54 protein-coding genes and 1 pseudogene (1 of these 55 only partly in view) are annotated in these 55,428 nt (G+C 67.3%); 27 read left to right on the top strand and 28 right to left on the bottom strand.

Annotated features, from left to right (window positions below; genetic code table 11):
- The 5 genes from AC5JDC_RS11720 to AC5JDC_RS11700 form a co-directional block, all read right to left on the bottom strand.
- Positions 1-428 carry the 5' portion of a nitroreductase gene (locus AC5JDC_RS11720; protein ID WP_495841503.1) on the bottom strand. It extends 256 nt beyond the left edge of the window, so only the first 428 of its 684 coding nucleotides appear in the window; it begins with the start codon at positions 426-428; the stop codon falls past the left edge of the window.
- Positions 425-1,477, bottom strand: coding sequence for a phosphotransferase family protein (locus AC5JDC_RS11715; protein ID WP_495841502.1), 1,053 nt, complete (start codon positions 1,475-1,477; stop codon positions 425-427). The genes AC5JDC_RS11720 and AC5JDC_RS11715 overlap by 4 nt, the downstream gene beginning before the upstream one ends.
- On the bottom strand, positions 1,474-2,715 hold the full coding sequence (locus AC5JDC_RS11710) for an acyl-CoA dehydrogenase family protein (RefSeq protein WP_495841532.1): 1,242 nt from the start codon (positions 2,713-2,715) through the stop codon (positions 1,474-1,476). The genes AC5JDC_RS11715 and AC5JDC_RS11710 overlap by 4 nt, the downstream gene beginning before the upstream one ends.
- A 46-nt stretch (positions 2,716-2,761) precedes the next feature.
- Positions 2,762-4,399, bottom strand: coding sequence for an AMP-binding protein (locus tag AC5JDC_RS11705; RefSeq protein WP_495841501.1), 1,638 nt, complete (start codon positions 4,397-4,399; stop codon positions 2,762-2,764).
- A gap of 150 nt (positions 4,400-4,549) precedes the next feature.
- Positions 4,550-5,338, bottom strand: coding sequence for an SDR family NAD(P)-dependent oxidoreductase (locus AC5JDC_RS11700; RefSeq protein WP_495841500.1), 789 nt, complete (start codon positions 5,336-5,338; stop codon positions 4,550-4,552).
- A gap of 106 nt (positions 5,339-5,444) precedes the next feature.
- Between AC5JDC_RS11700 and AC5JDC_RS11695 the strand changes: the two genes are divergently transcribed.
- The 7 genes from AC5JDC_RS11695 to AC5JDC_RS11665 all read left to right on the top strand — a co-directional run bounded on the left by AC5JDC_RS11695 (position 5,445) and on the right by AC5JDC_RS11665 (position 11,916).
- Positions 5,445-5,870 carry a VOC family protein gene (locus AC5JDC_RS11695; RefSeq protein ID WP_495841499.1) on the top strand — a complete coding sequence of 142 codons (426 nt, stop codon included), beginning with the start codon at positions 5,445-5,447 and terminating at the stop codon, positions 5,868-5,870.
- A 65-nt stretch (positions 5,871-5,935) separates the two neighbouring features.
- Positions 5,936-7,054, top strand: a complete 1,119-nt coding sequence (locus AC5JDC_RS11690; RefSeq protein ID WP_495841498.1) for a CaiB/BaiF CoA transferase family protein — start codon at positions 5,936-5,938, stop codon at positions 7,052-7,054.
- 246 nt (positions 7,055-7,300) lie between these two features.
- Positions 7,301-8,491 carry an ABC transporter substrate-binding protein gene (locus AC5JDC_RS11685; RefSeq protein WP_495841497.1) on the top strand — a complete coding sequence of 397 codons (1,191 nt, stop codon included), beginning with the start codon at positions 7,301-7,303 and terminating at the stop codon, positions 8,489-8,491.
- Between the two features lie 79 nt (positions 8,492-8,570).
- Positions 8,571-9,344 carry an ABC transporter ATP-binding protein gene (locus tag AC5JDC_RS11680; RefSeq protein ID WP_495841496.1) on the top strand — a complete coding sequence of 258 codons (774 nt, stop codon included), beginning with the start codon at positions 8,571-8,573 and terminating at the stop codon, positions 9,342-9,344.
- Positions 9,337-10,029 (top strand): ABC transporter ATP-binding protein, encoded by a 693-nt coding sequence (locus AC5JDC_RS11675; RefSeq protein WP_495841495.1) that lies wholly within the window; start codon positions 9,337-9,339, stop codon positions 10,027-10,029. Before AC5JDC_RS11680 ends, AC5JDC_RS11675 begins: the two co-directional genes overlap by 8 nt.
- A gap of 10 nt (positions 10,030-10,039) precedes the next feature.
- The gene (locus AC5JDC_RS11670; protein WP_495841494.1) at positions 10,040-10,918 is read left to right on the top strand and encodes a branched-chain amino acid ABC transporter permease; all 879 of its coding nucleotides are present in this window, start codon (positions 10,040-10,042) and stop codon (positions 10,916-10,918) included.
- Positions 10,915-11,916 carry a branched-chain amino acid ABC transporter permease gene (locus tag AC5JDC_RS11665; protein WP_207771018.1) on the top strand — a complete coding sequence of 334 codons (1,002 nt, stop codon included), beginning with the start codon at positions 10,915-10,917 and terminating at the stop codon, positions 11,914-11,916. The genes AC5JDC_RS11670 and AC5JDC_RS11665 overlap by 4 nt, the downstream gene beginning before the upstream one ends.
- A gap of 112 nt (positions 11,917-12,028) precedes the next feature.
- Here AC5JDC_RS11665 and AC5JDC_RS11660 read toward each other — a convergent pair whose 3' ends face one another.
- Positions 12,029-12,826: an enoyl-CoA hydratase/isomerase family protein gene (locus AC5JDC_RS11660; RefSeq protein WP_495841493.1), complete on the bottom strand. Its 798-nt coding sequence runs from the start codon at positions 12,824-12,826 to the stop codon at positions 12,029-12,031.
- A gap of 137 nt (positions 12,827-12,963) precedes the next feature.
- On the opposite strand from AC5JDC_RS11660, the gene AC5JDC_RS11655 reads away from it, so the two are divergent.
- Positions 12,964-13,413, top strand: a complete 450-nt coding sequence (locus AC5JDC_RS11655; protein WP_495841492.1) for a PaaI family thioesterase — start codon at positions 12,964-12,966, stop codon at positions 13,411-13,413.
- A gap of 145 nt (positions 13,414-13,558) precedes the next feature.
- On the opposite strand, the gene AC5JDC_RS11650 is transcribed toward AC5JDC_RS11655, so the two are convergent.
- Both AC5JDC_RS11650 and AC5JDC_RS11645 read right to left on the bottom strand, forming a co-directional pair.
- Complete coding sequence (locus AC5JDC_RS11650) at positions 13,559-14,323, bottom strand: enoyl-CoA hydratase/isomerase family protein (RefSeq protein ID WP_495841491.1); 765 nt, start codon at positions 14,321-14,323, stop codon at positions 13,559-13,561.
- Positions 14,320-15,201, bottom strand: a complete 882-nt coding sequence (locus AC5JDC_RS11645; protein WP_495841490.1) for an SDR family oxidoreductase — start codon at positions 15,199-15,201, stop codon at positions 14,320-14,322. The genes AC5JDC_RS11650 and AC5JDC_RS11645 overlap by 4 nt, the downstream gene beginning before the upstream one ends.
- Positions 15,202-15,299: 98 nt before the next feature.
- On the opposite strand from AC5JDC_RS11645, the gene AC5JDC_RS11640 reads away from it, so the two are divergent.
- A complete protein-coding gene (locus AC5JDC_RS11640) occupies positions 15,300-16,640 on the top strand; it encodes an enoyl-CoA hydratase-related protein (protein WP_495841489.1) in 1,341 nt (446 codons plus the stop codon).
- A 269-nt stretch (positions 16,641-16,909) separates the two neighbouring features.
- On the opposite strand, the gene AC5JDC_RS11635 is transcribed toward AC5JDC_RS11640, so the two are convergent.
- The 3 genes from AC5JDC_RS11635 to AC5JDC_RS11625 form a co-directional block, all read right to left on the bottom strand.
- Entirely contained in the window at positions 16,910-17,416 is a 507-nt protein-coding gene (locus AC5JDC_RS11635) for a PaaI family thioesterase (RefSeq protein WP_495841488.1), read from the bottom strand.
- A 2-nt stretch (positions 17,417-17,418) separates the two neighbouring features.
- A complete protein-coding gene (locus tag AC5JDC_RS11630; protein WP_495841487.1) occupies positions 17,419-18,564 on the bottom strand; it encodes an acyl-CoA dehydrogenase family protein in 1,146 nt (381 codons plus the stop codon).
- Positions 18,565-18,645: 81 nt separating this feature from the next.
- The gene (locus AC5JDC_RS11625) at positions 18,646-19,173 is read right to left on the bottom strand and encodes a MarR family winged helix-turn-helix transcriptional regulator (RefSeq protein WP_165816111.1); all 528 of its coding nucleotides are present in this window, start codon (positions 19,171-19,173) and stop codon (positions 18,646-18,648) included.
- A 220-nt stretch (positions 19,174-19,393) separates the two neighbouring features.
- On the opposite strand from AC5JDC_RS11625, the gene kce reads away from it, so the two are divergent.
- A complete protein-coding gene (gene kce, locus AC5JDC_RS11620) occupies positions 19,394-20,326 on the top strand; it encodes a 3,5-dioxohexanoate:acetyl-CoA acetone transferase (RefSeq protein ID WP_495841486.1) in 933 nt (310 codons plus the stop codon).
- A 116-nt stretch (positions 20,327-20,442) separates the two neighbouring features.
- On the opposite strand, the gene AC5JDC_RS11615 is transcribed toward kce, so the two are convergent.
- From AC5JDC_RS11615 to AC5JDC_RS11595, 5 genes are all read right to left on the bottom strand, one after another.
- Positions 20,443-21,351, bottom strand: coding sequence for a DMT family transporter (locus tag AC5JDC_RS11615; protein WP_495841485.1), 909 nt, complete (start codon positions 21,349-21,351; stop codon positions 20,443-20,445).
- A 68-nt stretch (positions 21,352-21,419) separates the two neighbouring features.
- Positions 21,420-22,580, bottom strand: a complete 1,161-nt coding sequence (locus AC5JDC_RS11610; RefSeq protein WP_495841484.1) for an acyl-CoA dehydrogenase family protein — start codon at positions 22,578-22,580, stop codon at positions 21,420-21,422.
- 87 nt (positions 22,581-22,667) lie between these two features.
- Positions 22,668-23,870: an acetyl-CoA hydrolase/transferase family protein gene (locus AC5JDC_RS11605; protein WP_495841483.1), complete on the bottom strand. Its 1,203-nt coding sequence runs from the start codon at positions 23,868-23,870 to the stop codon at positions 22,668-22,670.
- Positions 23,870-24,664 carry an enoyl-CoA hydratase-related protein gene (locus tag AC5JDC_RS11600; protein ID WP_495841482.1) on the bottom strand — a complete coding sequence of 265 codons (795 nt, stop codon included), beginning with the start codon at positions 24,662-24,664 and terminating at the stop codon, positions 23,870-23,872. The genes AC5JDC_RS11605 and AC5JDC_RS11600 overlap by 1 nt, the downstream gene beginning before the upstream one ends.
- Positions 24,665-24,742: 78 nt before the next feature.
- Entirely contained in the window at positions 24,743-25,507 is a 765-nt protein-coding gene (locus AC5JDC_RS11595) for a glucose 1-dehydrogenase (protein ID WP_495841481.1), read from the bottom strand.
- 124 nt (positions 25,508-25,631) lie between these two features.
- Here AC5JDC_RS11595 and AC5JDC_RS11590 point away from each other — a divergent pair, with 124 nt between their 5' ends.
- The 7 genes from AC5JDC_RS11590 (at position 25,632) to AC5JDC_RS11560 (ending at position 32,631) form a co-directional block, all read left to right on the top strand.
- Positions 25,632-27,062, top strand: coding sequence for a hypothetical protein (locus AC5JDC_RS11590; RefSeq protein WP_495841480.1), 1,431 nt, complete (start codon positions 25,632-25,634; stop codon positions 27,060-27,062).
- A 4-nt stretch (positions 27,063-27,066) separates the two neighbouring features.
- Positions 27,067-28,269, top strand: coding sequence for an acetyl-CoA acetyltransferase (locus tag AC5JDC_RS11585; protein ID WP_495841479.1), 1,203 nt, complete (start codon positions 27,067-27,069; stop codon positions 28,267-28,269).
- Between the two features lie 12 nt (positions 28,270-28,281).
- Entirely contained in the window at positions 28,282-28,734 is a 453-nt protein-coding gene (locus AC5JDC_RS11580) for a MaoC family dehydratase (RefSeq protein WP_106773453.1), read from the top strand.
- Positions 28,731-29,606 (top strand): HpcH/HpaI aldolase/citrate lyase family protein, encoded by an 876-nt coding sequence (locus AC5JDC_RS11575; protein WP_495841478.1) that lies wholly within the window; start codon positions 28,731-28,733, stop codon positions 29,604-29,606. The genes AC5JDC_RS11580 and AC5JDC_RS11575 overlap by 4 nt, the downstream gene beginning before the upstream one ends.
- 10 nt (positions 29,607-29,616) lie before the next feature.
- Entirely contained in the window at positions 29,617-30,792 is a 1,176-nt protein-coding gene (locus tag AC5JDC_RS11570; protein WP_495841477.1) for an acyl-CoA dehydrogenase family protein, read from the top strand.
- A 73-nt stretch (positions 30,793-30,865) separates the two neighbouring features.
- Positions 30,866-31,780 carry an SDR family NAD(P)-dependent oxidoreductase gene (locus AC5JDC_RS11565; protein WP_495841476.1) on the top strand — a complete coding sequence of 305 codons (915 nt, stop codon included), beginning with the start codon at positions 30,866-30,868 and terminating at the stop codon, positions 31,778-31,780.
- Entirely contained in the window at positions 31,780-32,631 is an 852-nt protein-coding gene (locus AC5JDC_RS11560) for a MaoC/PaaZ C-terminal domain-containing protein (protein WP_495841475.1), read from the top strand. The genes AC5JDC_RS11565 and AC5JDC_RS11560 overlap by 1 nt, the downstream gene beginning before the upstream one ends.
- Before the next feature lie 230 nt (positions 32,632-32,861).
- Here the strand turns inward: AC5JDC_RS11560 and AC5JDC_RS11555 are convergent, their stop codons facing one another.
- The gene (locus AC5JDC_RS11555) at positions 32,862-34,007 is read right to left on the bottom strand and encodes an acyl-CoA dehydrogenase family protein (RefSeq protein WP_495841474.1); all 1,146 of its coding nucleotides are present in this window, start codon (positions 34,005-34,007) and stop codon (positions 32,862-32,864) included.
- Between the two features lie 222 nt (positions 34,008-34,229).
- On the opposite strand from AC5JDC_RS11555, the gene AC5JDC_RS11550 reads away from it, so the two are divergent.
- The 5 genes from AC5JDC_RS11550 to AC5JDC_RS11530 all read left to right on the top strand — a co-directional run bounded on the left by AC5JDC_RS11550 (position 34,230) and on the right by AC5JDC_RS11530 (position 40,261).
- Positions 34,230-35,387, top strand: a complete 1,158-nt coding sequence (locus tag AC5JDC_RS11550) for a 2-hydroxyacyl-CoA dehydratase subunit D (RefSeq protein ID WP_495841473.1) — start codon at positions 34,230-34,232, stop codon at positions 35,385-35,387.
- Positions 35,388-35,400: 13 nt separating this feature from the next.
- The gene (locus AC5JDC_RS11545) at positions 35,401-36,759 is read left to right on the top strand and encodes a 2-hydroxyacyl-CoA dehydratase subunit D (protein WP_495841472.1); all 1,359 of its coding nucleotides are present in this window, start codon (positions 35,401-35,403) and stop codon (positions 36,757-36,759) included.
- 83 nt (positions 36,760-36,842) lie between these two features.
- Positions 36,843-37,643, top strand: a complete 801-nt coding sequence (locus tag AC5JDC_RS11540) for an SDR family NAD(P)-dependent oxidoreductase (protein WP_495841471.1) — start codon at positions 36,843-36,845, stop codon at positions 37,641-37,643.
- Between the two features lie 11 nt (positions 37,644-37,654).
- Positions 37,655-38,524 (top strand): SDR family oxidoreductase, encoded by an 870-nt coding sequence (locus AC5JDC_RS11535; RefSeq protein WP_495841470.1) that lies wholly within the window; start codon positions 37,655-37,657, stop codon positions 38,522-38,524.
- Between the two features lie 81 nt (positions 38,525-38,605).
- Positions 38,606-40,261 carry a class I adenylate-forming enzyme family protein gene (locus tag AC5JDC_RS11530; protein ID WP_495841469.1) on the top strand — a complete coding sequence of 552 codons (1,656 nt, stop codon included), beginning with the start codon at positions 38,606-38,608 and terminating at the stop codon, positions 40,259-40,261.
- 113 nt (positions 40,262-40,374) lie between these two features.
- On the opposite strand, the gene AC5JDC_RS11525 is transcribed toward AC5JDC_RS11530, so the two are convergent.
- The 9 genes from AC5JDC_RS11525 to AC5JDC_RS11485 form a co-directional block, all read right to left on the bottom strand.
- Entirely contained in the window at positions 40,375-40,851 is a 477-nt protein-coding gene (locus AC5JDC_RS11525; RefSeq protein ID WP_495841468.1) for a MaoC/PaaZ C-terminal domain-containing protein, read from the bottom strand.
- A 2-nt stretch (positions 40,852-40,853) separates the two neighbouring features.
- Positions 40,854-41,582, bottom strand: a complete 729-nt coding sequence (locus AC5JDC_RS11520; protein ID WP_495841467.1) for an ABC transporter ATP-binding protein — start codon at positions 41,580-41,582, stop codon at positions 40,854-40,856.
- Positions 41,569-42,357 carry an ABC transporter ATP-binding protein gene (locus AC5JDC_RS11515; RefSeq protein ID WP_495841466.1) on the bottom strand — a complete coding sequence of 263 codons (789 nt, stop codon included), beginning with the start codon at positions 42,355-42,357 and terminating at the stop codon, positions 41,569-41,571. Before AC5JDC_RS11515 ends, AC5JDC_RS11520 begins: the two co-directional genes overlap by 14 nt.
- Positions 42,354-43,367 (bottom strand): branched-chain amino acid ABC transporter permease, encoded by a 1,014-nt coding sequence (locus AC5JDC_RS11510; protein WP_495841465.1) that lies wholly within the window; start codon positions 43,365-43,367, stop codon positions 42,354-42,356. Before AC5JDC_RS11510 ends, AC5JDC_RS11515 begins: the two co-directional genes overlap by 4 nt.
- 1 nt (position 43,368) lies before the next feature.
- A complete protein-coding gene (locus tag AC5JDC_RS11505) occupies positions 43,369-44,253 on the bottom strand; it encodes a branched-chain amino acid ABC transporter permease (protein ID WP_106773466.1) in 885 nt (294 codons plus the stop codon).
- A gap of 80 nt (positions 44,254-44,333) precedes the next feature.
- Positions 44,334-45,530, bottom strand: a complete 1,197-nt coding sequence (locus AC5JDC_RS11500) for an ABC transporter substrate-binding protein (RefSeq protein ID WP_495841464.1) — start codon at positions 45,528-45,530, stop codon at positions 44,334-44,336.
- Positions 45,531-45,954: 424 nt separating this feature from the next.
- A complete protein-coding gene (locus AC5JDC_RS11495; RefSeq protein WP_495841463.1) occupies positions 45,955-46,917 on the bottom strand; it encodes an acyl-CoA dehydratase activase in 963 nt (320 codons plus the stop codon).
- Positions 46,918-46,948: 31 nt separating this feature from the next.
- The gene (locus AC5JDC_RS11490; RefSeq protein ID WP_495841462.1) at positions 46,949-48,280 is read right to left on the bottom strand and encodes a 2-hydroxyacyl-CoA dehydratase subunit D; all 1,332 of its coding nucleotides are present in this window, start codon (positions 48,278-48,280) and stop codon (positions 46,949-46,951) included.
- A gap of 18 nt (positions 48,281-48,298) precedes the next feature.
- Complete coding sequence (locus AC5JDC_RS11485) at positions 48,299-49,456, bottom strand: 2-hydroxyacyl-CoA dehydratase subunit D (RefSeq protein ID WP_495841461.1); 1,158 nt, start codon at positions 49,454-49,456, stop codon at positions 48,299-48,301.
- A 211-nt stretch (positions 49,457-49,667) separates the two neighbouring features.
- Here AC5JDC_RS11485 and AC5JDC_RS11480 point away from each other — a divergent pair, with 211 nt between their 5' ends.
- Entirely contained in the window at positions 49,668-50,819 is a 1,152-nt protein-coding gene (locus tag AC5JDC_RS11480) for a CaiB/BaiF CoA transferase family protein (protein ID WP_495841460.1), read from the top strand.
- A gap of 3 nt (positions 50,820-50,822) precedes the next feature.
- Here the strand turns inward: AC5JDC_RS11480 and AC5JDC_RS11475 are convergent, their stop codons facing one another.
- Together AC5JDC_RS11475 and AC5JDC_RS11470 are read right to left on the bottom strand one after the other, a co-directional pair.
- Entirely contained in the window at positions 50,823-51,527 is a 705-nt protein-coding gene (locus AC5JDC_RS11475; RefSeq protein WP_495841459.1) for a TetR/AcrR family transcriptional regulator, read from the bottom strand.
- A gap of 332 nt (positions 51,528-51,859) precedes the next feature.
- Positions 51,860-52,357 (bottom strand): PaaI family thioesterase, encoded by a 498-nt coding sequence (locus tag AC5JDC_RS11470; protein ID WP_495841458.1) that lies wholly within the window; start codon positions 52,355-52,357, stop codon positions 51,860-51,862.
- Positions 52,358-52,512: 155 nt separating this feature from the next.
- Between AC5JDC_RS11470 and AC5JDC_RS11465 the strand changes: the two genes are divergently transcribed.
- The 4 genes and pseudogenes from AC5JDC_RS11465 to AC5JDC_RS11450 all read left to right on the top strand — a co-directional run.
- Positions 52,513-53,472 (top strand): DUF7064 domain-containing protein, encoded by a 960-nt coding sequence (locus AC5JDC_RS11465; RefSeq protein WP_495841457.1) that lies wholly within the window; start codon positions 52,513-52,515, stop codon positions 53,470-53,472.
- Positions 53,469-54,479, top strand: a complete 1,011-nt coding sequence (locus AC5JDC_RS11460; RefSeq protein WP_495841456.1) for a phosphotransferase family protein — start codon at positions 53,469-53,471, stop codon at positions 54,477-54,479. The genes AC5JDC_RS11465 and AC5JDC_RS11460 overlap by 4 nt, the downstream gene beginning before the upstream one ends.
- A gap of 32 nt (positions 54,480-54,511) precedes the next feature.
- Positions 54,512-55,282, top strand: coding sequence for an enoyl-CoA hydratase (locus AC5JDC_RS11455; protein ID WP_495841455.1), 771 nt, complete (start codon positions 54,512-54,514; stop codon positions 55,280-55,282).
- A 13-nt stretch (positions 55,283-55,295) separates the two neighbouring features.
- A pseudogene (locus tag AC5JDC_RS11450) lies at positions 55,296-55,428 on the top strand (electron transfer flavoprotein subunit beta/FixA family protein); the annotation flags it as partial.

Below are 55,428 nucleotides of genomic sequence, written 5' to 3'. Positions count from 1 at the left end.
AACGCGCCATGCATGAACACCAGCACGGCATGCGGCGCGCCGAAGAACGCCAGGTTGCGGCGATAGGCCCAGTCGCGGCGCGGCCGGTCATGGCGCTCGATGCCCATCGCCCCGTAGAGCTGGACCGCCGCGTCGACCTGGCGCTCGCGGTAGACGCCGGTGAACTTGCGGTCGGCGGAAAAATCCGGATCGGGCGGGATACCCGCCTCCGACGCGGCCACCATCCTTTCGCCGAGCCTGCGCAGGCTGTCGCCCGACAGAACATGCGCGATCCAGGGCTGGATGTTGCAGTTGGACGGTGCGGCCTGCGCAAGCTGGAAAACCGCGCGTATGGTCTGTTCGGGCACCTCGGCCGGGAGATAGCCGCGGACCGAACGCCGCAGCGCGATGGCGTGGTCGAGAGGCATGGCCGGCACGCTTTGGTTCATCGCATCCCGCTCCGCTCGGCGATCGCCATGCCGCGCCGGGCATAGGCTCCTGCCAGGAACCGGCCGACCCGCGCGGAATCCGGCAGCGTGCTGTTGCCCTGCACGCCGCGCACCGCGACGCCGGCGCTGCCGACGGCGCCGCGGAACATGGCGAAGACACGGTGGAAATCCGTCATCCGTTCCGAGCTGCCTGCATCGGCGTAGTAGGCGGCGAGATAGTCCTCTTCGGCCGGGATGCCGAGCCCGGCAAGATCCTCGCCGAGCAGGCCGCCGTTCTCGTCGGCGCCCATGTGCCAGGCCTGGGTGTTGAAGGCGACGTCGACCAGCGGATGGCCGAGCGTCGACAGCTCCCAGTCGAGCACGCCGGCGACGCGCGGCTCGGCCGGGTGGAACATGACGTTGCCGATGCGGAAATCGCCGTGGCAGAGCGCCAGCAACTCGCTTGCCGGAATGCGCGGCTCCAGCCAGGCGATCATCCGGTCGAGATCGGGATTGTCGTCGTCGCCCTTGCGATACTGCGCCCAAAGCTGCGACCAGCGGCTGATCTGGCGCCGGAAATAGTTGCCCTCGCGGCCGTAGTCGCCGAGACCGGCGGCGCGGAAATCCAGCCGGTGGATCTTCGCCATGGTCTGGCACATCGTTGCGTAGAGCGCCGCCCGCTCGGCCGCCGGCAATCCCGGCATGGCGTAGGCGGTGAACACCCGGCCTTCGAGCCATTCCATCAGGTAGAAGGGCGTGCCGAGCACCGACGCATCCTCGTGGTAGTGGTAGGCCCGCGGCACCGGGACGTCGGTCTGCGCCAGTGCCTTCAGCACGCGGAACTCCCGGTCGATGGCATGCGCCGACTTCGCCAGCTTCATGCGCGGCTGCTTGCGCAGCACCGCGCGCCAGCCGTCGGCGTCGACGAAATAAGTGGGGTTCGACATGCCGCCTTCCGTCGGCCGGATCGCCAGCGCGCCGATGGCGCGGCCGAGGAAGCCTTGCAGGAAGCCGCGTAGCGCGTCCGGCTCGAAATCCGGCGCGGCCGCGGGTGTCACGCGGGCGTTCACGAAGCCTTCCCGCCGAAGCCGAACAGCGCATGCGCGATCCGCCGCTTCTGCACCTCCTCGGAACCCTCGGTGATCTTGTAGCGGCGGTGGTGGCGGTAGATGTGCTCGAACGGCATGTGGCGGGAGTAGCCGAGCCCGCCATGCACCTGCATGGCGAAGTCGGCCGCCCGGCACACCAGGTCGTTGGCCTTGTAGTTGCAGATCGAGACCTCGTGCGAGAACGCGGCCGGGTCCTGCCGATCCATCTTCCAGGCGGTGCGGAAGATGTAGTTGCGCACCGTCTCGCAGTCTGCATGCAACTCGGCCAGCGGGAACTGGATCGCCTGCCGCCTGGCCAGGGGCTCGCCGAACAGCACGCGCTCCCTGGCGTAGTTGACCGCCTGCTCGATGCAGTAGCGTGCCGCGCCGGCGCTCGCTGCCGCCTGGCGGATGCGGTTCTCGTGGATGAACATCATGGCGATCTGCAGCCCTTCGCCCTCCTTGTGGAGGATGGCCGTATCGGGCACGCGCACGTCCTTCAGCTCGACCTCCGAATGGTCGGTCGGCATGTTGAAGGTCCAGTGGTTCATCACGATGGTGTGGCCGGGCGTGTCGGTCGGCACGATGAAGGCGGTGATGCCGCTCGCCTCGCCGTCCCTGCCGCCGGTGCGGGCGAAGACGAGGTTGGCCTCGGCCCGGCCGACCTGCGAGTTCCAGCGCTTGCGCCCGTTGATCACCCAGTGGGCGCCGTCCCGCACCGCGCGCGTCTCCAGCCAGGTCGCGTCCGAGCCGTGGTTCGGCTCGGTCAGCGCGAAGCTCAGATGCCGCCTGCCGGTGATGATGCCTTCGATATAGACCTTCTGGTCCTCGGTGCCGTAACGGGCGATGGCCGGCACGATCGGAAAGTTGCCGACGATCGAGGATTCGTCCTGCAGGTCGTTGTGCAGGCCGAGCCCCTTGGCGGCTAGATGCTCGCGGATGGCCGCGTTCATCAGATTGCCGGCCGCCTGGCCGCCGCAGCTTTCGGGCAGGCAGAGCCGCAGATGGCCGGCCTTGTCCGCCCGCCGTTCCATTTCGGCGATCAGCGCCCGCCAGGCGTCGGCCGGCCGGCCGTCCTCCTCCCAGTTGGTGCGCGCCCATTCGCGCCGGTGGTCGAAGAACTGCATGTTCTCGCGCTCCAGCGGCTTGATCTCGGCCTCGATGAAGGCATCGAGCTCGGCGAGCTTGTCGACGATCGTCCGCGGCAGGTCGAAATCCATCTTCACGCCTTTTTCATGGGAGAGGGGGCAGCCGTTCGGCGGGACGTCAGGCGTCGGCGTATTTCGCCGCCTTCTCCCGCAGCACGAATTTCTGGATCTTGCCGGATGCGGTGCGGGGCATGGCGTCGAGCACCTCGACGGCCTCGGGCCAGTACTGCTTGGCCGCGCCGCTCTTCTCCATCCACCGGCGCAGCTCGTCCATGGTGAAGGCGCCGCCGTCCTTCAGCACGACGAAGGCGCAGCCGCGCTCGCCCATGCGCTGGTCGGGATAGCCGACCACGGCCGCGTCGGCGACCCGCGGATGGCGGTAGAGGATCGATTCGATCTCGACCACCGGCACGTTCTCGCCGCCGCGGATGATGATGTCCTTGGTGCGCCCGTCGATGCGGATGTAGCCTTGCTCGTCCATGTAGGCGAGATCGCCCGAGTCGAACCAGCCTTCGGACCCGCGCCGGTCGAGGCCGGGCTTCCTGTAGTAGCCGAGGAACTGCTGGGCGCCGCGGAAATAGAGCCGCCCGGTCTGCCCGGCGGGCAGGGGCTCCAGGTTTTCGTCCGCGATGAGCACTTCGACGCCGTCCACCGGCCGGCCGTCGCTCGACACGGATTTCACCGAGGCACGTTCCGGCTCTGTGAGCGAGCCGCCGAGGCTTTCGGTCATCCCCCAGCACGAGGAGACGTTGAGCCCCAACAGCTTTCGGGCGTTCTCGATGATGACGGGCGGGATAGGCGCGCCGGCGCACAGGAACGTGGCCAGCGGGGCTTTCTGCGCGCCTTCTTCGATCAGACGAACGATGTCGGCGAGGAACGGCGTCGCGGCCGCCATGTGGGTGATGCCCTCGCGTGCCATGATCGCTACGCCGGCCTTGGGTTCCCATATGTCGGGGAAGACGACGGTGTTGCCATGGTACAGCGCCTGGACCATCACCGCGGCATAGCCGGTCATGTGGCCGAAAGGGGTGGACCCGAAATGGATCACGTCGTTGCCATGACCGAGACGGGTGCCGAGCGCCTTGGCGCAGGCGACCAGCGTGTTGAATGCGTGCATGACACCCTTGGGCTCGCCCGTCGTGCCGGAGGTGTACATCAGCACCGCCATCTCGTCCGGTGCCGGCGGGGTGCCGGCGGAGGCAGGGACGGGTGTCGCGCCGGAATTCATCACCAGCCCGTCAAAGGAGCGCGCAGCTTCGCCATCGACGACAATGATGTGCTGCAGCTTCGGCAGCTCCGCCTTGAGGCCGTCGAGCATCTTTTCGAAGTCATGGCCCCGGAACGTTTTCGGGATGAGGATGGCCTTGGTGTCGGCGAAGCCCAGCATGAAGCGAAGCTCGCGTTCCCTGAAGATGTGCATCAGCGGATTGCACACCGCGCCGATGCGCGCCAGGGCATAGGCCGAGACCACGAACTCCCACCAGTTGGGCAGCATGAGCGCCACGATGTCGCCCTTGCCGATGCCCATCGCCCGGAAGGAGCCCGCTGCCTTGGCGACCGCGTCGCCGAGCTCCCGGTAGGTCATCGTCTTGGCCGGAGCGTCGAAACCCTTGTCCATGCGGTAGGCGACCAGCGCCTTCTTGTCCGGATTCCGGGCAATGGCCGCCTCCAGCAGATCGTCGAGCGTCTTGTCCTGCCACCAGCCCTCGGCCCGCATCCGCTTTGCGTGGGCCGCGAAATCGAAGCCTTCGGCCATGCCTGTTCCTCCCGATATCCCGAGCGGCCGGCTTCCTCTCTCCAGCCGCGCGGTACATTATAGTAATCTAGGTTATCATACAAAACCACATGAAATTGGAATCCGTCAAGCGGGAGGGGCACGGCGGTCCGGATGGAGGGCAGGAGATACCTAATAGATGAACTTCCCGGCCGGATGCGTCGCCGAAATCCCCCCGTCGACCGGGATGAGCTGACCGTCGACGTAGGCGGCGTCGTCGGAAGCAAGGAAGGCGACGACGGCAGCCATATCCTCGACATGGCCCGGCCGCTGCATCGGCGTCAGCCTGCCGAGCCGGTCTTCCTTGCCGTTGTCGCGCGCCCAGTCGAACATCGGCTTGGTCAGTCCCGTCTCGGTCAGGCCGGGAAGGATGGCGTTGACGCGCACCTTCTTTCCGGCGAAGGCGCAGGCGGCCGTCATCGTCAGGTGGTTCACACCCGCTTTCGCCGCGCCGTAGGCCTCGGTGCCGCCGCGGGCGCGCAGCGACCCGGTGGACGAGTTGAGGATGATCGAGCCGCCGCCGTGCTCGGACATGTACCTGCCCGCCAGCTTGCAGGCGACGAAGGCCGTCACGACGTTGTCGCGGAACATGCCTTCCCATTGCGCCACGCTCTGCTCCAGGAACGGTTTTACCGAATCCGTGTTGCCGGCATTGGCGAAGAAGATGTCGAGGCCGCCCAGCTCTCCGACGCACAGCTCGATCGCGGCACCGATCCCTGCCTCGTCTGCTGCGTCGGCCACATGGTGGATGCAGGTGCCGCCCGCCTCGCGCGCCGCATGCACGGTCGCCTTTAGCGGATCCTCGCGCCGGCCGACGACCAGCACGCTGGCGCCTTCGGATGCCAGGCGCAGCGCGCTGGCGCGCCCGATGCCGCTGCCGCCGCCGGTGATGATCGCGCGGCGCCCGTCCAAACGTCTCATGGCTGTCCTCCCGTCGCCGGGCAGACCATGCCCGTGTTGCGGAATGCTATTGTAAGGTACGTAAGATGAAAGTAAACTAGCTATACATTTTCCGGAAGGAGAAGCGATGATGGGAAAGCTCGACCATATCGGCATCTTCGTGGAGAGCCTGGAGCGGGCGGTTCCGTTCTACGAGACGCTGATCGGCCGCGGCGCCCCGGTCATCCGCGAGGTCCCGGAACTCGGCCTGCGGCTCGCCTTCTTCACCCGGCAGGGCGGCGAGATCGTCGAGCTGGTCGAGGCTTCCGGCAGGACGGAGATGAAGCATGGCGACGTCGTCGTCGCCCTGGAAGTCGACGACCTCGAAGCCGAGATCGCCAGGCTCCAGGCGGCCGGCATCAAGGCCTACCACCAGAAGCCGACCGACAACCTGCCGCTGCATCGCGGGTGGATCACCAAGGGCGACGGCCACGGCACCATCATAGAGCTCTGTCCGAAGGGGGAGGTGGCCCGCTTCGTCGCCGGGGGCGCAGGCGGCGCGGTCGCCGGCTGAGGACGTCCGCTACAGGTCCCGCCGCGCAAGCGAGCGGCAAACCATCCGACCAGGGAGTTCAGCGCATGACCGGACCACTCGCCGGAGTGAAAATCGTCGAGCTGGCCGGGCAGGGACCAGCGCCCTTCGCCGGCGCGCTGCTCGCCGATTTCGGAGCCGACGTGGTACTGGTCGACCGTCCGCCGGGATCGGGCTGGGCGCCGCAGGTACCGCGCAAATACGACTTCTACATGCGCAACAAGCGCTCCGTCGGCCTTGACCTGAAGGCGGAGCGCGGCGTCGCCACGGCCAAAGCGCTGATCGGCAAGGCCGACGTTCTGATCGAAGGCTACCGGCCCGGCGTCATGGAGCGGCTGGGCCTCGGGCCGGCGGAATGCCTCGCCCTCAACCCGCGCCTCGTCTATGCCCGCATGACCGGCTGGGGCCAGGAAGGGCCGATGGCCCAGGAGGCAGGCCACGACATCAACTATCTCGCCCTCACCGGGGCCCTGCACGCGATCGGCCCCGCCGGTACGCCGCCGCCTCCGCCGCTCAACCTCGTCGCCGATCTCGGCGGCGGCGCCATGTTCCTGGTCGCCGGCATTCTGATGGCACTGATCGAGGCCGGGGCGACGGGCAGGGGTCAAATGGTGGACTGCGCCATGCTGGACGGCGTCGCGCAGCTGATGTCGGCCTTCCAGGCGTTCCGCCAGCAGGGAAGCTGGTCGGAGAACCGCCAGGACAACATTGTCGACGGCGGCGCGCCGCATTACGGCACCTACGCGACGAGCGACGGGCTTTACATATCGGTCGGCGCCATCGAGCCGCAGTTCTACGTCAATCTCGTCAAGGTGCTCGGGCTCGATCCCGCGCAACTGCCGGACCGCGACGACCGGCGCAACTGGCCGCTGCTGCGGCAGCGCTTCGAAAAAATCTTCGCCACCAGGACGCGCGCCGAATGGGAAGAGCTGATGAAAGGCCGCGACGCCTGCGTCGCGCCGGTGCTGTCGATCGACGAGGCGTGGGATCATCCACAGATGCAGGCGCGGCAGACATTCGGACAGATGGGTGGGCTGCGCTACCCGGCGCCAGCGCCGCGGCTGTCGGGCACGCCGGGACGTCTGCGCAATCCGCCGCCGGAGCCTGGCGCCGACACCGCCGCGGTGCTGGCCGACTGGGGCGTAGCGGCCCCCGCGGCGCGGTGACGAGGCAGCCAGGACATCCGGTCCGATAAACCGGTCCGCCGGCAGATCGGCAGCGGGATCAAGCCGCACCGGGAAATGATCATCAGCAAAATACGCTAGCATATTTTTCATTGGCACATACAATTAGATACGCTAATGTACGATATGCTGCCGATGCTGAGGCGGCAAAGCCTCGCCGGTGTCAGGCGCGCCGAGGCATCTCGAAGTCGAACGGAAATCAGAACCCTTGGTGAGGGAGGAAGCACTATGGCGTTCGTGAATGTGAAGGCGGCCCTGTCGGGGCTCGCCGCGGCGGCGGCAATGGCCGTGCCGGCGCTGGCCGACGTGAACATCGGCTATCTCTCCGACATGTCGGGCCCGACATCGGTGCTGACGGGGGAATCCAGCCAGCGCGCCATCGAGATGGCGATCGCCGATTTCGGCGGCGAGGTGAACGGCGAGAAGATCGTGCTCACGGTCGCCGACCATCTGTCGAAGCCCGACGTCGGTCTCGGCATCGCCCGCGAATGGGTCGACAAGGGCGACATCGACCTCCTGTTCAGCGTCGACCAGTCGGCGGTAGCGCTGGCCGTCTCGGACCTCGTCCGCGACAAGAACATCACCTTCCTGCACGGCGCCTCGAGCGCGGCGCTGACCAACGAGAAATGCGGGCCGTATCAGGTCCAGATGATCCTCGACACCTATGGGCTGTCGCGCGCCATCTCGATGCCGCTGGTCGCGACCGGCCACAAGAAATGGTACTACATCTCCGTCGACTATGCGCTCGGCCACGACCTGCAGGCCAAGGGCGAGGCGGCGGTCGCCGCGGCCGGCGGCGAGATCGTCGGGTTGGCACGGCACTCGCCGCAGACCACCGACTTCTCCGCCTTCCTGCTCGAGGCCCAGTCCAGGGGTGCCGACACCATCGGGCTCGCCACCTTCGGTTCCTGGCAGATCGCCGTCGCCAAGCAGGCGCAGGAATTTGGCCTCAGCATACCGCTCGCCCCCTATTTCCTCGGCGACACCGACATCAAGGCCGCCGGCCTCGACAGCCTGCAGAACGTGTCGAGCGCGATTCCCTTCTACTGGGACCAGAACGACAAGACGCGCGCATTCGCCAAGCGTTACCAGGAGCGCTACAGCCGGCCGCCGACCTTCCCCAACGCGATGCACTACGAGTTCATCACCCATTACCTCAACGCGGTGAAGGCGGTGGGCAGCACAGATGCCGCCGCGGTCGTCGCAAAAATGCGCGAGACGCCGATCCGGATGATCAACGGCGACACCGCCACCATCCGCGAGGACGGGCGCACGCTGCGGCCAATGTATTCCTTCATCACCAAGACGCCGGCGGAAAGTTCCGGCGACTGGGATTTTCTGAAGATCACCGGCACCATCCCCGCCGACACGCTGGCCCCGCCGCTTTCCGAGAGCAAGTGCCCGCTGGTCAAGGGCTGACGTCGTCGACGGCGCGGGTCGGCGTTGCCGGTCCGCGCCGGACGGAGCCCGACGTCCCGCCCGACGGGGCGGCACGGGTATGAAGACCGGGGAGGAACGGTTGAAGGACGCGGTACTCGAGGTTCGGGGCATCACCAAAAGGTTCGGCGCCTTCAGGGCGGTGGACGGTGTTGACCTCGACATTGCCGAGGGTGAGATCCATGCTCTCATCGGCCCCAACGGCGCCGGCAAGACGACTTGCTTCAACCTGTTGACCGGAAACCTGTCGCTGACGGCGGGCGAGATCAGGTTGCGCGGCGAGGTGATCTCCGGCCTGCCGATGGACGCCATCGCCCGCCGCGGCCTGGTGCGTTCCTACCAGATCTCCTCGATCTTCCCGGACTTCACGGTGCTGGAAAACCTGCGCTTCGCCCTGCAGCGCAAACGCCGCGGCAATTTCGATTTCTGGCGCTCGGAGCGGCATCTCCACACCCTCGACGGGCGCGCCCTCGAGCTTCTGGAACAACTCGGCCTCGCCGAGTGGGCGGAGATGCGGGCCGGCGACCTGCCCTACGGGCGCAAGCGGGCGCTGGAGATCGCCACGACGCTCGCCCTCGATCCGCAGGTGCTGCTGCTCGACGAGCCGACTTCCGGCATGGGGCGCGAGGACATCGGCCGCGTCGCCGATCTGATCCGCAAGATCGCCAGGGGCCGCACCGTCATCATGGTCGAGCACAATCTGCCGGTCGTCGAGGGGCTCTGCGACAACGTCACCGTGCTCGCCCGCGGGCAGGTGATCGCGCGCGGCACCTACAGCGAGGTGTCCGCCGACGCCAGGGTCGTCGAGGCCTATCTGGGGACGGCCCATGCTTGAGATCCGCGGCCTCCACGCCTGGTACGGCGACAGCCACGTCCTGCACGGGCTGGCGATGGACATCCCGCGGGGCCGCGTCGTCTCGCTGCTCGGCCGCAACGGCGCCGGCAAGTCCACCACCATGCGCACCATCATGGGGCTGCTCGGCAAGGCGACCGGCGAGATCAATTGCAACGGCGTCAACCTCCTGAAGCTGCGCCCCGACCAGATCGCCCGCAAGGGCATCGCGCTCTGCCCCGAGGACCGCGGCATCTTCCCCTCGCTCACCGTGACGGAGAACCTGTTCCTGCCGCCGGTGGTAGCGGCGGGCGGCATGGACATCGCCAGCATCTACGCGCTCTTCCCCAACATCCGCGAGCGCGGCGCCAGCCGCGGCACGCAGCTCTCCGGCGGCGAGCAGCAGATGCTGGCGATCGCCCGCATCCTGCGCACCGGCGCCCGCCTGCTGCTGCTCGACGAGCCGACGGAAGGGCTCGCCCCGGTCATCGTCCAGCAGATCGCGCGGGTCATCCGCGAGATCAAGGAGCTCGGCTACACCGTGCTGCTGGTCGAGCAGAAGGCGCATTTCGTCGAGAGCCTCGCCGACATCCACTACCTCATCGAGAACGGAACCATCGTCGACCGGCTGGAGAGCGCGGAATTCGCAGCCAGCCGCGATCGCGTCGAACGGCTGCTGGCCGTCTGAGGAGGAGCGCATGTTCGAACTCGACCTCAATCTCATCCTAGGCCAGATGGTGCTCGGCCTGGTGAACGGCGTCTTCTACGCCATCCTCTCGCTCGGCCTGGCGATCATCTTCGGCCTGCTCGGCGTCATCAATTTCGCGCATGGCGTGTTCTTCATGCTCGGCGCCTTCGCCGCCTATCTGCTCGCCCAGACTCTTGGCATCGGCTACTGGGGCGCGCTGCTGCTGGCGCCGCTGATGGTCGGCGCGCTCGGCCTCGTCGTCGAGGTGGCGCTGATCCGCCACCTCTACCGGCTCGACCATCTCTACGGGCTGCTGCTCACGCTCGGGCTGGCGCTGTTCGTCGAGGGTTTCGTCCGCATCGTCTTCGGTCCGCAGGGCCTGCCCTACGAGGTTCCGCCCAGCCTGCGCGGCGCCATCGATCTCGGCTTCATGGTCCTGCCCTATTACCGCGCCTGGGTGGTGGCGGCCGGCATCGTGCTGTGCCTCGCCACCTGGTTCGTCATCGAGCGCACGCCGCTCGGTGCAAAGCTGCGCGCCGCCACCGACAATCCGCAGCTCGTCCAGGCCTTCGGCATCAACGTCCCGGTCATGCTGACGCTGACCTATGCCGCCGGCGTGGCGCTGGCGGCGGTCGGCGGCGTGATGGCGGCGCCCATCATGTCGGTCGACCCGGCCATGGGAACCAGCATCGTCATCGTCGTCTTCGCCGTGGTGGTCATCGGCGGCATGGGCTCGATCCTCGGCTCGATCGTCACCGGCCTCGGCCTCGGCCTGCTCGAAGGCCTCGCCAAGGCGGTGTTTCCGCAGGCCTCCTCGACCGTCATCTTCGTGGCGATGGTGATCGTGCTGGTCCTGCGCCCGCGCGGCCTCTTCGGGAAAATGGCATGAGCGGCCCAGACGCAACCACCATGGACAAGCCGGCCGTTTCCGCGGCGGCGTCGCGCCCGGCGCAATTTCTCGGCTTCACGCCGGCGCGCGCCATCTTCTTCCTGCTGTTCGCGGCCTTCGTCGTGGTCGCGCCGGCGCTGCTCTATCCGATCTTCCTGATGAAGGTGTACTGCTTCATCATCTTCGCCTGCGCCTACAACCTTTTGCTCGGCTACACCGGGCTGATGAGTTTCGGCCATGCCGCCTTCTTCGGCATGGGCGCCTATCTGTGCGGCTACGCAGCCACCCGCTGGGGGCTGCCGTTCGAGCTGGCGGTGCTGACCGGTACCGGCACCGCGGCGCTGCTCGGCCTGCTGTTCGGCTGGATCGCCATCCGCCGCACCGGGCTCTACTTCGCCATGATCACGCTGGCGCTGGCGCAGATGGTCTATTTCGTCGCGCTGCAGGCGCCGTTCACCGGCGGCGAGAACGGCATCCAGTCGGTGCCGCGCGGCTCGGTCCTCGGCATCGTCGACCTGTCGTCCAACACCGCGCTCTACTGGACCGTGTCGATCGTCGTGCTGGCGGTGTTGGCCCTCTACAACCGCATCGTCCACTCGCCCTTCGGGCGGGTGCTGCGCGCCATCCGCAACAATCCCGAGCGCGCCATGTCGCTCGGCTACGACGTCGACCGCTTCAAGATCGCCGCCTTCACGCTCTCGGCGGCGCTGTCGGGCTTCGCCGCCTCGCTGAAGACCGTCGTCTTCGGCATCGCCACGCTCACCGACGTCTCCACCGTGGTGTCGACCGAGGTGGTTTTGATCAACCTCGTCGGCGGCATCGGCACGATCTTCGGGCCGGTGGTCGGCAGCTTCGTCATCCTGTCGCTGGAGCATTTCCTGGCGCCCTACGGACCGTGGGTGCTGCTCCTGCAGGGTCTCGTCTTCATGCTGTTCGTGCTGGTCTTCCGCCAGGGCATCGTCGGCGAATTGCAGAAACGGCTGCGGGTCGGGCTTTGAACCGGCGCTTTCTCCAGCCTGGGTTCCTCGCCCCCACGAAGTGGGGGAGAGGTGGCGAGCCCGGAGGGCGAGACGGAGAGGGGGTCTTCTCCGCGTCACGCCGCCGCGTAGCTCACCGCCCCTTGAAAACCGGCTTGCGCCGCTCCGCGAAGGCGCTGATGCCCTCGCGCGCATCCTCCGTGCCGGCCAGCGCGGCGAGTGCCTGCGCCTCGTGCTCGAGCTGCGTCTCGAAGGGCTCGCTGCGCGCCGACATGAAGGTCCGCTTGATCGCACCATAGGCGAGCGTCGGGCCGGCGGCGAGTTTTTTGGCCACCGCCTCGGCGCTCGCCATCAGCTCGGCGCCGGGCACGACATAGTCGGCGAGGCCCGCCTGCCTCGCCTCGCCCGCCTCGATCGCCTCGGACAGCATGATGAAGCGTTTCGCCCGCGAAAATCCCATGCGGCTCGACAGCGAGACGGTGGAGCCGGAATCGGCGCAGAAGCCGATCATCGAGAAGGCGGCATTGAACTTCACGCCCTCGGCGGCGAAGACGATGTCCGACATAGCCACCAGCGACACCGCCCCGCCGGCGACGTCGCCCTGCACCGCGCAGACGACCGGCGCGTTCATGCGCTGGAAACGGCCCAGCGCCATGTGCAGGTCGGCCGTCCAGGCCTTGACGATGCGCGGGAGCTGCGACAGGTCCTTGACGAAAGCCCGGATGTCGCCGCCCACCGAGAAATAGCGTCCTTCGGCGGCGAGCAGCACGGCCCGCACGTCGTCGCGGCTGGAGAGCTCGACCGACAGGTCGCGCAGGTCGCGGCACATGCGCCCGTCCATCGGGTTGCCGCGCTCCGCCTGGGTCAAGGTGACCCGCGCCAGGCCGTCCTCAATCCGGCAGGCGAGTGTCTCCATCGTCAGCTCGGTCATGCCATGCGCTCCTTCCCGCTTGCTCAAAAAAGATATAGTAACATACTATTTTATAGCGCATGATTTGCAAGGCTTCGCTGCCGATCCGAGCCCTGAGCTTGTCGAAGGAGGGGAATGCGAGGTTGTCGGGAGGGGATGTGATCACGGAAGCCGTCGCCGATTCCGAGACCGACCGGCCGCCCGCCGGCTTCCGGCCGCTGCTCGGCCGCGCCGAGGTGGAGATGGTCGCCGGCCCCTTCTACGAGCGCAGGACCGCCGACGGCCAGTGCCAGCTCGGCTTCCGGGTGACCCCGCGCAAGCTCAACCGCATGGGTGTGTGCCACGGCGGCGTGCTGGCGGTCTTCGCCGACATCCAGGGCAGCGCGCTGAAGAAGTCGCTGGACCTGGTCGCCGAGTCGCCCACGGTCACGCTCGGCATCGACTATGCCGCGCCGGCTCATGCCGGCGCCTGGGTGCAGTCGCAGCCGGAGTTGGTGCGCCAGACCGCGACGCTGCTGTTTTTTCACGCCCTGTTTTATGCCGACGACACGCTCTGTGCGCGGGCCAGCGGCATCTACTATCTGAGCAGCCGCCGATCGGATGTGTGATCCGGAGGCTGGATTGAGGTCGCACTCCGTCCGACACCCCTCATCCGGCTTCCCCGGTGGTGAGCTTGTCGAACCACGCGGGCGTGGGCGCCGATCACCCTGCTACCAACGGAGGTGAAAGGTGGCGGCATTCCAGTCCGCGCACTTACTCGTGTTTCAGAAAACCCTTCGCCGCGGCGCGGCTGGCGAGAGCGCCGGTGCCGGCCAGATAGGCCTGCGTGCGGTTTTCCAATTCGACCGCCGCCTGCAGGCTGGCGGCTTCCAGATTGGCCCACATGCCCCGCTTGGTCATCCAGGTCGCCATGCGGCCGTTGTCGGCGACGGCGCGGGCCAGCGCGACGGCTTCGCCCATCAGCGCCTCCGGCTCGGCCAGCCGCAGCACCAGGCCGATGCGCTCGGCCTCTTCAGCCTCCACCATCCGCCCGGTCAGCATCATCTCGAAGGCCCGCGTCGTGCCGATCGCACGCGGCAGCAGCCAGCTCACGCCGATGTCGCAGCTCGACATGCCGACCTTCACGAAGGCCGAATTGAAGCGGCAGCGCGTCGAGCCGATGCGCGTGTCGCAGGCGAGCGCCAGCCCCAGCCCGGCGCCGGCCGCTGCGCCGTTCACCGCCGCGATCGTCGGCTGCGGGATGCCCCGCAACTTCGTTACCAGCGATCCGAATTTTTCCTGCCGTGCCATCCAGAAGGCGGCATCGCCGTCGCCCCCGGCCAGCGACAGGTCGAAGCCGGCGCAGAAACCGCGTCCTTCGCCGGTGAGCACCAGTACCCGCGCCTCCGAGCGGGCAACTTCGTCGAGCCGCGCCAACAGCTCGTCTACCATCGCGTCGGACAGGGCGTTCAGCTTGTCCGGCCGGTTGAGCCTGAGCGTGGCGACGCCGTCCGTCTCTTCGAGAAGGACGTCGGTCATCGGCCCTGCCGCTCCTTCTCGGCCGATTTGCGCAGCGTCTCGCGCGCCGCCGCCCAGTCCTCCGCGCTCATGTCGGAAAGCTCTGCGAAGGTCGACGGCGCGGTCAGCCGGTGGCCGCCATCGATCGGGATGGTGGCGCCGTTCACGTAGGAGCACTCGTCGAGCATCAGGAACACCAGGATGGTGCGCAGCTCGTCCATCTCGCCGTAGCGGCGCAGCGGCACCTTGTCGGGCTGGGTCGCGCCGACGGAAGAGCCGGGGATCGGGTTGAGCTTTTCCCAGGCGTTCTCGGTGGGGAAGGGACCGGGGGCGACGGCGTTCAGCCGGATGCCCTTCGGCCCCCATTCGGCGGCGAGCGACATGGTCATGGCATGGACGGCGGTCTTGGCCATGGCGCAGGGCACGACATAGGCCGAGCCCGACCAAACCCAGGTCACCAGATTGGAGACCACCGTGCCCTTAGTACCGCCGGCGATCCAGCGCTTGCCGCAGGCGAGGGTGGCATAGAAGCTGCCGTCCATCACGGTGGCGCGCACCGCGTCGTAGGCCCTGTGCGAGATCGATTCGGTGGGCGCGATGAAGTTCGCGCCGGCATTGTTGACCAGGCCGGTGAGTGGGCCGCCTTGCCAGAGGTCCGCGACCATGGCGTCCACCGCCTCGGCGTCGCGGATGTTCACCACCCGGTATTCGGCGGTGCCGCCCGAGCGCCGGGCGATCTCCGCGCAGGCGTCGGCCAGTACCTGCTCGCGCCGGCCGCAGATCGCCACATGCGCGCCATGCGCGGCGAAGCCGACCGACATCTCCTTGCCGAGGCCGGTGCCTCCGCCTGTCACCAGGATGCGCTTGCCCTTCAGGACGTCGCTGCGGAACGGGCTCATGCTTCCTCCCTGTCGGTTTTCCCGGCGACCATAGCCGAGACTTGATTGCAAGTCTAACGTATAGTACGCCAGAGTACGAAATCGAAGGAGGGAGCTGGATGTCCGCATTGCCCGAGATGACGAACTTCCGCACGCGGCGCACGGAGGACGGCATCCTGCATCTCGTCTTCGACATGCCGGACCGGTCGATGAACGTCTTCTCCAACCGGGCCATACACGAGATAGACGCATTCGCCGACTGGCTGAAAGGGGCCGACGTCGCCGGCGTCGTCGTCTCCTCTGGCAAGCCGGGCGCCTTCTGCGCCGGCGCCGACCTCACCGAGCTGTCGGCCGCCTACGACATGATCATGGCGGCGCCCGAGGCGGAACGCGACGCCCTGACGGTCGCGCATTTCTCGCCGATCGGCCGCGCCTTCCGCAAGCTGGAGACGGCGGGCAAGCCGGTTGCGGTCGCCGTGCACGGGCTGGCACTGGGCGGCGGCTGCGAGTTCGCTCTGGCCTGCCACCACCGGGTGCTGACCGACGTGAAGGAGACACAGCTCGGCCTGCCGGAATCGTTGGTCGGGCTCTTGCCCGGCGGCGGCGGCACGCAGCGCCTGCCGCGCCTGGTCGGCGTGGAAAAATCGCTCGGCGTGCTGCTGGAGGGCGCCCGCCTCGACGCGAACCGGGCGCGGGAAACAGGCGCGGCCAGCGAAACGGTGCCGCCCGGCAGGGAGATCGCGGCGGCGGAGGCCTGGATCCGCTCGAAGCCCGAGCCGCTGCAGCCTTGGGACCGCACGGACTGGAAGCCGGTCAGCACCGCTGAGCTCCTCGCCGTCACCGGCTCGCTGCGCGAAAAAATCCTGCGCGAGACCGGCGGCCACTATCCGGCCGAGCTGGCGATCCTCGACTGCCTCGACCGCGGCCTGCCGCAAGGCATGGACGAGGGCGTCGCCGCCGAAATCGACTGCTTCAAGGATCTCGTGCAGCGGATCGAGCCGCGCAACATGATCGCGGTGATGTTCCTCGGCCGCGTCGACTACGACCGGCGCCGGCGCAAGGACGCGCTTCCAGCCGGCCTCGATGCCTTCGCCGGCAAGGTGGATGCGGCGATGCAAGCAAAGGTCGCGGCGCTCGGCGAGCGCGGCGCCGCGGCAAGAAGCTTTGCCGGCATCGCCGGCGCCGCGCCGGGCGATGTCGCGGCGGCGCAGCAGGTCGCGGATCGCAAGCCGCAGTGGTTCGAGGCCCCGCAAGGCGTGATCGAACGCGCCGCGTTTGCCGTGCTCGCCGCCGGCGCGCTAGTCGCGGCCGAAGAAGCCGGGTCATTCGCCGAAGACGAGCGCAACCTGGTCGATTTCCACTGCCAGCAGGCCGCCGGCTTCCCGCGTTATCTCGGCGGCCCCTTCACCTTCCTGGCGCGCTACGGCGAGGCGCGGTGCCGGGCGCTGGCCGCCGGCTGAGGCTCGCGGCGACGCCGGCGCTGAGCGAGCCGGCCAAGGCAATCGCCTATGCGTTTACCCCCACCCCTGACCCCTCCCCTCAAGGGGGAGGGGGATCGGCTGCGTCTCCGCTAGGCACCAATCGTCGATGATTTCGCATGGCATAGCGGCCACAAAATCCCCCTCCCCCTTGAGGGGAGGGGTTAGGGGTGGGGGTGCGAGGCACCGAATTCCCCGCCAAGTGCCATATGACCGCGGCGAAAAGGTCGGCCCAGGGGCCAGCCCACGCCTCACCCCTTGCCCAGCACGCCGGACAGCACCTCCAGCCCCTGCGGATCGTGCGTGCCTTGCACGAAGATGCTGCTGGCGGTGAACACCGCGGTCGTCCCGACGCTGACAGTCGTGCGCGAGAACAGCAGGGTGCGCCCGCGCTTGGTCAGCTCGGTGCGCGCCTCGACCCAATCGCCCAACCGCACCGGCCGCAGATATTCCATCGACAGCGACACGGTCGGGATCGACGTCTCGGGCAGGTCGGCGGCGAGCCGCACCGAATAGGCGGCGAAATCGGCGAAACCCGCCAGCATGCCGCCGTGGCAGGTGCCGTGGTTGTTCATGTGCCGGGGCGAGCAGCGGAAGGCGACGACCAGCCCGCAATCCTCCACCCGCCCGTAGAACTGTGCCATCATCAGATGGAAGCCGATGCGCGGCGCGATCGGGCGAAAACCCGCCGGCGGATCGTCGGGCAGGTCGCGCGCCGCCAAGGCGGCGATCTGGTCGGCGCGGGCGTCGTCGCTCATGCTCAAAGATTCCTCGAGATCAGTTCCTTCATGATCTCCGAGGTGCCGCCATAGATGCGCTGCACCCGCGCGTCGGCATAGAGCCGGCAGATCTCGTATTCGCGCATGAAGCCGTAGCCGCCATGCATCTGCACGCCGGCGTCGACCACGCGCCCCTGCATCTCCGAGCACCAGAGTTTCGCCATCGAGGCGTCGAAGGTGGTCAGCCGGCCCTCCAGATGCCGGCCGATGCACTGGTCGACGAAGGCCCAGCCGACGGAAAGCTCGGTCTTCAGCTCGGCCAGCCGGTAGCGCGTGTTCTGGAAATCGGCCACCGCTTGGCCGAACGCCTTGCGCTCGCGCACATAGTCGCGGGTGATGTCGAAGGCTTTCTGGGCGGCGGCGATCGAGGTCACGGCGATGATCAGGCGCTCCTGCGGCAGCTCGCTCATCAGCATGCCCATCGCCTGGCCCTCGGCGCCCAGCGTGTTTTCCACCGGCACGCGCACGTCGTCGAAGAACAGCTCGGAGGTGTCGGCGCTGATCTGGCCGAGCTTGTCGAGGTTGCGGCCGCGGCGGAAACCCTCGCGATCGGCCTCGACGACGATCAGCGTCATGTTGCCGGAGCCGCGGCCCTCGCCGGTGCGGCACACCACGATGACGATGTCGGCATGCTGGCCGTTGGAGATGAACGTCTTTGCGCCGTTGATCACCCAGTCGTCGCCGTCCCTCACGGCGCGCGTGCGCACGCCCTGCAGGTCCGAGCCGGTTCCCGGCTCGCTCATGGCGATGGCTGAGACCAGCGAGCCGTAGACCATGCCGGGCAGCCAGCGTTGCTTCTGCTCCGGCGTGGCGTGGTGCAGCAGGTAGCCGAGGCAGACGTCGGCATGCACCGAGACGTCGGCCGCCGGTCCCATGAAGCCGGAATAGGCGAGCTCCTCGGCGACCACCGTGTGCATGCGGAAATCCGCGCCGAGCCCGCCATGCTCCTCGCCGACGCTCGGGCACAGGAAGCCGGCGGCCCCGAGCTTGCCCCACAGCGAGCGGTCTACGATGCCCGCTTCCTCCCAGGCGTCGAAATGCGGCGCGATCTCCTCGGCGATGAAGCGGCGCAGGCTGTCGCGCAGGCGGTTATGGTCCTCGCCGTAGAGCGCGCGGTTTGGCAGCATAAGGTCTCCTCCGGCAATCCGGGGGAGCGCTACAGTCCGCCGGCTTTGTACCGAAAGATTATAATATGCTAGCGAACTAAATTACAAGACCGAAAGCCGCGGCTCGCCGTGGTCTTCCAGCAGCTCGTCGTCGAGGCCGCCTCCCGCCGCGCCGTCGAAATTGCGGTCGGCGACGAGGCCGATCAGGTTCTTCTTCATGGCGTAGAGCGTGCGCGACGTCAGCTCCAGATCCTCGCGCGGAATACCCTTGAGGATGCGGGTGTTGAAGCTGTCGTTGATCGGGCCGATCTTGTTGATGAGGTCGCGCGCCTTGTCGGTCAGGTAGACGCGCTTGACGCGCCGGTCCTTCTCGTCGGCGCGGCGCTCGACGAAGCCGGCGCTCTGCAGCCGGTCGATCAGCGAGCCCAGCGCCACCTTGCCGACGTCGAGTTCGTTGGCCAGTTGCGTCTGCGGCAGGCCGTCGTTGCGCGAGACGAATGCCAGCACCCACCATTGCGAGCGGGTGATGCCGAGCGGCGCCAGCTCGCGATCGTAGGAGACGCGCCGCAGCCGCGATACGTCATGGATGAGATAGCCGAGCCTCAGATCCCAGGAGCGCGTCTCGTTCATATGGTTCTCCCGCCTTTTCTCTGCGGAGATTCGTAAGATTTCGAGCTTGTTAGCTATCATATTTTTCGCGTGGCGCAATGTACGCCCGCGTTTCTTGAGGTTCCATGCCATTCCCGTGGGGGAGGGCATCGCCGGCGGCGGTCACCGCTCATCCGCTTTACAAAAAAGATAAGGCAACATATCGTGTGATAGAGTATTAGTTTGAGATGCGGAGGAGACCATGCGGAAATCGAAGAAGGTCATCGTCAGCTGCGCGGTCACCGGCTCGATCCACACGCCCACCATGACGCCCTACCTGCCGATCACGCCGGACCAGATCGCCAGCGAGGCGATAGCGGCGGCGGAGGCCGGGGCAGCGATCCTTCACCTGCATGCGCGCAACCCGCGGGACGGCTCGCCCAGCCAGGACCCCGAGCATTTCCGCATGTTCCTGCCGCGCATCAAGCAGAGCTGCGACGCGGTGGTGAACATCACGACCGGCGGCGGGCTCGGCATGACGCTCGACCAGCGCCTCGCCGCTGCCCTGTGGGCAAAACCGGAAGTGGCGTCCATGAACATGGGCAGCCTGAATTTCAACATTTCCGGCGCCGCCGACAAGATCAAGGACTTCAAGGAGCCGTGGGAACGACCCTATCTCGAGCGGACGAAGGATTTCATCCTCTCCAACACCTTCACCCAGATCGAGCGCGGCATCACGGAACTGTCGGCCAACGGCACCCGCTTCGAGTTCGAGTGCTACGACATCGGCCACCTCTACAACCTCGCCCATTTCGTCGACCGCGGCATGGTCAAGACTCCGTTCCTCATCCAGGGCGTGTTCGGCATCCTTGGCGGCATCGCGCCCGAGCTGGAGCATCTCCTGCACATGCGCGACACGGCCGACCGGCTGTTCGGCGACGGTTATTATTTCTCATGCCTGGGCGCCGGCCGCCATCAGATGCCGTTCGCCACGGTCAACGCGTTGAAGGGCGGCCACGTCCGCGTCGGCCTGGAGGACTCCATCTACATCGGCAAGGGCGAGCTGGCGAAATCCAACGCCGAGCAGGTGGCGAAGATCGTGCGCATTCTCAAAGAGCTGTCGATCGAGATCGCGACCCCGGCAGAAGCCCGCGAGATGCTCGGCCTCAAGGGCAGCGACAATGTCGGGTTCTGAGATCGGATCTGGGGACAGTTTACTTTCTTTCGGCAGAAAGGCGCAGCAGTTCAGAAGTCGCGCGGGCCGAAAAAAGTAAACTGTCCCCGGCACTTAAACCCGGAACTTGCGCGCCCTCACCGCGCCGTCCGCGCCTCGCGATAGAGCGCATAGATGCCGGAGGCGATGACGATGGCGGCGCCGACGAGCGTCCAGACGTCCGGCAGCTGCGCGAACACCACAAACCCCCACGCCGTGCTCCAGATCATCAGCGTGTATTGCAGCGGCGACAGCACGACCGCCTCGGCCAACTCCAGCGCCCGCATGATGGTGAGCTCCGCGCAGCCGGCAACGCAGGCGACGCCGACCATCAGCAGCAGTTGCGTGCCGTCGGCCGGGTTCCTCCAGACGAAGGGCAGCGGCAGGGTCAGGATGAGGGCGGCGGTAAGCGCCGTGTAGGCGACGGTGGTCACCAGCGGATCGGCTCCGCTCACATGCCGCGAGATGATCTGGCGGACAGCGAAGGCGACGGCCGAGATCAGCGCCAGGAATATGGCGGGATGGAAGTCGCTGAAGCCGGGCCGGATCACGACCATGGTGCCGAGGAAGCCCAGCACGACGGCGATCCAGCGCTTCGGCCCCACCGCCTCTCCCAGAAGTGCTGCCGCCAGCACGGTGACTATGAACGGCGCGACGAAGGTGACGGCGGTGGCGTCGGCGAGCGGCACATGGGCCAGTGCGAACAGGAAGCTGGTGGCTGCCGCCACCACCGTCAGCCCGCGGCCGATCTGCAATCCGGGGTGGCGGCTGCGCAGGATGGACCGGCCCTTGATCATGAGCAGGACGAGGACGCCGCCGACCAGCCCGAGCTGGCGCAGCCACGCCACCTGCAGCGGGCTGACCGACTGCGTCAGCAGCTTCGCCATCATGTCCGAGGTCGAGTACAGGAAGAACCCCGCCAGCATGAAGAGAACGCCGCGGATGGTCTCGGAGCGCGTCGGCCGCCGGCGCCACGATGTCGGTCGGGCGGCCGGATCAGTGGTCATCCGCGGCCGCCCCTGGACGAAAAAGGGCAGCGCCCGGAGGCGCTGCCAGTCCGTCCTGGAGGAGACGGTCAACCGCGGTTGCGGGCATCGTCGGCCATCTGGCGTGCGATGATGAGCTTCATGATCTCGACCGAGCCGCCCGCGATCTTGGTGATGCGCGCGTCGGCATAGGCGCGGGCGATCGGCATTTCCCACATGTAGCCCCAGCCGCCGAACAGCTGCAGGCATTCGTCGACCGCCTTGCAGTGCAGCTCGGTGGTCAGCATCTTGGCCATCGCCGCGTCGACCGGGTCGAGCCTGCCGGCCATGAACAGCTCGATGCACCGGTCGGTGAAGACCCGCATCGCCGTCGCCTGCGCCTGCAGCTCGGCCAGCTTGAACTGGGTGTTCTGCTGCTCGAAGATCGAGCGGCCGAAGGCCTGCCGGTTCATCGTGTAGTCGACCGTCCACTGGATCACGGTCTCGGTGACCGTCGCCGAGCGGATCGCCTGGGCGAGGCGCTCCTGCGACAGCTTGGTCATCATCAGCGCAAAGCCCTGGCCTTCCGCGCCGAGCATGTTTTCCGGCGGCAGCCGCATGTCGTCGAAGAACAGCTCCGACGTGTCCTGCGCATGCATGCCGAGCTTGTCGAGGTTCTTGCCGCGCCGGAAACCCGCCCGGTCGCCTTCCACCAGGAACAGCGTGACGCCCTTGGAGCCGGCCTCCGCGTCGGTCTTGGTCGCCAGCACCAGCACGTCGCAGAGCTGGCCGTTGGAGATGAACACCTTCTGGCCGTTGATCAGGAACCCGTTGCCGTCGCGGATCGCCCGGGTCTTGATCGCCTTGAGGTCGGAGCCGGCATGCGGCTCGGTCATGCCGAGCGAGCCGATCCATTCGCCCGAGACCATCTTGGGCAGGAATTTTTTCTTCTGCGCCTCCGTGCCGAAGCTGAGAATGTAGGTGGCGACGAGGTCGGTGTGGATGAGGAAGCCAGGCCCCGACGCGCCCACCCGCCACAGCTCCTCGAAGACGACCACGTCGAACAGATAGTCGAGGCCGAGCCCGCCATATTCCTCCGGGACGGTGCAGCACAGCATGCCCTGCTCGCCGGCCTTGCGCCACAGCTCGCGCGGCACGATGCCGTCGCGTTCCCACTGCGCGTGGAAGGGCACGATCTCCTTCTCAACGAACTTGCGGACGCTCTCGCGGAATATCTCGTGTTCGTCGCGGAAGAGGGTGCGTGGGATCATCGGCCGGTCTTTCTTTTCGTATGCTACCGTACTTTTATCAGCCAATCATTCCGTAAGCAATCGTACAGTTTGCAAGATGACATTAGCTCAAGAGGCGGCCAGGCCGTCGCGATGCGCGGGATCGGCTATGCCGATCAGCGCGGTGCGGCGCGCCGCGTGCGACTTGCCCCTGAGATCGGCGATGCCGTGCTCGGTGATCACCAGGTCGATGTCGAAGCGGCCGAGCGAGACCGGCCCGGTGGCATCGCGGGCATGCACGATGCGCGAGATTTTTCCCTTGGCGGCGGTGGAGGGCAGCACCACGATGCGCAGCCCGTCGAGGCGGCGGGCGCCCGCGGCGAAATCGGAGGCGCCGCCCGGGCCGGAGACGAAGCCGCCGGGCGTGGCCTCGGCATGGGCCTGGCCTTCGAGGTCGACCTCGATCGCCGAATTGATCGCGACGAAGCGTTCGATCCCGGCCAGCGTGGCGATATCGTGCGTGAAGGACGGCGGCCGGAAGGAGAATTCCGGGCCGGACACCGCGTCGTAGAGCGCTTTGGTGCCGATGGCGACGCCGGCCGTAATCGGGTTCCGTGCCCTGAGCGCGCCGGCGCGCAGCAGGTGCAGGGCGGAATCGCCGATCAGGCCGGAATGGATGGCGAGGCCGCGCTTGCCCGTCAGCGCGCGCAGCACCGCCTCGGGTACGCGGCCGATGCCGGCCTGCAGCGTCACGCCGTCGGGGATCACGGTCGCCGCATGCCGGGCGATCCGCAGTGCCGTGTCGTCGACGCCGGGGTCGAATTCAGGAAGGGCCTGCGGCGCGTCGACGACCGCGTCGAACCGCTCGAACGGGATGCCTGGCGTGCCCAGCGTCGCCGGCATCTCCCGGTTCACATGGGCGATCAGGGTGGGGATGCGCTCCCAGATGTCGGCGAGGAAGTCGGTGACCGGCCCGAGGCTGCAGCGGCCGTCCGCGTCGGGCGGGGCGCACATCACGAGCGCCGCCTGCGGCGGGTTTTCGGCGAGCCAGAGGCGGATATCGCGATAGCAGAGCGGCAAGAACTCCACCCGTCCGCTGCCGGAAAATTCCGGCAGCATGAAGAAGGTGGTGACCGCCGCGCCCGTCTCCAGCAGGTAGGACGGCCGGTTGAGGCCGGGCACGAAAATGCCGGTGAAGGTCAGGTCTGGCCGGTTGAGGCCGGACAGTCCCTCCCTGAAAACCTGCGATTCGGCCGAGCAGGCGCTGGTCCAGCACAGCCCGCGCTCGGGCAGGTGCCGGCCGATCTCCATTGGCGCGATCGCGGCGGGCATCAGTCGACGAATTTGTGGAAGTCGGGCTTGCGCTTCTCGTTGAAGGCGTTGACGCCTTCCTTGGACTCCTCGGTGGCGTAGTAGAGCTTCACCGCGTGCAGGGCGAGGTTGCTGATGCCGCGGATCTGGTCGCTGTCGGCGTTGAACGAGCGCTTGAGGAAGGCGAGCGCCGTCGGCGAGCGCTCGGCCAGCGTGTCCGTCCATCGGGTGACGGCGGCGTCGAGCTCGGCGAGCGGCACGGCCTTGTTGATCAGCCCCATGTCGGCGGCTTCCTGCGCCGTATAGGTCTCGTTGAGGAACCAGATCTCGCGCGCCTTCTTCTCGCCGACGATGCGGGCGAGCAGCGCCGTGCCCCAGCCGGCGTCGAAGGAGCCGACCTTCGGTCCGACCTGGCCGAACTTCGCGGTATCGGCGGCGATCGCCAGGTCGCACAGCGTGACCAGCACATGGCCGCCGCCGATGGCAAAGCCGTTGACGCGGGCGATCACCGGCTTAGGCACGTCGCGGATCAGGCCCTGCAACTCGTCGATCGGCAGGCCGACGACGCCGCGCCCGTCATAATTGCCCTCATGCGCCGACTGGTCGCCGCCGGTGCAGAACGCCTTCTCGCCGGAGCCGGTGAGAACGATCGACGACACCCCCTTGTCGTTGCCGGCGAGCTGAAAGGCCTGGATCAGCTCCTCGAGCGTCTGGCCGCGGAAGGCGTTGTAGACCTTCGGCCGGTTGATGGTGATCCAGGCGGCGCGGCCCTTGATCTCGTACAAGATGTCCGAAAATTCATGTGTTTTGGTCACCGGCCTGCCTCCTTTTCAGCGGGCAACAGCCCTTTTTCGGTTTGTTTCGACGTGTTTTCGGCATGGTTTGCGCCGTTGTCACACCATGTTCATGCCGCCCGAGACCGAGATGGCCTGGCCGGTGATGTAGCCGGCGTCCGATGAGGCGAGGAAGGCGACGATGCCGGCATAGTCCTCCGGTTCGCCCATGCGCTTCAACGGGATGCCGCGCACCATGGCGTCCTTCCACTTCTCCGCCTGCTCGCCGGTGCCGAGCACCGACTGCATCATCGGCGTATTGGTGGGGCCGGGACAGACGCAGTTGAGCAGCACGTTGTTGCGGGCGAGCTCGCGGGCGATCGATTTGGTGAAGGAGATCATGCCGCCCTTGCACGCGGAATAGACGGCCTCGGTGGAGGTGCCGACGCGCGCCGCGTCGGAGGCGATGTTGACGACGCGGCCGCCGCCGCGCGCCACCATGCCCGGAAGCACCGCCTTGTGCATGTGGAGCGGGCCGCTGAGATTGATCGCGATGATCTTGTCCCAGAGCGGCTTGTCGGTCTGCAGGAACGGCGCCGGCTTGTCCCAGCCGGCATTGTTGACCAGCAGCCAGGTCGGCCCGAGATCGGCCTCGGCCCGCTCGACAGCCTTGTTGACGGCCTCCTGCTGGGCGACGTCTACGCCGTAGACCGTGACCTCTCCGCCCTTGGCGCGCGCCTCCTCGGCGGTTGCCTCGGCCGCCTCCGGCTTCAGGTCGAACACGGCGACCTTGCAGCCCTCGGCAGCCAGCCGCAGGGTGATCGCCTTGCCGATTCCCTGGCCGCCGCCGGTCACGATCGCGACTTTTCCTTTCAGATCAAGCACTTTGCTTTCCCTTCGTCGGATGGGTGGGAGCGTCTTCGCCCCTTGACCTCTTCGCCAAAAATAATATGCTTGCTTACGGTAAGCTTGCAAGATATTTCTGCCACCGACGGCAACGGAGACGCAAGTGGCAGAGGCAAGCCTGAAATCGGTGGCTGGATATCTTCCGCTCCTGCGCTTCGACCGCAAGGTGGCGCGCGCCGAACTGCGCTGGTCGGGCCTGGGCGGATCGGGACGCGGCCGGCGCGCGGTTGCCGGCTGGGACGAGGACGCGCTCACCATGGCCGCCGAGGCGGCGCGCGGCGTGGTGGCCGCCGGCCTGCCGGAATCGGTGGTCTTCGCCTCGACATCGTCTCCCTTCACCGACCGCTCGATGGCCGGGATCATGGCCGAAGCGCTCCGGCTGGAGCGGGCCGTCGTCGCCCAGGATACCGCCAATTCCCGCCGCGCCGCCACGACCGCGCTCATCAAGGCGCTGCGGGGCGGCGCGACCGAGCTGGTCGCGGCCGGCGAGAAACGCGCCGCGCAGCCGGGCAGCGCCCAGCACCTGAATTGGGGGGATGGGGCCGCCGCCGCGCTGGTGGGTCCCGGGAAGGGTATCGCCCGCCTGCTCGGTGCCGCGACGATCAATGCCGACCTGCTCGACGTCTTCACCTCCGCCGACGGCGGGCTTCCCTATGCGGCGGAGGATCGCTTCGTGCGCGACAAGGCGGCGGGCGAGGTCTACCTGCCGGCGGTGAAGGCGGCGCTGGAAAAGGCCGGCGTGGCGGCTGCCGACATCGCCGTCGCCGTGGTGCCGGAGCCGGTCGACGGCGTCTACGCCGGGCTGGCGAAGGCCTGCGGGCTGAAGGCGCCGAACCTGTGCGCCGAGATATCCCAGCAGGCCGGCGAGCTCGGCGCGGCGATGCCGCTCTTCGGTCTGGCGCTGGCGCTGGACCGCGCCGAGCCCGGGGCGAAGCTGCTTGTCGCCGGTTTCGGCAACGGCGCCGACGCACTCGTGTTCGAGGTAACCGGCCCCGGCACCGGCACGGCGGCAGCGGCGCTGCGGCAGGGCGTCGTCCTCACGTCCTACACCCGCCTGCTCAATCTCACAGGCAGGCTGCCGCTCGACTGGGGGCCGCGCTCGGAGGTGAACCAGAAGGTCTCGGCCTCGACGCTGCTTCGGCATGGCCGCGACATGCATGGCTTCGTCGGCGGCCGGGACCAGGGCGGCAACGTGCAGTTCCCCAAGACGCCGATACCGGTCCGGCCGGATGCCGAAAGTGCGGAGACATATCAGGACGTTCCGCTGGCGGACGTGCCGGCCAAGGTGGTGTCGATCACCGCCGACAGGCTGAACTTCACGCCCGACCCGCCCTTCCATTTCGGCCTGGTGCAGTTTGACAACGGCGCGCGCGTGGCGATGGAGCATTGCGACATCGAAGGTAGCAGCCCCGAAGTCGGCGACCCTGTGCGGATGCGCTTCCGGATCAAGTCGATCGACCGGCAGCGGCATTTCCGCAGCTATTTCTGGAAGGCGGCGCCGGCCGAACGCCCGGATCTGCCGGCGGAGGGTTGAGGCAATGGCAAGCGGCATCAAGGACAAGGTCGTCATCCTCGGCATGGGCTGCACCGCGTTCGGCGAGCGCTGGGACATGTCGTCGGACATGCTGATGGCGGAAGCCTTCGCCGAGGCGCTGACGGATGCCGGAATCGACAAGGGCCGGATCGAAGCGGCGTGGTTCGGCTCGGCGCTGGACGATTTCAATGTCGGCAACTCGGCGATCCCGCTCGCGACGGCGCTGCGGCTGCAGAACATCCCGGTGACGCGGGTCGAGAATATGTGCGCCACCGGCACGGAGGCGCTGCGCGGCGCCGTCTACGCGGTCGCCGCCGGCGCGGTCGACATCGCCATGGCCCTCGGCGTCGAGAAGCTGAAGGACACTGGCTTCGGCGGCCTGCCGATCCGCACGAAGGGCTCGGTCAACGACCTGTGGATGCCTTACGGATCGTCGCCCGGTACCTTCGCGCAGCTCGCCGGCGCTTATCGCGCCAAGCACGGCATTGCGCCCGCCGATCTCAAGCGCGGCATGGCGCATGTGAGCTGGAAGAGCCACCAGAACGGCACGCTCTCGCCCAAGGCGCATCTGCGCAAGCCGGTCGAGATGGACGCCATCCTCAATGCGCCGATGATCTCCGACCCGCTCGGTCTCTACGACTGCTGCGGTGTCTCCGACGGCGCCGCCTGCGCCATCGTCACCACGCCGGAGATCGCCAGAAGCCTCGGCAAGTCTCCCGCCGATCTCGTCGCCGTGAAGGCCCTTCAGGTCTGCACCTCGAACGGCTGGGAGAGCCAGTACGGGGAATGGGACGGCGCCTCGGTGCGCAACACGAGGGTGGCCGCCGGCCGCGCCTACCTGGAGGCAGGCATCAGGGATCCGAAGGGCGAAATCGGCATGACGGAGGTGCATGACTGCTTCTCCATAACCGAGTTGGTGACCATGGAGGATCTCGGCCTCTCCGCCGAGGGCCGTGCCACCTTCGACATCCTCGACGGACGCTACGACCGCGACGGTGCCATCCCCGCGCAAGTGGACGGCGGGCTGAAATGCTTCGGCCATCCCGTCGGCGCCTCGGGCCTGCGCATGGCCTACGAGGTGCACGCGCAGCTTCTCGGCCGCGCCGGCCAGCGGCAGCTCCGCCAGATCGATTTCGGCCTGACCCACAATCTCGGGGGGCAGCCGTCCAACTCGGTCTCCTCGGTTTCGATCTTCGGGCGGCTCTGAGGAGGAAAGATCATGGCGGGACGCTGGTTCGAGGGATTTTCCGAAGGCGAGGTGATCGAGCACGCCACCCGCCGCACCGTGACCGAAACCGACAACGTGCTCTACACGACGATGACGATGAACCCGGCGGCGATCCATCTGGATCACGACTATTCGTCGAAGACGGAATTCGGCAAGCCGCTGGTCAACTCGGTGTTCACGCTGGGGCTGGTGGTGGGGCTGAGCGTGGGCGACACGACGCTCGGCACCACCGTCGGCAATCTCGGCTTCGAGGACGTCAAGTTCCCGAAGCCGGTCTTCCACGGCGACACCATCCGCGCCGAGACCGAGGTGCTGGCCAGGCGCGAGAGCAAGTCGCGGCCGACGCAGGGCATCGTCACCTTCGTCCACCGCGGCTTCAACCAGCGCGGCGAGGTGGTGTGCGAATGCAGGCGGCTCGCCCTGATGATGAAGGCGCCGGCATGAGGCTGACCGCGCTTCTCTTCGTTCCCGCCGACTCGGACAAGAAATTCGAGAAGGCGAAGGCCGTCGGCGCCGATGGACTGATCCTCGACCTCGAGGATTCCGTTGCCCCGGTCGGCAAGGCAGCGGCGCGGGACATGCTGTCGGGCTGGATCGACGCCGCGAACGGCCCGCGCGACTGGTCGTTCTGGGTTCGCGTCAATCCGCTGGACAGCGGCCTGACCGCGCAGGACCTCGCCGCGGTCGTCCGCCCCGGCCTCGTCGGCATCGTCCTGCCCAAGGCCAATGGCGGCCACGACCTCGCCCGGGTCTCGGAAATGATCGATCCGCTCGAGGACGCGGCCGGCATGCCGCGGGGCAGCGTCGGGATCATCGTGGTGGCGACGGAGACCGCGGCGGCGATGTTCAACCTCGGCTCCTACGCGCCGGCTCATCCGCGGCTGGCGGCACTGACCTGGGGCGCCGAGGATCTGGCCGCCGTCGTCGGCGCCACCGCGAACAAGGAAGCGGACGGCGAGTGGACGCGGCCCTATCAGCTCGCCCGCTCGCTCTGCCTGTTCGCCGCAGCCAATGCCGAGGTGCCGGCGATCGATACGCTTCATACCGATTTCCGCGATCCGGAAGGGCTGGAAGCCGCCTGCCGGGTATCGCGCCGCGACGGCTTTTCCGGCCGGCTGGCGATCCACCCCGATCAGGTCGCCGTCATCAAGCGGGCGTTCGTGCCGAGCGAGGCCGACCTGGTCTTGGCCCGCCGGATCGTCGCCGCCTTCGCGGAGAATCCGGGTCTCGGCACGATCGGGATCGACGGAAAGATGGTCGACATTCCCCATCTGAAGCAGGCGCGGCGCGTGCTTGCCTCCGCGGGGGAAGGGTAGGGAGGTTAACGTGTCCAGGCCGGCAGAAGAGCGCGAAGACCTGATCAACTCCATCCGCGACGGCGTGCGCGGCGTGGTCCGCCAGTTCGACGCGGATTACTGGCTGGAGCGCGACGAGGACGGGCGCTTTCCCGACGAGTTCCACCGCGCCATGGCCGACGCCGGCTGGCTCGGCATCACCATGCCGGAGGAGCATGGCGGCTCCGGCCTCGGCGTCACCGAGGCTGCGATCATGATGCACGAGGTCGCCGGCCACGGCGGCGGCATGGCGGCGGCCTCCTCGGTTCACATCAACCTGTTCGGGCCGCATCCGATCGTCGTGTTCGGCACGCATGAGCAGAAATCGCAGTGGATCCCGCGGCTGGTCGCCGGCGAGGACAAGGTCGCCTTCGGCGTCACCGAGCCGGACGCGGGCCTCAACACGACGCGCATAAAAACCTTCGCCGAGAAGGTGCCGGGCGGCTACCGGGTCAACGGCCAGAAGGTGTGGACCTCCACCGCGCAGGTGGCGTCGAAGATCATGCTCTTGACGCGCACCACCCGCTACGAGGACTGCAAGCGCCCGACCGACGGCATCACCATCTTCTATACCGATCTCGACCGCTCGAAGATCGAGGTGCAGCGCATCCCCAAGATGGGCCGCAAGGCGGTGGATTCGAACGCCATCTTCATCGAGGACCTGTTCATCCCCGACGAGCATCGCATCGGCGAGGAGGGCAAGGGCTTTTCCTACATCCTCCATTCGCTCAACCCCGAACGCGTCCTCGTCGGCACGGAAGCGGTGGCGATCGGCCGCGACGCGCTCGCACGTGCCGCCAGATACGCGAAAGAGCGCATCGTCTTCGACCGGCCGATCGGCATGAACCAGGGCATCCAGCATCCGCTGGCGGAGAAGTGGATGTACCTGGAATCGGCCTGGCTGATGCTGCTCAAGGCGGCCGAGCTCTACGACGCCGGAAAACCCTGCGGGGCGGAGGCCAATGCCGGCAAGTTCCTTGGGGCGCGCGCCGGCTACGAGGCCTGCCTGCAGGCGGTGCTGACGCATGGCGGCTTCGGCTACGCCAAGGAATACCATGTCGAGCGGCTGCTGCGCGAAGTCACGGTGACGCGCATCGCGCCGGTCACCGAGCAGCTCATCCAGAGCTTTATCGCCGAGAAGGTGCTGGACCTGCCGAAGAGCTATTGAACCGCGCGGCCGGACGACGGAGGGACGCTCCGCGCCGGCTGGACCAGGCGGGCATGAACGAACGGAGACACGCATGGGCGTTATGGACGGCAAGGTGGCGCTGGTGACGGGCGCCGCGCGCGGCGTTGGCAGGGCTGTGGCGCTGGAGATGGCGCGCGCCGGCGCGGCCGTGGTGGTCAACGACCTCGGCGTCTCGCTGAGCGGCGAGGGCGGCGGCGACGCCCAGCCGGCCGAGGAAGTGGTCGCGGAGATCGCCGCGATCGGCGGGCGCGCGATCGCCAATTACGGCTCCGTGGCGAGATGGGACGATGCCCAGGCCATGGTGCGCGCCGCCATCGACGCCTTCGGCCGCATCGATGCGGTCGTCAACAATGCCGGCAATCTGCGCGACGTGCTGTTCCACAAGATGACGGAGGAAGATTTCGACGCGGTGGTCGGCGTCCACCTGAAGGGCACCTTCAACGTGTCGCGGGCGGCGGCACCCTACTTCAAGGAGCAGGGCGGCGGCGCGTATGTGCATATGAGCTCCACCTCCGGCCTGGTCGGCAATTTCGGCCAGGCCAACTATGCCGCCGCCAAGCTCGGTATCGTAGCCCTGTCGAAGTCGATCGCGCTCGACATGCAGCGCTTCAACGTGCGTTCCAACGCCGTCGCCCCCTTCGCCTGGACGCGCATGGTGTCGTCGATCCCGACCGACACGCCGGAGCAGCAGAAGCGCGTCGAGGGGCTGAAGAAGCTCGTGCCCGAAAAGGTCGCGGCGCTGTGCGTCGCGCTGTGCTCGGATGCCGCCGCCGGCGTCACCGGCCAGATATTCGGCTCGCGCAACAACGAGATCTACCTGTTCTCGCAGCCGCGGCCGATCCGCACCGCCCACACCGCCGACGGCTGGACGCCGGAGGCGATCATCGAGCGCGTCATCCCGCAGTTCCGCAACGACTTCTACCCGCTGCACCGCTCCGGCGAGGTGTTCACCTGGGATCCGGTGTGATGGCGTTCGATCCGGATCGTCTACGCAACTGGGATTTCGGCGAGCAGCGGCAGTCCTACACGGCCCGCGACGCCATCCTCTACGCGCTGGGCGTCGGCCTGCCGATCGCGCCGGGCGAGAGCGACGATCTCGACTTCCTGCTCGAGGATCGGCTGCGGGTGCTGCCGTCCTTCGCAGTCACGCTCGCCACGCCCGGCATGTGGCCGAAGAACCCGGCGCTGGAGATCGGCTGGGTAAAAGTGCTGCACATGGCGCATGCGGCGCGCTTCCAGCGGCCACTGCCGCCGCAAGCCGAGGTGGTGAGCCGCGCCGCGATCACCGAGCTTTACGACCGGGGCGCCGACAAGGGCGCGGTCTGCGTGCTCAGGCGGGCTGTGACGGACGCGGCCGACGGCACGCTCTACTGCACCATCGACCAGACGGTCGCCTTGCGCGGCAATGGCGGCTTCGGCGGAGTTCCGCTGCCGAAGGTGGAGCGGCCGAAAATGCCGGCGCGGATGCCGGACCATGCCGAGAGCGTCGCGACATCGGCGCGCGCCGCGCTGGTCTACCGGCTGTCGGGCGACACCAACCCGCTGCATGCCGACTATGAGGTGGCGCGCAAGGCCGGCTACGACCGACCGATCCTGCATGGGCTCGCCTCCTACGGCACCGCCTGCGCTGTGGTGCTGCGCGCCTTCTGCGGCGGCGATCCGGCCCGCCTGAAGGCGCTCGACCTGCGGTTTTCCGGCGTGGTGATGCCCGGCGACCGGCTCGACTTCGCCTGCTGGCAGGAGGAGGGACGTGTGCTGTTCGAGGCGAAGGTCGGCGATCGCACGGCGATGGACCAGGGCGTGGCCGAGATCGGTTGAGGCGCGGCGTGCCGGTAGGGCGGCCGGTTACACTCCCCTCCCGGCAGGGTATCGCATGTGGGTCTACCCCCACCCCTCAAGGGGGAGGGGAACTTTGCGGCCGCCATGCCGCGCGAAACCGTCGAGGATTGACGCCTTGCGGTGATGCCAACCAGTCCCCCTCCCCCTTGAGGGGAGGGGTTAGGGGTGGGGGTCCTAGCCGACGACGGGACGAAATCGACAGCGACCCGCTATGCGAAATCCCTGCCCAGCATGTGACGCGCGATGATCATCTTCATGATCTGTGGCGTGCCGTCGGCGATGATCTGGCCGAGCACGTCGCGGTAGCGCTGCTCGACCGGGAAATCCTGGGTGTAGCCGTAGTGGCCGTGCAGCACGAGGCAGTCTCGGATGACGTCGGCGCAGAGTGCCGGGCCCTCAGCCTTGCACATCGCCGCCTCGGCGGTGTGCGGCAAGCCCTGGTCGCGCAGCCACAGGGTGCGGTAGCAGAGCCAGCGCAGCATCTCGAGTTTCGCCTTCGCCTCGGCCAGCGGGAACGACACGCCCTGGTTCTTCGAGATAGGTTGGCCGAAGGCCTGTCGGCCCTTCACGTAGTCGACCGTCTCCTCCAGCGTCTGCTCGGCAGCGCCGAGGCACATCAGGCCGATGAGGGCGCGGGTGTAGTCGAAGGTCTGCATCACCTGGGTGAAGCCGGCATTCTCCGGCCCGATCATGTTGGCGGCCGGGATGCGCACGTCGTCGAGGAACAGCGAGCCGCGCACGATGCCCCTGCCGCCCATGTCTTCGTAGCGGCTCTTCGACAATCCCGGTGAATCGAGCGGCAGCAGGAAGGCGGAGACGCCCGCCGCCTTCTTCTCCGGCGCGGTCCTGGCGAACAGGATCGCCGCGTCGGCTGCCATCAGCAGGGTGATCGCCGATTTCTCGCCGTTGACGACGAAATGGTCGCCGTCGCATACGGCGCGGGTGCGGATCGCCGCGGCGTCGGAGCCGCAATGCGGCTCGGTCAGGCAGACGCTGAGGATCTTTTGGCCCGCCGCCAGCGGCGCCAGCCAGGCCTCGCGGATTTTTGACGAGGCGAAGCGGCCGATTATGTCGCCGGCGAAACAGGCGTTGAGGATGCCGTAGCAGACGTTGAAGTCGCCCTTGGCGATCTGCTCGATCGCCAGTCCGGCCTCAAGATAGGAGAGGCCGTTGCCGCCGAGTTCCTCCGGCACGCGCAGGCCGAAGACGCCCATCTGGCCGAGTCGCGGCCAGAGCTTTGCCGGGAATTCGCGGTTGCGGTCCCAGCGCGTGTAGTGGGGCGCAAGCTCGGCCCTGGCGAAGGCGGCGAGCGACCGCTGCAGGATCCGCTGCTCGTCCGTCAAGGCGAAATCCATCACTCTCCCCAGAAGATATGCAAACGTACGAAATGCTAGCGAATCAAAAGGCGCGGCGCAATCCGGCAAAACGTGAGTCCTGCTTACTTGATGATTGTCGACGGGCACCTATTTCGCATTGAATGGCAATAAAACGCTGGAGGAAGCCTGATCCTTGACGACGTGATTATAACTTAGTACGCTAGATAACATAGTTCCGGTTGGCAGCGTGGAGCGACCCCCTTGGAGCACGTCCTCACCCAGATGAATCAGGCGGCGCAGGCGCCGATGGACTACGCCGCCCAATGGAAGGCGCGGACCGGCAGGCAGGTGATCGGCCTGCTGCCGATGCATTTTCCGGGCGAGCTTGCCCATGCCGCGGGCTGCCTGCCGGTGATCCTGCAGGACGACGAGGAGCCGATCACGATCGGGCAATCCAATGTCTTCAACTTCTATTGCGGCTTCAACCGCTCGATTGTCGACCAGACGATGCGCGGGCGCTTCGACGGGCTGGACGCCATCATGTTCGGCGATCATTGCGTGCAGCTCCTCGGCACCGCCGACACCATCCGGGCGGAGCGCCCGGACCTGCCGATCCTGTTCAACCAGCTCTGCACCACGCTCGATGCCGGCTGGGCGCTGCGCGAGACCACCGGCACCTTCACCCAGCTGTGGAAGGAACTGGAGGCATTGACCGGCGCCGAGATCGCGCCGCAGGCGGTCACCGCCTCGATCGCCTTGTTCAACCGCAACCGCGCGCAGATGCGCCGGCTCTATGACATGCGGCGCAAGGGGCTGGTGGCGATCTCCGGACGCGACATGCAGGCCGTGGTGAAGTCGTCCATGGCGATGGACAAAAAGGAGCACGTCGCGCTGATGGACGAGCTGCTGGCGGCCATTCCGCGCAGGGGCCCGGCGGCGGGAGGCGTGCCGGTCTACCTGTCGGGGCACCTGTGCCACGCGCCGAAGCCGGCGCTGATCGACATGATCGAGGAGAGCGGCGCGCGCGTGGTCAACGACGATCTCTTCGTCGGCTGGCGCTTCATCCACGCCGACATGGACGAGTCCATGCCGCCTGTGGACGCCATGGCCCATTGGTATGTCGAGAAGAACCGCAGGCTGCCCTGCCCGACGCGCACGACCAAGGGCGTCGACTGGGAGGACTATCTGCTCGCCGAGGTCGAGCGCTCCGGAGCCCAGGGCCTGGTGGTGCTGATGGTCAAGTTCTGCGAGCCGCACATGTATTTCTATCCCGAGATCAAGGAAGCCTTCGAGGAACGCGGCATTCCGCACCTGCTCATCGAGACCGAGCACGAGGAAATGCCGGTCGAAGCGCTGAAGACCCGCGTCGAGACTTTTGTGGAAATCGCCAAGCGCCGCGCCACCAGCAAGGCGGCCTGAGAGGAGGACTGTCATGGAAAACGTCGTCGCAATGCCCGCTTCCAAGCCCGCTTTCGGCAATGGCGAAAGGGCGAACAAGCTGAAGAGCACGCGCTTCGGCAGCAAGCTGGTGAACGACTACTGGAGCGGCGTCTTCGCCGCCAAGGAACAGGGCAAGAAGGTCGTCTGGTACAACGGCACCTACATCCCGCCCTTCTTCCACGCGCACGACCTGGTATGGGTGCATGGCGAGGCGTGGTCGGCGATGCTGGCCGCCCGGCACCGCGAGATCGGCGCGCAGGCGCGCGGCGAGCAGCGCGGCTACGACCGGGAGCTCTGCTCCTACGCCCGCACCCATATCGGCCAGATGCTGATCGAGATGGACAAGGCGAAGTCGGGCGAGGGCGGGGCCAGCCTCGACGATCCGCGCATCGAGGCGATGATGAAGCTGCCGCCGCCCGACATGATCGTCAACGCCTATCCCTATTGCTCCTCCGGCCAGCAATGGGACGACATCACCTATCGCGTCTTCGGCAAGAAGGTGCCGATGTTCACCATCCAGATCCCGCTCTTGTGGGGCGGCCGCCAGGACGCCGGCTATCTGCGCGGCGAGGAATGGCAGCAGCGCTCGCGCTACGTCGCCGACCAGCTCGTCGAGCTGACGAAGTTCCTTGAGGCCAATACCGGGCGCAAGTTCAACTTCGACCGCCTCTCCGAGACGATGAGCTATATCAAGAAGGCGGCGGAGCTCAGGCTGGAAGGCATGGCGCTGTGCACCGCGCGGCCGTCGCCGGCGAGCTTCTTCGACTGGATCGTCTCGATCGCGCCGATGAGTTTTCTGCCCGGCGACCAGAACATCGTCGACTATTTCCAGGGCGTGAAGGACGAGATCGAGCAGCGCGTCGCCAGCGGCGAAGGCGCGGTGAAGGACGAGAAATACCGGCTCTTCTTCGATGGCATGATGAACTGGAACAAGGTCGGCTGGCTGGCCGACAAGTTCGCGCAGGTCAACGCCTGCGTGGTGGCGGGGCGCTACACGCACATGTCGTTCTGGCAGGAGCCGCAGCTGATCGACCTCGACGACCCGGTGCTGGGCATGGCGCAGAACTATCTCGTCTGCCCCAACAACCACGGCGCGCCGATCATGATCGGCGAGATCGAGAAGCTGTGCGACCGGTTCGAGCTGGACGGCGTCGTCTGCCACGCCTCGCGCACCTGCCGCGGCATGACCAACGCGCAGTTCCTGATCGCCGATTCGGCCAAGAAATACGGCCGGCAGGCGATGTTCTTCGAAGGCGACGTCGCCGACGAGAGTTTCTACAAGGACGAGCTGCTCAATGTGCGCCTCGAGGCGATGGTCGAGGCCATGGACGCGAGGCGGCGGGCCGCCTGACGGCGGCAATCTGATATAATAAGCTTGCGTACTATACAAAATATTACTAGGATCGGGCGCAAGAAGCGAGGAGGAGCCGCCTGATGTCGAGTTCGCCGAAGCGCATACCCGTCCAGTATTCGGAGGCGCGCGTGCTGATCGCCGGCGGTACGGCCGGCGTCGGCCTGGCGACGGCGATGAAATTCGCCTCGCTCGGCGTGCCGCACGTCACCATCAACGGCCGCAATGCCGAGCGAGGCGAGAAGGCGCGGGCGGCGATCCTGGAGCGGCATCCGGGCTGCCGGGTGCATTTCGTCGCCGCCGACAGCTGCGTCACCGAGCAGGCCGTCGCCCTTGGGCGCAGGGCCGAGGAGGCGATGGGCGGGGTGGACGTGCTGGTCAACACCACCGTCAGCGCCTATCCCTATCCGACGCTCTTCCACAAGATCGACGTCAACGACATCCAGGGCATGGTGCTGACCCAGGTGATGTCGCATTTCCTTTTGCCGCGCATCGTCATGGATGGCATGCGCGAGCGCGAGCGCGGCGTGATCGTCAATGTCGCTTCCGACGCCGGCAAGCTGGCGACGCCGGGCGAATCGATCATCGGCGGCATGATGGCCGCCATCATCATGTTCACCCGCACGCTCGCCATCGAGGCCAAGCGCTCGGGTATCCGCGTCAACTGCGTCGCGCCCTCGATCATCGAGGGAACGCTGACCCACGACACCGTGATGGCCGGCGAGTTTTCCGGAAAACTGTTCGCCAAGGCCAAGGACATGGCGCAGCTCGGCGTGGTCGACGCCGACGACATGGCCGAGCTCATCACCTTCCTTGCCGGCCCCGCGGCGGCCAAGCTCACCGGCCAGGCGATCAGCCTGAACGGCGGCATCTCGGCGGCGTGAGGGGCAGGACCATGGGCTACAACTCCGTCTTCGCACCCGATCTGTTCAAGGATCAGACCATCATCGTCACCGGCGGCGGCTCCGGGCTCGGCCGCTGCATGGCGCATGAGCTGGCGCATCTCGGCGCCAATGTCGTGATCGTCGGCCGCAATCCGGAAAAGCTCGACAAGGTGGTTGCGGAGATCACCGAGGACGGCGGCAAGGTGACCGCCATGACCTGTGACATCCGCGAGGAGGCCCAGGTCATCGCGGTCATCGACCGGACGCTGGAAAAATTCGGCGCCATCCACGGTCTGGTCAACAATGCCGGCGGCCAGTATCGCACCGAGATGAAGACCATCTCGACCAAGGGCTTCGAGGCGGTGGTGCGCAACAACCTGACGGGCGGCTTCATCTTCATGCGCGAAGCCTATCTGCGCTGGATGGAGGAGAACGGCGGTGCCATCGTCAACATCATCGCCGACATCTGGAACGGCTGGCCCGAATTCGCCCATTCCGGCGCGGCGCGCGGCGGCATGCTGACGCTGACCGAGACGGCGGCCTGCGAATGGGCGCATTCCGGTGTGCGGGTGAATTCGGTCGCGCCGGGCGGCATCGCGTCGAGCGGCTTCGATACCTATCCGCCGGAGATCACGCAGCGGCTGCTGGACTATGCCGGCAAGGTGCCGCTGCCGCGCTACGGCACCGAGTCCGAGATCTCGGCGGCCGTGGTCTTCCTGCTGTCGCCGGCCGCCGCCTACATCACCGGCACCTGCCTGCGCGTCGACGGCGGCGCCCCGAACGGGCGGCAGACGTGGACGCAGGATTATGAGGCCAGGAACATTCCGGAATTCAACGGTTTCCACCGGGCCGCCCAGCCGGAGGTCCTGAAACGGCGGTAGCAACCGCTGGGCGGTAGCGCCGTCCGACAATGCGCCACGGCCAGGGCAGGAGGAAGCCCAAGCCATCTGAAGGAGGAGCAGATGAACGCGCAGCCGAAATTCACCGAAAGCTATTTCCCGAAATACGAGACCGGGCCGCTGATCGAAAGCACGCTCGGCGACCTGATGCTCAAGAACGCCGCCGAGGTGCCCGACAGGCTCGCCCTGATCGAGGGCGCCGCCGATCCGGCAATGCGGCGGCGCTGGACCTACAGACAGCTCGTCGACGAGGCGCTCGCCTGCGCCCGCGGCCTGCTCAGGCACTTCGAGCCCGGGGAGCGGGTCGGCCTCCTGGCGCCGGAGACGCCGGAATGGGTGATCTTCCAGCACGCCATGAGCTTCGCCGGTCTGGTCGTCGTGCCGATCAATCCGGCCTACACGACGCGCGAGGTCGCCTTCATCCTGGGCAACGCCAGGGCGGCCGGCGTCGTCCATGCCGATGAATCGCGCGGCAAGGACCTCGCCGCGATCGTCAGGGAAGTGCAGGGCCAGCTCGGCCATCTCAGGCGGGCGATCAACGTCGCCGACCTCGGCAGGCTGCAGGCAGAGGGCGATCCCGCCCGCGCGCTGCCGGTCCTGACGCCGGGCGACGTGCTGCAGATCCAGTACACGTCGGGCACCACCGGCTTCCCCAAGGGCGCCTGCCTGCACCACCGCGGCGTCATCAACGCTGCCCATTTCATCGTCGAGCGCGCCGCCTTTCCGAAGGGCGGCGTCTGGCTCAACTCGATGCCGATGTTCCATATCGGCGGGTCGGTCGTCTCGGAGATCGGCGTGTTCTCGCGCCAGGGTACCTTCGCGCTGATGCGGACTTTCGATCCGGGGCTGTTCCTGGAGCTGATCGAAGCCGAGCGGGTGAACTGCTCGCTGATCGTGCCGACGATGATCTTGGCGCTGCTCAACCATCCCGACGCCAAAACCCGCGACCTGAGCTCCTTCAACTCGATCCTGTCCGGCGCCTCTGCCGTACCGGAGGCCCTGGTAAAGCGCGCCAAGCAGGAATTCCGCGTCGAGTTCGCCATCATGTACGGCCAGACGGAATCCAACGGCCCCTTCCTGGAAACCTTCACCACCGACAGCGACGAGCTGCAGGCGCAGACCATCGGCCGGCCGATCCCGCATGTCGAGGTCAAGGTCGTCGACGTCGGCACGCTCGAGACGGTACCGGTGAACACGGTCGGCGAATACTGGGTGCGCGGCTTCAACACGATGAAGCAGTATTACGAGCAGCCGGAAGCGACGAGGGCGGCGCTGACCGAGGACGGCTGGCTGCGCACCGGCGACCTCGGCACCATGGACGAGAACGGCTATTTCCGCATCACCGGCCGGCTGAAGGAGATGATCATCCGCGGCGGCATGAACCTCTACCCGTCGGAGATCGAGGGTGTGCTGTTCCAGCACGAGGACGTGGCGCAGGTGGCCGTGATCGGCCTGCCGGACGACACCTGGGGGGAGACCGTGGCCGCCGTCGTGCTGCCGAAGAATCTTGACAATCCCCCGCCGCCGGAGCTGCTGTGGGCCTATTGCCGCAAGAACCTGTCGCCGCAGAAGACGCCGGAACACTGGATCTTCGTGCGCGAGTACCCGATGACGGCGACCGGCAAGATCCAGAAGAACATTTTGCTCGACTGGTGCCGGGAGGGCCGGCTGACGCCGGTCGCCTGGGCGCGCCCCGAACGCGATTCCAAGGTTGCCTGATGGCGCCTCTCCGGCCTGGGTTCCTCGCCCCCACGCAGTGGGGGAGAGGTGGCGAGCCCGAAGGGCGAGACGGAGAGGGGGGCTTGCAGCAGACGGAAAGTCTGGAGCCTGTCTCAGCCCGGCCGCTTGCGCACCAGTTCGGCGACCTCGCCGGAGACGATCAGCCGGCCGTCGTGATTGAGGAGCTCGATCCGGTCGACGACGATGCCGGCATCCGGCCGGCTGCGGCTGTCGCGTTTCTCGATCGTGGTCCAGCGCGCCTGGACGGTGTCGCCGACCTTCACCGGCGCATGGAACTTGATGTTGTTCCAGCCGAGCATGGCGATCCCGGTGCTGCCCTGATGGCCGGCGCGCACGACCAGCCCGTGCATCAGCGACAGGTTCAGCATGCCATGCGCGATGCGGCCGCCGAATTCCGTGGTCCGCGCGTAGGCGTCGCTGGTGTGCAGTTCGGCGAGATCGCCGGTGATGCCGCCGAACAGGTTGATATCGGCCTCGGTCACCGTGCGCGACGGCGTGACGTGGGTGACGCCGATTTCCTGGTCCTCGAACCAGTCGTCGGCGTCGGGCGCGTATGGAGCAATTCCCATCGTCAAGCCGCCGCCACCTTGCCGAGATAGCTCTGGTGCAGCGCGGGGTTGTCGCGGAGATCGTTGCCCGGCCCCTCGGCGCGCACCTTGCCGACCGCCATGACGTAGCCGTAGTCGGCGAGCGCTAGCGCCTCGTCGGCGTGCTGCTCGACCAAAAGGATGGTCAGCCCGTCCTTGCGCAGCTTGGTGAGGATGTCGAAGATCTGGTCGACGATCATCGGCGCCAGGCCGAGCGACGGCTCGTCGAGCATCAGCAGCCTGGGCTCGGCCATCAGGGCGCGCGAGACCGCCACCATCTGCTGCTCGCCGCCGGACATCGTCCCGGCGCGCTGGCCGATGCGCTGCTTCATGATCGGGAAGAGATCGAGCACGTAGTCCAGCCGCTCCCGGTATTTTTGCGCGGAGTCGGGCCTTCCCGCCAGGCGATGGAAGCCGAGGCGCAAGTTTTCCTCCACCGTCAGCGGCGCGAACAGCTGCCGGCCCTCCGGCACCTGCACGATGCCGAGCTCGACCACTTCGGCCGGCTTGCTGCCGGTGATGTCCCTGCCGTCGAAGCGGATCGTGCCGGAATAGGTGGAGACGAGGCGCGAGATGGTGTTGACGATGGTCGACTTGCCGGCGCCGTTGGCGCCGACCACGGACACAATGGTGCCGGCCGGGATGTCGATCGAAACGCCGTCGAGCGCGATCGACTTGTTGTAGCCGGCAACGATGCTCTCAAGCCGCAGCATGGGCTGCCCTCCGGCCGAAATAGGCGGCGATCACCTCCGGGTTGCGGCTCACCTCGGCCGGCGTGCCGTCGGCGATCTTGGCGCCGCGGTCCATGACCACGATGCTGTCGCAGGCGTTCATGATGAAGTCGATGTCGTGCTCGACCAGCAGCATGGTCACTCCGCGCTTCTTCAGCAAAGCGAGCATCTCGCCGAGGTTGCGCGTCTCGGCATCGTTGAGGCCGGCGGCCGGCTCGTCCAGCATCAGCAGCGACGGTTCGGCGGCGAGCGCGCGGGCGATGTCGACCAGGCGCAGCTGGCCGAGCGTCAGTTCCTCGATGGCATGGGCCGCCCGGTCGGCGAGGCCGACGAAGGCGAGCAACTCCATGGCGCGCTCGCGGCTCCGCTGCTCCTGCCGGCGCAGCGCGCCGTAGCGCAGCAGCGACGGCCACAGCCCGTCGGGGAATTTCGGATGCAGCCCGAGCTGCACGTTCTCCAGCACCGACAGGCCACGGAACAGCCGCACGATCTGGAAGGTGCGCGCCATGCCCATCGGGCTGCGTGTGTGGGCCGGCCGATAAGTGACGTCTTCGCCCCTGAAGCGGATCTCGCCCGACGTCGGCGGCCGCACGCCGGTGATCAAGTCGAAGGTCGTGGACTTGCCGGCGCCGTTCGGCCCGATCAGGCCCCTGACCTCGCCCGGCGTGATCTCGAACGAGACGTCGTTGACGGCGACCAGGCCGCCGAAGCGGCGGACGACACGGTCGAGCCTGAGCAGCGGTCCGGTGGCGGTCATGACGGCTCCCTCTCGAGCTCCCGCGTCCGGCTGACGATCCGCGGCGAGGAGTTGCGCCGGGCAAACCAGTCGCGGCGCTCCAGCACGCCCGCCAGGCCGTGCGGCAGGAACAGCAGGAACAAGAGGATGAAGAGGCCGTAGACCACCGTCTCCATCTCGCCGAACTGGGTCAGCAGCTGCGGCAGGACGACCACGATGACCGCGCCGACGATCGGGCCGAACCGCGTCCCGAGCCCGCCGACCACGGCGATGGTCAGCATCGACACCAGCACGTGGAACTCCGACAGGCTGGGGTCGACGCGCAGCGAGGTGAAGCCGAAGCACACGCCGGCCACCGCCGCCATCACGCCCGACAGCACGAGGACGCGCAGCTTGTAGCGGGTGACGCGCACGCCGAGCGCCTGCGCCGCCGTCTCGTCGTCGCGGATGGCCTGCATGGCCCGACCGAGATGCGAGCGGATCAAGAGGTCGTGCAGCAGCAGTACCGCGGCCGCCAGCGCCAGCACGATGTAGTAGATGCCGGTGCGGCCGATCGGCTCGCCGCCCCATTGCAGCGGCGGCACGGCGATGCCGCTCTGCCCGCCGGTGAACTCGATCCAGCGGTTTGCGACGCCGTTCTGGATGAGCATGAAGGCCAGCGTCGCCATGGCGAGATAGTGGGTGCGCAGCCGCAGCAGCGGCAGGCCGATCAGCAGCGACAGCACCGCGACCAGCGCCAGCGAGCCGAGGAAGGCGAAGCCGGGCGACCAGCCGAGCTTGATCTGCAGCATGCCGAAGGCGTAGGCGCCGATGGCGTAGAAGGCCGGCTGGCCGAGCGAAATCTGGCCGGAATAGCCGTAGAGCAGGTTGAAGCCCATGCACAGGATCGCATAGATCCAGACCAGCATCGCCAGCCTGATGTGGAAGCCGCTGGTCAGCACCAGCGGCAGCGCCAGGCCGAGCGCCAGGATGCACAGCACCGGGACGATGGTGGGCGCGCGCGGCGCCTCGGGGCGGGGTCTGGCGAGCATGTCAGCGCCGCTCCGCTTCATAGTCGCCGAGCAGCCCGTAGGGCCGGACGATCAGCACCAGCAGGATGAGCACGAAGATCGCCGGCTCGGCATAGAGCGAGGTGCCGAACCCGGCCATCAGCGCCTCCATCATGCCGATCGCCAGTCCGCCGGCGGCCGCCGCGAAGGGCGAGCCCAGGCCGCCCAGGATCGCCGCCATGAAGCCCTTGACGGTGAGCAGCAGCCCCATGCCGACATGGCCGCCGAGCAGCGGGCCGACCATCATGCCGGCAACGCCCGAGATGAAGGCGGAGAAGATGAAGGAGAACTGCACGATCCGCTCCGAGCGGATGCCCATCAGCAGCGCCACCCGCGGATTGACGCCGGTGGCCCGCACCGACAGACCGAAGCGGGTGCGGTAGAGGATGTACCAGGTGGCCAGCAGGAACACGACGAAGATGACGATCAGCGAGATCTGCTGCGGGTTGGTGATCAGGAAGCCGATGCGGATCGGCTCCAGCGACAGGACCGGCGGCACGTAGCGCTGGTCCGGCCCCCAGATCAGGAAGGCCAGCCCGTAGACGATGATGGCGCCCGCCAGCGTGCCGATCATGATAGTGAGCGGCGCCGCCTTGCGGCGGATCAGCGGGCGGTAGACGCCGTAGTCGAGGGCGAGCGCGGCGATGACGACGACCGCCAGCATGGCCAGCATCGCGACCGGCCAGGGCAGGGCCAGCGTCACCATGAACAGCACCGCGCTCATGGCGCCGAGCATCACGAACTCGCCCTGGGCGAAGTTGATGACGCGGGAGGAGCCGTAGATGATCGACAGCGACAGCCCGATCAGCCCGTAGACGCTGCCGTTGGTGAGGCCGGCAAGCAGCAGGTAGCTCAGCTTCATCAGCATGGTCGATGTCCGCTTCTCTTGCGTATCGCCGATGCGGCGCGTCCGGGGGCGCGGGCGCCGCGGCTAGCGTGGGATCGGCGTCAGTTCTTGAGGGCCGTGGCCGTGTCGACGGACTCCAGCGCTGCGCCGTTCTCGCCGACCTTCACGAACACGAAGAAGCCGTCGTCGGTCGGCCCGTGATGGCTCTGCGAGAACCGGTAGCCGCCCTTGGCCGTGCCCTGCAGGCCGGTGAAGTCGCCATGCTTCTGGGTGGCGTCCCGGATGGCGTCGCGCGCCGCCTGCAGGTCGCCGGCCTGGATCGCCTGCTGGACGGTTTCGTCCTTGAGCACCGCGATTGCCAGCGTTCCCGCGTCAAAACCCTGCACCGGCGAGGCGGAAATCGCCAGCGGACCGTATTTTTCGGTGTATTTCTTGAAGAAATCGGCCACTTCCGGCCGGGTTATGTCGACCGATGACGGGACCAGCACGCCGTTTCCGACCTCGGCCGCGAGCTCGCGGAAGGCTTTCATCATGCCGACGCGCGGCATGATGACCGGCTGCTCCAGGCCCATCTGCCGCAGCGTGCGCACCACGCGGGCGCCGTCCGCCGGATAGGGGTAGACGAGGATCGCCTCGGGGCTCGTCTGCATGACGTTGATGACCTGCGGCGAGACGTCGGTCGCGGCCACGTCGTAGGTCTGCTGCGTGACGATCGCGATGTTCTTCTTGGCGAGCGCCTCGGCGGCGGACGCCGCGCCGGTGATGCCGAACGGCACCGAATTGTTGATGATGGCCACGCCCTTGACGCCGCTCTGCTCCAGCGCGTTGGCCACCGCGATCGAATCCTGCGTCACCTTGGGGCCGAAGCGGAACTGGTAGACGGCGTTGTCGGTGAGCTCGGGAGAGGCGGCGGCCAGCACGTAGAGCGGGATCTTGTTCTGGTTGGCCACCGTGACGAGCGAGTTGGCGACCGCCGACGGGCTGGCGCCGATGACCAGCAGGCCCTTGTCGTCCTCGGCGCAGCGTGTGCCGAAATTGGCGGCGAGCTGAGGGTCGGTCTTGGTGTCGTAGGTGACGAGTTTTATCTTCTGGCCGTTGATGCCGCCCGCTTCGTTCAGCGGCTCGAGGACCATGTTGAGGCCGTTGAGGCTCTCGATGCCGGTGTCGGCGGCGGAGCCGGAACGGTCGTCGATGTGGCAGATGACGAGGTCGAGCGGCGCGGCGGTCGCTGCGCCGGTGGCCAGCGCGGCCGCGGCGACGAGGGCCGAGCCGAACAGGAATTCCTTGGTTCGCTTCATTGGTTTCCTCCCAAAAACGCTCCCCTCGCAGCACGCGGCGCGGACTGCGGTACGGCATCGGCGGGTCCTCCACCCGGTCCGATGTCGATTATGATATGCTATCTTACGATGTGCATTCGCACAAGTTTTTTCGGTAGGAATCGGCAATCAGGTGATTCCACCTCAGCATTCCGAGGAGGTCCAGGGAAGGACAACGAATCTGATGGAAGATATGGATTCGGACAATCACCGATGGCTGGATCGGCAGAGTGGTGGTGACTTCTACTTACAATTGCGAATGCGGAACGGCATTGCCGGAATCCTGAGCGCCCACCGGCCGAGGTCGCGCGAGGCGGACCAGAGGAAGAGGCCGGTGAGCGCGGCCCCCGGCCCGTGCATCCGTGTCAGGATCGTCGGATGTCGGGAACGCCGGGAGCGAAGAAAGTCAGGCGTGGCTCTCGGTCGAAGCGTGCGCCTTCGCTTTGCCGGCCACGGGCTGCTTCTCGCGCGGGTCGACGGCGAACTCCGGAACGCCGCGGCAGCCGGGAATGCAGGCCTTGTCGGCCGCCATCTGCTCCTCATGCGCCATGTCTTCCTGATCTGAGATCAGCAGGTGCCGGTTCTCGGCCCTGTAGTCGTCGAGGCCGATGAGGGCGGCGCCTAGCGCCCCGGCGATCTGCGGCGACTGCGGCAGGACGAGCGGCATCTGCAGCTCCTCGTGGATATAGTGCACCGCCGCCGGGTTCCTGGCGACGCCGCCTGTCATCACCACCGGTCCCTTCTTGCCGACGCGGCCGACCAGCCCGAGCGTGCGGGTGGCGATCGCCTTGTGCACGGCGCCGAGCACGTCGGGCTTCGAGTGGCCCTCGGCCAGCAGCGAGATCACCTCGGTCTCGGCGAAGGTGGCGCACATCGACGAGATCTTCAGCTTCTGCGCCGCCTGCAGCGCGATGGCGCCCATCTGCTCGAGCTCGATCTCCATGGCGCGGGCCAGCACCTCGAGGAATTTGCCGGTGCCGGCGGCGCAACGGTCGTTCATGGCGAACTGCGCCACCAGCCCGTTGGAATCGACCGAGATGACCTTGCTGTCCTGGCCGCCGATGTCGATGACGAGGCGGGCGTCGGGCACCATCGCCACGGCGCCGCGGGCATGGCAGGTGATCTCGGTGTAGTTCCTGTCGGCCTCGTCGAGCATGCGGCGCCCGTAGCCGGTCGAGACGGTGCGGCCGATGTCGGACTGCGCCAGCCCGGCAAGGTCGAGCGCCTCCTTCATCGAGTGCTTCACCCCGTTGCCCGAGACCGCGCCCATATGGGCGACCGAGTGGGCGACGATATTGCCCGCGAGGTCGAGGATGACCGTCTTGGCGGTGGTGGAGCCGAAGTCGACGCCCATCACATGCTGCTTCATCTGTCCGCTCCTTCGTGCTTTCGATGCCGCCTCAGGCGGCGACCATCCGGCGCGCCTCGATCGCCTCCAGCATCGCCTCGACGCGGCTGTTGAGCAGCTCGTCCTTGTAGAAGCTCTCGTCGGTCACATCGCCTTCGAACATCGAGGTCGGGATGCCCAGGCGCTTGTGCGCGGCCTCGGCGATCATGAACTGCGGGTTGGTGAAGGCGCGGCAGGTGCGCGAGGCGTGGATCACCATGCCGTCGACCTTGAACTTTCGGCAGAGCCCCATGATCAGCTCGATGAGGATCGGCGCGGCGTGGTTGTTGGGACAGATCAGGTAGTTCTGCGCCATGCCGCGGACGGGGTCGTTCGGGTCGATGAGGCCGGGCTCCTGCCAGAACGCCATGTGGGTGTAGCGGCCGGCCACCACGGCGGCATCCCAGCGCGCGAACTTGTTGGCGAGCCAGCCGACCTTGTTCCAGTTCATGATGCCGTCGAAGAACAGCCGGTATTTCTCGTCGGGAACCGTGCCCTCGCCGTCGCGCACCCGCTGCTTCACCTCCTCCAGCACGGTCTCGAAATACTGCTTGACGCCCGGCACCGGCAGGTTGTTGATCGGTGCGATCGACACGACCCAGTCGAAGAAGCTCGCGGGCGCCGGCTGGGCGGTGCACAACTCCATCGCCTCCAGCCGCAGCTCCGAGGCGCGCCTGATGTCGGCCATCAGCGCGTGGAGCCGGTCCCACGGATAGGGTTTTCCGGTGCGCTCCTCGATGAACTTGACCATGTCGCGGAGCTGGCGCGCCACGTAGTCGGACGTCTCCTCCCACTCCTCGCCGCGCAGATAGCCCGCGTCGGGCTTGGCGCCCCAGATCCATGGAATCGACACGTTGAAGATGGGAACCTTCTTGCCGAACACCCGGCTGGTCATCTCGTCCCACTGCTGGCCGGTCGAGCAATAGGCATAGGCCGAGATGATCATGTCCGGCGCCGGCAGCTTCCAGGTCAGGTCGTCCTCGTCGGGCGCCGCGCCGGCATTGTCGCCGCGCAGCCGCTGGTTCGACACGGCGCAGCCGAGATGCGTGCGGGCGTAGGAGCAGAGCTCGCGCAGGTAGCCGCGCTCCTCGGCGACGCGCTGCGCCGTGCCTTCCTGGTGGCGGGCCGCCAGCATGGCGGAATAGGCCTCGCCATGCACCCAGCAGATGTCGGCGGCCTCGAGGAACGGATTGATCGCCGATCCCTCGTACCAGCAGACCAGCTTGCCCTCGTCCTTGGCGCGCCAGACCATTTCCCAGTAGTCGTTGACCAGCTTGCCGGCGATGCGGGTCGAGTCGAGCTTGTTGGCCTTCTTCTCTTCAAAGGGTCTGAAAGCGATGTTCATCTCTGGCGTCTCCTGTGCTCAGGCGGCTTGGCGGTGCTTCACGACTTCGACGAAGGTCTCGACCCGGGTCTTCAGGCTCTCCAGCGCCATGCTCTCGTGCTCGGTCTCAATGAGCAGGTGCGGCACGCCGGCCTTCTCGAAGGCCTCCTTGACCTCGGGGTAGTAGTACATGTGCGGCTCGCAGAACTTGGCCATCAGCACGATCATGCCCTGAGCGCGCTCCTCGCGGATGGCGTTGAGCAGATAGGCGTCCCAGTCGACATTGTTCTGCACGCGCGTGGGGCAGGGGACGCCGGTGTTGCGGTCGAGATACCAGCGGGCGAGCCCCTGGATCGGGTCGCCCTCTTCGGGGACGTCGGTCGAGATGTAGCGGAAGCCGTGATAGAGGTCGTCGCCGACGACGGTGACGCCGCATTCCTCGATCATCGTCAGCACTTCCGGCTTGGGCGCCTGGCAGAAATGGCCGGACAGATGCAGCCGCACGGTGCGCGCCACGGCGGCCGGTGCGTTCTCGACCTGCTCGATGAGCGCTTCCAGCAACTGCGTGTGCTCGGCCTTGTCCATCACCATCGACGACTTCACCACATGCTGCATCTCGACGGAGCCGAGCGGCGCGGCGCCAGTCTTGCGCATCTGGTAGAGGCGGCGGATCAGGCCGCGGTTGCGGTTGAACAGGCGGATGGAGGCGTGCAGGGCCGCGTCGGCCACCGGCGCGCCGGTGAAATCCTCGAGCTCCGCCTTGAGCTTGGAGAAGCTCTCCTCCGAACGGCCCTGCGTCCACGGATCGCACATGGACGAGATCAGCTGGAAGAAGATGACGCGGGTATCCGGAAGCTGCATGCGAATGGCGTCGGCGGCGCCGAGCAGCTGGACGCAGTGGTCGCCGAACATGATGGCGTCGAGCACGCCGAAATCGCCGCGCACCGCCTGGTCGACCATGGAGCGGGTGTAGCCGCAGTAGAATGGGAACAGCAGGCCGTGGCCGAGCGTGATCGGGTCTTCGCTCTCCTGCAGGATCATCGGCAGGGTGTCGGCGGCATGCGCCAGCTCGCCCGGGAAATTCATCGGGAAGGAACCGATGACTTTCCTGCCGGTCCGCTCTTTCCATGCCTTCGCATAGCCGAGCGGATCGTGCGCGGCAGCGGCGAAGCGCTGCATGATCGCCTGTCTATCCAAAGGCTGCCTCCCGGTGGCTGGATACCGTGCATCGATTTAGGTGAGTCTAACTCACTTAATGTGAAAGTCAATGGAGATCGTACGCTACCAATACGATCTTTACGGCGGCCGGAGCATCTGCAATAAACGTCTCATGGCGGCCGTGGTCCGCGCGATCCCGCGCACAGCCGCGCGTCGGCTGGTTAGTCCGGCTCAGAAATGGAGCACGATCATGGGGCCGCTGAACGGAATCCGCATCGTCGAGATGTCGAATATCGGACCGGGCCCGTTCTGCGGCATGCTGCTGGCCGACCTCGGCGCGGAGGTCGTCAGCGTGCAGCGGCTGGCGGCGGCCGACCTCGGCTTCGACATCGACCGGCGGTTCGACTTTCTCAACCGCTCCAAGCAGGCGGTGGCGATCGACCTCAAGTCAGCGGAGGGCGTGGCCGTGGTGAAGGAGATGATCGGCCGCGCCGACATGCTGATCGAAGGTTTTCGGCCGGGCGTGATGGAGCGCCTCGGCCTGGGCCCCGACATCTGCCTCGGGCTCAACCCGCAGCTGATCTACGGCCGCATGACCGGCTGGGGGCAGGACGGACCGCTCTCCCAGACCGCCGGCCACGACATCAACTACATCGCCATGGCCGGGGCGCTGGCGGCAATCGGGCCGAAGGGCGGCGATCCGTCGGTGCCGCTCAACCTCGTCGGCGACTTCGCCGGCGGCTCGCTCTATCTGGCCATGGGGCTGCTGGCGGCGCTGCTGGAGGCGCGGCGCTCGGGCGAGGGCCAGGTGGTCGACGCCGCCATGGTCGACGGCGTCGCCAGCCTGATGGCCATGCATATGGGCTATCGCCAGGCGAAGTTCTGGAGCCTCGATCGCGGCACCAACGCCGTGGATGGCGGCGCGCCGTGGTACACGACCTACCGTACGAAGGACGGCCGCTGGGTCGCGGTCGGCGCGGTCGAGAAGCGTTTCTACGGCGAGCTGGTTGACAAGCTTGGCCTCGATGCCGGGACACTGCCCGGCCAGCACGACGTGAAACGCTGGGACGAATTGCGCGCCGTCTTCGCCGAGCGGTTCGCGGCGAAAACCCGGGACGAATGGGAAGCGGTGTTCGCCGCCTCCGACGCCTGCGTGTCGCCTGTGCTCGACATGGACGAGGCGCCGCGCCACCCCGCCGCGCGGGTGCGCCAGACCTATCTCGACCGGGACGGCGCCGTCGAACCCGCGCCGGCGCCCCGCTTCAGCCGGACGCCCGCCGTGGCCGGGAGCCCGCCGGCCGATCCGCGCGACACCACCGCGGCGGCGCTGGCCGCGTGGGGCATCGGCCGGGAGCGGATCGAAAGCCTGGCGCAGGCCGGGCTGATCGCGTCCAGGGCGTGACGGTCAACTCTCGCCGGCCGACTGCTTCTTCAGCGAGGCGGTGACCTGCTCCAGCATGGCCACGGCATCGGACAGCGAGCCGGATGACGGGGCGCTCGCGCTGATGCCGCGCAGGATGACCTCGGTGATCTGCTCGGCCGATTCGTCTACGGAGAAATCGCCCTCGCCGCGCAGATAGGCCCAGGTCTGGTGTTCGATGGCGCCGAAGATCATGTCGCGCACCAGCTTGCGCGACAGGTCGGCGCGCAGCACGCCCTTGCCGCGGCCGTCCTCGATGACGGTCATCACCCGGCCCACCACCTCGCGGTTCTGCTGGTAGATGCGCATCGAGCGGTAGTTGGGGTCGGCCCTGAGCTCCATCAGCACGAAGCGCGTCAGCGCCGGCTCGCGCCGGATGCTCGACAGCGACCACCAGACCGCGCGATAGAGGCGGTCGCGGATGGAGCCGCTGGCCCTTGCCGGATAGTCCTCGGCGAGGAACTCGTCGAACCAGCTTTCGGCGATCTGGATCAGCAGGTCCCGCTTGGTCGGGAAATATTTGTAGATCGTCGCCTCCGACGTGCCGCAGCGCTCGGCGACCTCGGCCGTGAGGAACTGCTCGGAGCCGCGTTCGCGCAGGACGGCCCGGGCGGTGAGCAGGATGGCCGCGACCCGCTGGTCGCGCGGCAGGCGCCGCGCCGCGTTCCGTGCCGGGGACCTTGGTTGCATGAAAGTCTCCAGATGGCCCTGATAACGGCTTCCATGCACTAGCCCGCGCGGTCTGTCCATCGCCTCGCCGCCGGCTCGTTTGGCTCGGCACCCGCCCCATGGAGAGACAGGCAATTGCATGTGGGGTTACCCCCACCCCTAACCCCTCCCCACAAGGGGGAGGGGAACCCGCTGGCCTTCTCCGCCGGGCACCAATCGCGGGCGGTTTCGTGCGGCATTGCGGCCGCAAGTCCCCCTTCCCCCTTGTGGGCAGGGGTTAGGGGTGGGGGTACGAAGTGGCACGATCCCTCATTGCTCGTCATATGAGACGGTCAATCGCGACCCAGTCGGCATCACGCGTTTGGAAACAGCTCGCCCAGCGTGCTGCCGATCGGGGCGCGCTGCTTGGAGATGCGATAGATGCAGCTCGAGCGGAACACCGGGCGGGCGCCGACCGTCGCCAGCGTCTGCTGGAACAGCGTGGCGCGGGTGGCGCGCAGCAGCGTTGTGTGGCCCTCCAGCCAGTCGCCGAGGACGACCGGGGCGATATAGTCGAGCGTCATGTTGATGGTCGGCATCAGCATATGGCGCAGTTCCGGCTCCTGCTGCTGGCTGACATAAAGCTGCATGTCGGCGAAGGAGGCGAGGATGCCGCCATGGCAGGTCTGGTGCGGGTTGACGTGGCGCTTGCCGATGCGCATGCCGAGGCGCAGCCGGCCGTCGATCAGCCTGCCGTAGAGCGGACCGAGATATTCGTTGAAGCCCGTGCCCGTCGGCAGCGGCTCGTATCCCGCCGGGGGGTCGTCGGCGATCTCGCCGGCCAGCAACTCCATGACGGCTCTCGGGTCCATGTCGCTTCTCCGCTGCGTGTTCAGGTCATCAAGCAGCGCACGGCCGGGCTTGTCCAGAAAAATAATTAGATAGGTTACCATACGCATGCGGACTTATATTGACCTTTGGCGCCGCGGCGGGCAGATAGGTCGCGATCGCGTGCAGGAGGCTCCGCATGATCGGCTGGATGGACAACGCGCCCGAAATCCGGGATCCCGGCTACCGGCCGGACGATGATTTGCGCCACCGGCCGGGCGCCGACGGCAAGGCGCGCGACTCGCTGTTCTGGCAGGTGATCATGCCCGACCATGAGCTCGGCTTTCAGTGCTATCTCTATCTCACCGGCTCCGGCAGGGCGGGCTTCAACCTGATCCTGTGGGGCAGGGACCGCAAGCCGCATGTGCTCGACCGCGTCGAGGGCATCGTGCCGGACGCCATGGATTTCGACGATTTTTCGCTGGAGGGCCTGCGCGTCCGCCAGCCCGCCGACCGGAAGACGGCGCGGATCGCCTATGAAAGCGGCAAGGTGAGGCTGGACTACGCGTTCGAGGGTTTTCACGCTCCGTTCAGCTACCGCTCGAACCCGGACGGGCTGCCGTCCTGGTTCGCCGACAACCGGCTGGAGCAGTCCGGCTGGGTCAAGGGTTTCATCGAATGGGACGGAAGGCGCATCGAGCTCGACCGCATCGGCCACCGCGACCATTCCTGGGGCGCGCGCCGCTGGCAGGCGCCGCAGCACTGGAAATGGCTGGTGGCCTACACGCCCGACGCTTCCCGCATCGTCAACGCCTGGATCTGGATGGCCAGGGGCGAATGGGGCGTCGGCGGCTATGTTATCCGCGACGGCGAGCTGGTGCCGATCGCAAGGGTGGAGCAGAAGGCCACCTTCGACGACGACATGACCCAGCGCAGCATCGCGGTCGAGATCACCGATATCCGCGGGAACCCCTGCGCTATGCTGATGGAGCGCTTCGGCCTGGTCAAGCTGCCGACCGGCGGGCGTCACGCGACGATGATCATGGAGGCGGCCTGTCACGCCCGCATCGACGGCCGCGACGCCGCCGGGCAGTTCGAGTGCCAGTGGCCGCAATCCTATCTCGACGCCATGATCGAGCTGAACAAGATGACGCCATGAGCTGGGAGTGGGACGCGGCGACGCTTGCCGCCCTTGAAACCTTCCTTGAAGGAAAGGGGCTGCGCGACGGCGCGCCGGAACCGCGCCGCATCGGCGACGGCCATTCCAACCTGACCTACATGATCCGGGTAAGGGGCGGCCACGCGGTGCTGCGCCGTCCGCCGCCGCCGCCGCTGCCCAGGGGCGCCAACGACATGCGACGCGAGGCCCGCGTGCTGCAGGCGCTGGCCGGCCAGGACGTGCCGGCGCCGAGGGTGCTCGCTGTGGCCGAGGCCGGCGAGGTGCTCGACGTGCCGTTCTACGTCATGGAGCATGTGCCGGGGCACGTCATCACCGACACGCTGCCGGCCGGCTTCGAGGCGGCGCGGGACGGGCGCGCCTTGGCCTTCGCCCTGGTCGACGGCCTGGCGAAGCTGCATGCGGTCGACTGGCGCGCCTGCGGGCTCGGCGACTTCGGCCAGCCGGAGGATTTCAACGCACGGCACCTGAAGCGCCTGGAAACGCTGATGAACCTGCGCGACGCCGCGGCGCCGTCCTGGCTCGCCGGCATGGCGACCCATCTGAAGGCGCGGGTGCCGAAGGAGTCCGGGGCGGCGATCGTCCACAACGACTACCGTCTCGGCAACGTCATCTGGTCGGCGCAAGCGCCGCCACGGCTGCTCGCTGTCCTTGACTGGGAGCTGGCGACAATCGGCGACCCGCTGCTCGATCTCGGCTACATGGCCTGCTGCTACCCAGCGGAAGGCGAGGAGCCGACGCCGACGCAGGAACTGTCGGCCGCGCTGCTGGCGCCGGGCTTTCCCAGCCGCACGGAGATTTTCGCCCGCTACGCGGAGGTGACCGGACGGGATCTGTCCCATCTCGGCTGGTATGCGGCCATGGCGGCGTGGAAGCTCGCCGTGCTCTACGATTATCAGCACCGCCTCGGCCGCGACGCCTATTATCGCGACGCCACCCAGGCACCGCGCTTCATCGCCGCGGCCGAGCGGTTCGCCAGCGGGCTGTGATTTTGGCCAGCGAAGGGGGAGAGGAGGAGGGGTTGGAGGAAAAGCCGCTTCTGATCGACATTTCGGACGGGGTCGCGACCCTGACGCTGAACCGGCCGGCGGCGCTCAATGCGCTCGACCGGGCGCTGCGGCAGAGGCTGGTGGAGAGCCTGGCCGACATGGATGCGCGCCGGGACGTGCGCGCCATCGTTCTGACGGGGGCGGGCCGTGCCTTCTGCGCCGGGCTCGACGTGAAGGAGCTCGGCGCCTCCGGCAGCAATGTGGCTGACAATGTCGATGGCGGCGATCTCGGCGCGGCACTTGCCGCGACCGCGACGCCGGTGATCGCGGCGATCAACGGGCTGGCGGTCACCGGCGGCTTCGAGATCACGCTCGCCTGCGACATGGTGCTCGCCGCCGAATCGGCCTGGTTCCAGGACACCCATGCCAGCATCGGCCTGCTGCCCGGCTGGGGCCTGTCGCAGCGGCTGGCGCGCGTCGCCGGGCCGTATCGGGCCAAGGAGATATCGCTGAGCGGGCGCAAGGTGACCGCCGCCGAGGCCGCGCAGCTCGGTTTCGTCAACCGCGTCGTTGCGCACGACCGGCTGCTGCCGGAGGCGCTGGCGCTGGCGCGCGCGATCGCGCAATGGCCGGCCGGCCATGTTCGGCGGATCAAGTCGCTGATCGATCGCGGCTACGCCATGCCGCTTGCCGAGGCGCTGGCGTTCGAAGCCGGAGAGGCGCGGGCGCTGAACACCGAGGTCACGCTAGGGCGGGGAAGCGATAGGCGAGATCGAGTACCGCCCGATCGCGGCGACAGCTAAGGGAGAGACGTCCATGAAGGTTCTGGTCCCCGTGAAGCGGGTAGTGGACTACAATGTGAAGATCCGGGTCAAGTCGGACGGGTCGGGCGTTGAGCTGGCCAATGTGAAGATGTCGATGAACCCGTTCGACGAGATCGCGGTGGAGG

It is taken from the genome of Kumtagia sp. (genome assembly GCF_059502445.1).
Note: the sequence above shows the minus strand (reverse complement) of the source record. Positions and strands in the feature narration are given on the sequence as shown.

Bases quoted from the DNA above. Each gene is read 5' to 3' on its own strand.
- AC5JDC_RS11575 (WP_495841478.1), top strand. From the start codon at position 28,731: ATGAGGCTGACCGCGCTTCTCTTCGTTCCCGCCGACTCGGACAAGAAA.
- AC5JDC_RS11510 (WP_495841465.1), bottom strand. From the start codon at position 43,367: ATGCTCGCCAGACCCCGCCCCGAGGCGCCGCGCGCGCCCACCATCGTC.
- AC5JDC_RS11705 (WP_495841501.1), bottom strand. From the start codon at position 4,399: ATGGCCGAAGGCTTCGATTTCGCGGCCCACGCAAAGCGGATGCGGGCC.
- AC5JDC_RS11460 (WP_495841456.1), top strand. From the start codon at position 53,469: ATGAGCTGGGAGTGGGACGCGGCGACGCTTGCCGCCCTTGAAACCTTC.
- AC5JDC_RS11500 (WP_495841464.1), bottom strand. From the start codon at position 45,530: ATGAAGCGAACCAAGGAATTCCTGTTCGGCTCGGCCCTCGTCGCCGCG.
- AC5JDC_RS11695 (WP_495841499.1), top strand. From the start codon at position 5,445: ATGATGGGAAAGCTCGACCATATCGGCATCTTCGTGGAGAGCCTGGAG.
- kce (WP_495841486.1), top strand. From the start codon at position 19,394: ATGCGGAAATCGAAGAAGGTCATCGTCAGCTGCGCGGTCACCGGCTCG.
- AC5JDC_RS11530 (WP_495841469.1), top strand. From the start codon at position 38,606: ATGAACGCGCAGCCGAAATTCACCGAAAGCTATTTCCCGAAATACGAG.
- AC5JDC_RS11495 (WP_495841463.1), bottom strand. From the start codon at position 46,917: ATGAAGCAGCATGTGATGGGCGTCGACTTCGGCTCCACCACCGCCAAG.
- AC5JDC_RS11505 (WP_106773466.1), bottom strand. From the start codon at position 44,253: ATGCTGATGAAGCTGAGCTACCTGCTGCTTGCCGGCCTCACCAACGGC.
- AC5JDC_RS11625 (WP_165816111.1), bottom strand. From the start codon at position 19,173: ATGAACGAGACGCGCTCCTGGGATCTGAGGCTCGGCTATCTCATCCAT.
- AC5JDC_RS11710 (WP_495841532.1), bottom strand. From the start codon at position 2,715: ATGGATTTCGACCTGCCGCGGACGATCGTCGACAAGCTCGCCGAGCTC.
- AC5JDC_RS11660 (WP_495841493.1), bottom strand. From the start codon at position 12,826: ATGACCGAGCTGACGATGGAGACACTCGCCTGCCGGATTGAGGACGGC.
- AC5JDC_RS11605 (WP_495841483.1), bottom strand. From the start codon at position 23,870: ATGCCCGCCGCGATCGCGCCAATGGAGATCGGCCGGCACCTGCCCGAG.
- AC5JDC_RS11665 (WP_207771018.1), top strand. From the start codon at position 10,915: ATGAGCGGCCCAGACGCAACCACCATGGACAAGCCGGCCGTTTCCGCG.
- AC5JDC_RS11555 (WP_495841474.1), bottom strand. From the start codon at position 34,007: ATGGATTTCGCCTTGACGGACGAGCAGCGGATCCTGCAGCGGTCGCTC.
- AC5JDC_RS11640 (WP_495841489.1), top strand. From the start codon at position 15,300: ATGTCCGCATTGCCCGAGATGACGAACTTCCGCACGCGGCGCACGGAG.
- AC5JDC_RS11585 (WP_495841479.1), top strand. From the start codon at position 27,067: ATGGCAAGCGGCATCAAGGACAAGGTCGTCATCCTCGGCATGGGCTGC.
- AC5JDC_RS11525 (WP_495841468.1), bottom strand. From the start codon at position 40,851: ATGGGAATTGCTCCATACGCGCCCGACGCCGACGACTGGTTCGAGGAC.
- AC5JDC_RS11670 (WP_495841494.1), top strand. From the start codon at position 10,040: ATGTTCGAACTCGACCTCAATCTCATCCTAGGCCAGATGGTGCTCGGC.
- AC5JDC_RS11580 (WP_106773453.1), top strand. From the start codon at position 28,282: ATGGCGGGACGCTGGTTCGAGGGATTTTCCGAAGGCGAGGTGATCGAG.
- AC5JDC_RS11675 (WP_495841495.1), top strand. From the start codon at position 9,337: ATGCTTGAGATCCGCGGCCTCCACGCCTGGTACGGCGACAGCCACGTC.
- AC5JDC_RS11520 (WP_495841467.1), bottom strand. From the start codon at position 41,582: ATGCTGCGGCTTGAGAGCATCGTTGCCGGCTACAACAAGTCGATCGCG.
- AC5JDC_RS11680 (WP_495841496.1), top strand. From the start codon at position 8,571: ATGAAGACCGGGGAGGAACGGTTGAAGGACGCGGTACTCGAGGTTCGG.
- AC5JDC_RS11490 (WP_495841462.1), bottom strand. From the start codon at position 48,280: ATGAACATCGCTTTCAGACCCTTTGAAGAGAAGAAGGCCAACAAGCTC.
- AC5JDC_RS11615 (WP_495841485.1), bottom strand. From the start codon at position 21,351: ATGACCACTGATCCGGCCGCCCGACCGACATCGTGGCGCCGGCGGCCG.
- AC5JDC_RS11470 (WP_495841458.1), bottom strand. From the start codon at position 52,357: ATGGACCCGAGAGCCGTCATGGAGTTGCTGGCCGGCGAGATCGCCGAC.
- AC5JDC_RS11685 (WP_495841497.1), top strand. From the start codon at position 7,301: ATGGCGTTCGTGAATGTGAAGGCGGCCCTGTCGGGGCTCGCCGCGGCG.
- AC5JDC_RS11535 (WP_495841470.1), top strand. From the start codon at position 37,655: ATGGGCTACAACTCCGTCTTCGCACCCGATCTGTTCAAGGATCAGACC.
- AC5JDC_RS11610 (WP_495841484.1), bottom strand. From the start codon at position 22,580: ATGATCCCACGCACCCTCTTCCGCGACGAACACGAGATATTCCGCGAG.
- AC5JDC_RS11560 (WP_495841475.1), top strand. From the start codon at position 31,780: ATGGCGTTCGATCCGGATCGTCTACGCAACTGGGATTTCGGCGAGCAG.
- AC5JDC_RS11475 (WP_495841459.1), bottom strand. From the start codon at position 51,527: ATGCAACCAAGGTCCCCGGCACGGAACGCGGCGCGGCGCCTGCCGCGC.
- AC5JDC_RS11515 (WP_495841466.1), bottom strand. From the start codon at position 42,357: ATGACCGCCACCGGACCGCTGCTCAGGCTCGACCGTGTCGTCCGCCGC.
- AC5JDC_RS11690 (WP_495841498.1), top strand. From the start codon at position 5,936: ATGACCGGACCACTCGCCGGAGTGAAAATCGTCGAGCTGGCCGGGCAG.
- AC5JDC_RS11465 (WP_495841457.1), top strand. From the start codon at position 52,513: ATGATCGGCTGGATGGACAACGCGCCCGAAATCCGGGATCCCGGCTAC.
- AC5JDC_RS11540 (WP_495841471.1), top strand. From the start codon at position 36,843: ATGTCGAGTTCGCCGAAGCGCATACCCGTCCAGTATTCGGAGGCGCGC.
- AC5JDC_RS11650 (WP_495841491.1), bottom strand. From the start codon at position 14,323: ATGACCGACGTCCTTCTCGAAGAGACGGACGGCGTCGCCACGCTCAGG.
- AC5JDC_RS11545 (WP_495841472.1), top strand. From the start codon at position 35,401: ATGGAAAACGTCGTCGCAATGCCCGCTTCCAAGCCCGCTTTCGGCAAT.
- AC5JDC_RS11565 (WP_495841476.1), top strand. From the start codon at position 30,866: ATGGGCGTTATGGACGGCAAGGTGGCGCTGGTGACGGGCGCCGCGCGC.
- AC5JDC_RS11645 (WP_495841490.1), bottom strand. From the start codon at position 15,201: ATGAGCCCGTTCCGCAGCGACGTCCTGAAGGGCAAGCGCATCCTGGTG.
- AC5JDC_RS11700 (WP_495841500.1), bottom strand. From the start codon at position 5,338: ATGAGACGTTTGGACGGGCGCCGCGCGATCATCACCGGCGGCGGCAGC.
- AC5JDC_RS11630 (WP_495841487.1), bottom strand. From the start codon at position 18,564: ATGCTGCCAAACCGCGCGCTCTACGGCGAGGACCATAACCGCCTGCGC.
- AC5JDC_RS11635 (WP_495841488.1), bottom strand. From the start codon at position 17,416: ATGAGCGACGACGCCCGCGCCGACCAGATCGCCGCCTTGGCGGCGCGC.
- AC5JDC_RS11480 (WP_495841460.1), top strand. From the start codon at position 49,668: ATGGGGCCGCTGAACGGAATCCGCATCGTCGAGATGTCGAATATCGGA.